58 protein-coding genes (2 of these 58 cut by a window edge) are annotated in these 57,671 nt (G+C 31.9%); 38 read left to right on the top strand and 20 right to left on the bottom strand.

Features of this window, described 5'->3' with window-relative positions:
- The 8 genes from SBL16_RS08980 to SBL16_RS08945 all read left to right on the top strand — a co-directional run.
- A protein-coding gene (locus SBL16_RS08980) for a YhgE/Pip domain-containing protein (protein WP_107612043.1) crosses the window boundary here: on the top strand, positions 1-9 show its 3' portion. The gene continues 1,269 nt to the left of window position 1, outside the view; 9 of the gene's 1,278 nt are visible here — the last part of the coding sequence; its start codon lies beyond the left edge, outside the window; its stop codon occupies positions 7-9.
- Between the two features lie 157 nt (positions 10-166).
- The gene (locus SBL16_RS08975; protein ID WP_037535798.1) at positions 167-595 is read left to right on the top strand and encodes a MarR family winged helix-turn-helix transcriptional regulator; all 429 of its coding nucleotides are present in this window, start codon (positions 167-169) and stop codon (positions 593-595) included.
- A gap of 113 nt (positions 596-708) precedes the next feature.
- Positions 709-2,067: an MATE family efflux transporter gene (locus tag SBL16_RS08970; protein ID WP_107612044.1), complete on the top strand. Its 1,359-nt coding sequence runs from the start codon at positions 709-711 to the stop codon at positions 2,065-2,067.
- A gap of 244 nt (positions 2,068-2,311) precedes the next feature.
- Complete coding sequence (locus tag SBL16_RS08965; RefSeq protein ID WP_107612045.1) at positions 2,312-3,559, top strand: copper resistance CopC family protein; 1,248 nt, start codon at positions 2,312-2,314, stop codon at positions 3,557-3,559.
- 13 nt (positions 3,560-3,572) lie between these two features.
- Positions 3,573-4,184 carry a YcnI family protein gene (locus SBL16_RS08960; protein ID WP_317953762.1) on the top strand — a complete coding sequence of 204 codons (612 nt, stop codon included), beginning with the start codon at positions 3,573-3,575 and terminating at the stop codon, positions 4,182-4,184.
- Positions 4,185-4,388: 204 nt separating this feature from the next.
- A complete protein-coding gene (locus tag SBL16_RS08955) occupies positions 4,389-4,805 on the top strand; it encodes a DUF2871 domain-containing protein (protein WP_037535805.1) in 417 nt (138 codons plus the stop codon).
- 196 nt (positions 4,806-5,001) lie between these two features.
- Entirely contained in the window at positions 5,002-6,033 is a 1,032-nt protein-coding gene (locus SBL16_RS08950; protein ID WP_037535806.1) for an NAD(P)/FAD-dependent oxidoreductase, read from the top strand.
- 25 nt (positions 6,034-6,058) lie between these two features.
- Positions 6,059-6,460, top strand: a complete 402-nt coding sequence (locus SBL16_RS08945) for a GNAT family N-acetyltransferase (protein WP_053016581.1) — start codon at positions 6,059-6,061, stop codon at positions 6,458-6,460.
- 107 nt (positions 6,461-6,567) lie between these two features.
- Here SBL16_RS08945 and SBL16_RS08940 read toward each other — a convergent pair whose 3' ends face one another.
- Entirely contained in the window at positions 6,568-7,563 is a 996-nt protein-coding gene (locus tag SBL16_RS08940; protein ID WP_107612046.1) for an acryloyl-CoA reductase, read from the bottom strand.
- Positions 7,564-7,909: 346 nt separating this feature from the next.
- Between SBL16_RS08940 and efeO the strand changes: the two genes are divergently transcribed.
- Genes efeO through SBL16_RS08925 form a run of 3 tightly spaced genes read left to right on the top strand, consistent with a single transcriptional unit; the run spans position 7,910 to position 11,722 of the window.
- The gene (efeO, locus tag SBL16_RS08935) at positions 7,910-8,773 is read left to right on the top strand and encodes an iron uptake system protein EfeO (protein ID WP_107612047.1); all 864 of its coding nucleotides are present in this window, start codon (positions 7,910-7,912) and stop codon (positions 8,771-8,773) included.
- On the top strand, positions 8,770-9,996 hold the full coding sequence (gene efeB / locus SBL16_RS08930; RefSeq protein WP_107612048.1) for an iron uptake transporter deferrochelatase/peroxidase subunit: 1,227 nt from the start codon (positions 8,770-8,772) through the stop codon (positions 9,994-9,996). The genes efeO and efeB overlap by 4 nt, the downstream gene beginning before the upstream one ends.
- Positions 9,977-11,722: an FTR1 family protein gene (locus tag SBL16_RS08925; protein WP_317953755.1), complete on the top strand. Its 1,746-nt coding sequence runs from the start codon at positions 9,977-9,979 to the stop codon at positions 11,720-11,722. Before efeB ends, SBL16_RS08925 begins: the two co-directional genes overlap by 20 nt.
- A gap of 68 nt (positions 11,723-11,790) precedes the next feature.
- On the opposite strand, the gene tatC is transcribed toward SBL16_RS08925, so the two are convergent.
- Both tatC and SBL16_RS08915 read right to left on the bottom strand, forming a co-directional pair.
- Positions 11,791-12,537, bottom strand: a complete 747-nt coding sequence (gene tatC / locus SBL16_RS08920; protein WP_053016589.1) for a twin-arginine translocase subunit TatC — start codon at positions 12,535-12,537, stop codon at positions 11,791-11,793.
- Positions 12,488-12,718 carry a twin-arginine translocase TatA/TatE family subunit gene (locus tag SBL16_RS08915; protein ID WP_370444502.1) on the bottom strand — a complete coding sequence of 77 codons (231 nt, stop codon included), beginning with the start codon at positions 12,716-12,718 and terminating at the stop codon, positions 12,488-12,490. The genes tatC and SBL16_RS08915 overlap by 50 nt, the downstream gene beginning before the upstream one ends.
- Positions 12,719-12,884: 166 nt before the next feature.
- Here SBL16_RS08915 and SBL16_RS08910 point away from each other — a divergent pair, with 166 nt between their 5' ends.
- On the top strand, positions 12,885-13,400 hold the full coding sequence (locus SBL16_RS08910) for a GNAT family N-acetyltransferase (protein ID WP_107612050.1): 516 nt from the start codon (positions 12,885-12,887) through the stop codon (positions 13,398-13,400).
- A gap of 176 nt (positions 13,401-13,576) precedes the next feature.
- Here SBL16_RS08910 and SBL16_RS08905 read toward each other — a convergent pair whose 3' ends face one another.
- On the bottom strand, positions 13,577-15,265 hold the full coding sequence (locus SBL16_RS08905) for a CDP-glycerol glycerophosphotransferase family protein (RefSeq protein ID WP_107612051.1): 1,689 nt from the start codon (positions 15,263-15,265) through the stop codon (positions 13,577-13,579).
- A gap of 377 nt (positions 15,266-15,642) precedes the next feature.
- Between SBL16_RS08905 and SBL16_RS08900 the strand changes: the two genes are divergently transcribed.
- Positions 15,643-17,241 (top strand): L-lactate permease, encoded by a 1,599-nt coding sequence (locus tag SBL16_RS08900; RefSeq protein WP_107612052.1) that lies wholly within the window; start codon positions 15,643-15,645, stop codon positions 17,239-17,241.
- A 129-nt stretch (positions 17,242-17,370) separates the two neighbouring features.
- Here the strand turns inward: SBL16_RS08900 and SBL16_RS08895 are convergent, their stop codons facing one another.
- Positions 17,371-18,522: a glycosyltransferase family 4 protein gene (locus SBL16_RS08895; RefSeq protein WP_107612053.1), complete on the bottom strand. Its 1,152-nt coding sequence runs from the start codon at positions 18,520-18,522 to the stop codon at positions 17,371-17,373.
- 311 nt (positions 18,523-18,833) lie between these two features.
- Between SBL16_RS08895 and mqo the strand changes: the two genes are divergently transcribed.
- Entirely contained in the window at positions 18,834-20,312 is a 1,479-nt protein-coding gene (mqo, locus tag SBL16_RS08890; protein ID WP_107634625.1) for a malate dehydrogenase (quinone), read from the top strand.
- A gap of 87 nt (positions 20,313-20,399) precedes the next feature.
- On the opposite strand, the gene SBL16_RS08885 is transcribed toward mqo, so the two are convergent.
- The 4 genes from SBL16_RS08885 to SBL16_RS08870 form a co-directional block, all read right to left on the bottom strand.
- Positions 20,400-20,852: a DUF3021 domain-containing protein gene (locus SBL16_RS08885; RefSeq protein WP_037535828.1), complete on the bottom strand. Its 453-nt coding sequence runs from the start codon at positions 20,850-20,852 to the stop codon at positions 20,400-20,402.
- On the bottom strand, positions 20,849-21,289 hold the full coding sequence (locus SBL16_RS08880) for a LytTR family DNA-binding domain-containing protein (RefSeq protein ID WP_011275020.1): 441 nt from the start codon (positions 21,287-21,289) through the stop codon (positions 20,849-20,851). Before SBL16_RS08880 ends, SBL16_RS08885 begins: the two co-directional genes overlap by 4 nt.
- 123 nt (positions 21,290-21,412) lie before the next feature.
- The gene (locus SBL16_RS08875) at positions 21,413-22,783 is read right to left on the bottom strand and encodes a sensor histidine kinase (RefSeq protein ID WP_107612055.1); all 1,371 of its coding nucleotides are present in this window, start codon (positions 22,781-22,783) and stop codon (positions 21,413-21,415) included.
- Positions 22,776-23,450 carry a response regulator transcription factor gene (locus tag SBL16_RS08870; RefSeq protein WP_053018367.1) on the bottom strand — a complete coding sequence of 225 codons (675 nt, stop codon included), beginning with the start codon at positions 23,448-23,450 and terminating at the stop codon, positions 22,776-22,778. The genes SBL16_RS08875 and SBL16_RS08870 overlap by 8 nt, the downstream gene beginning before the upstream one ends.
- A 135-nt stretch (positions 23,451-23,585) precedes the next feature.
- Between SBL16_RS08870 and SBL16_RS08865 the strand changes: the two genes are divergently transcribed.
- On the top strand, positions 23,586-24,641 hold the full coding sequence (locus SBL16_RS08865) for an ABC transporter permease (protein ID WP_107609868.1): 1,056 nt from the start codon (positions 23,586-23,588) through the stop codon (positions 24,639-24,641).
- On the top strand, positions 24,641-25,306 hold the full coding sequence (locus SBL16_RS08860; protein ID WP_107612056.1) for an ABC transporter ATP-binding protein: 666 nt from the start codon (positions 24,641-24,643) through the stop codon (positions 25,304-25,306). Before SBL16_RS08865 ends, SBL16_RS08860 begins: the two co-directional genes overlap by 1 nt.
- A 119-nt stretch (positions 25,307-25,425) precedes the next feature.
- On the opposite strand, the gene SBL16_RS08855 is transcribed toward SBL16_RS08860, so the two are convergent.
- Entirely contained in the window at positions 25,426-25,989 is a 564-nt protein-coding gene (locus tag SBL16_RS08855) for a YdcF family protein (RefSeq protein WP_259340541.1), read from the bottom strand.
- Between the two features lie 555 nt (positions 25,990-26,544).
- Here SBL16_RS08855 and SBL16_RS08850 point away from each other — a divergent pair.
- The 3 genes from SBL16_RS08850 (at position 26,545) to SBL16_RS08840 (ending at position 29,946) form a co-directional block, all read left to right on the top strand.
- Complete coding sequence (locus SBL16_RS08850) at positions 26,545-27,003, top strand: MarR family winged helix-turn-helix transcriptional regulator (RefSeq protein WP_053018363.1); 459 nt, start codon at positions 26,545-26,547, stop codon at positions 27,001-27,003.
- Positions 27,004-27,113: 110 nt separating this feature from the next.
- Positions 27,114-28,478, top strand: a complete 1,365-nt coding sequence (locus SBL16_RS08845) for a zinc ribbon domain-containing protein (protein ID WP_107634623.1) — start codon at positions 27,114-27,116, stop codon at positions 28,476-28,478.
- Between the two features lie 259 nt (positions 28,479-28,737).
- Positions 28,738-29,946, top strand: coding sequence for a multidrug effflux MFS transporter (locus SBL16_RS08840; protein WP_107634622.1), 1,209 nt, complete (start codon positions 28,738-28,740; stop codon positions 29,944-29,946).
- Between the two features lie 113 nt (positions 29,947-30,059).
- Here SBL16_RS08840 and SBL16_RS08835 read toward each other — a convergent pair whose 3' ends face one another.
- A complete protein-coding gene (locus SBL16_RS08835; protein WP_107612060.1) occupies positions 30,060-30,611 on the bottom strand; it encodes a TetR/AcrR family transcriptional regulator in 552 nt (183 codons plus the stop codon).
- Positions 30,612-30,739: 128 nt separating this feature from the next.
- Here SBL16_RS08835 and SBL16_RS08830 point away from each other — a divergent pair, with 128 nt between their 5' ends.
- A complete protein-coding gene (locus SBL16_RS08830) occupies positions 30,740-31,387 on the top strand; it encodes an HlyD family secretion protein (RefSeq protein ID WP_107612061.1) in 648 nt (215 codons plus the stop codon).
- Between the two features lie 12 nt (positions 31,388-31,399).
- Positions 31,400-33,454, top strand: a complete 2,055-nt coding sequence (locus tag SBL16_RS08825; protein WP_107612062.1) for a DHA2 family efflux MFS transporter permease subunit — start codon at positions 31,400-31,402, stop codon at positions 33,452-33,454.
- A gap of 123 nt (positions 33,455-33,577) precedes the next feature.
- Here SBL16_RS08825 and SBL16_RS08820 read toward each other — a convergent pair whose 3' ends face one another.
- A complete protein-coding gene (locus SBL16_RS08820) occupies positions 33,578-34,225 on the bottom strand; it encodes a hypothetical protein (protein WP_107612063.1) in 648 nt (215 codons plus the stop codon).
- A gap of 195 nt (positions 34,226-34,420) precedes the next feature.
- On the opposite strand from SBL16_RS08820, the gene SBL16_RS08815 reads away from it, so the two are divergent.
- Complete coding sequence (locus SBL16_RS08815; protein WP_107634530.1) at positions 34,421-35,320, top strand: alpha/beta hydrolase fold domain-containing protein; 900 nt, start codon at positions 34,421-34,423, stop codon at positions 35,318-35,320.
- A 185-nt stretch (positions 35,321-35,505) separates the two neighbouring features.
- Here SBL16_RS08815 and SBL16_RS08810 read toward each other — a convergent pair whose 3' ends face one another.
- On the bottom strand, positions 35,506-35,901 hold the full coding sequence (locus SBL16_RS08810; RefSeq protein WP_053016604.1) for a hypothetical protein: 396 nt from the start codon (positions 35,899-35,901) through the stop codon (positions 35,506-35,508).
- Positions 35,902-35,903: 2 nt separating this feature from the next.
- A complete protein-coding gene (locus SBL16_RS08805; protein WP_107613372.1) occupies positions 35,904-36,380 on the bottom strand; it encodes a thioesterase family protein in 477 nt (158 codons plus the stop codon).
- 120 nt (positions 36,381-36,500) lie between these two features.
- Between SBL16_RS08805 and corA the strand changes: the two genes are divergently transcribed.
- Both corA and fni read left to right on the top strand, forming a co-directional pair.
- Positions 36,501-37,448 carry a magnesium/cobalt transporter CorA gene (gene corA / locus SBL16_RS08800; RefSeq protein WP_107612066.1) on the top strand — a complete coding sequence of 316 codons (948 nt, stop codon included), beginning with the start codon at positions 36,501-36,503 and terminating at the stop codon, positions 37,446-37,448.
- Between the two features lie 43 nt (positions 37,449-37,491).
- Positions 37,492-38,541, top strand: a complete 1,050-nt coding sequence (gene fni, locus SBL16_RS08795; RefSeq protein WP_011275037.1) for a type 2 isopentenyl-diphosphate Delta-isomerase — start codon at positions 37,492-37,494, stop codon at positions 38,539-38,541.
- A 108-nt stretch (positions 38,542-38,649) separates the two neighbouring features.
- Here fni and gltS read toward each other — a convergent pair whose 3' ends face one another.
- A complete protein-coding gene (gene gltS, locus SBL16_RS08790) occupies positions 38,650-39,861 on the bottom strand; it encodes a sodium/glutamate symporter (protein ID WP_037535854.1) in 1,212 nt (403 codons plus the stop codon).
- Positions 39,862-40,148: 287 nt separating this feature from the next.
- Positions 40,149-40,757, bottom strand: coding sequence for a DNA-3-methyladenine glycosylase (locus tag SBL16_RS08785; protein WP_011275039.1), 609 nt, complete (start codon positions 40,755-40,757; stop codon positions 40,149-40,151).
- A 213-nt stretch (positions 40,758-40,970) separates the two neighbouring features.
- Here SBL16_RS08785 and SBL16_RS08780 point away from each other — a divergent pair, with 213 nt between their 5' ends.
- The 4 genes from SBL16_RS08780 (at position 40,971) to SBL16_RS08765 (ending at position 43,480) form a co-directional block, all read left to right on the top strand.
- Positions 40,971-41,168: a helix-turn-helix transcriptional regulator gene (locus SBL16_RS08780; RefSeq protein ID WP_037535858.1), complete on the top strand. Its 198-nt coding sequence runs from the start codon at positions 40,971-40,973 to the stop codon at positions 41,166-41,168.
- The gene (locus tag SBL16_RS08775) at positions 41,161-41,910 is read left to right on the top strand and encodes a hypothetical protein (protein ID WP_053018354.1); all 750 of its coding nucleotides are present in this window, start codon (positions 41,161-41,163) and stop codon (positions 41,908-41,910) included. The genes SBL16_RS08780 and SBL16_RS08775 overlap by 8 nt, the downstream gene beginning before the upstream one ends.
- Positions 41,911-42,112: 202 nt before the next feature.
- A complete protein-coding gene (locus SBL16_RS08770) occupies positions 42,113-42,439 on the top strand; it encodes a YnfA family protein (RefSeq protein ID WP_011275042.1) in 327 nt (108 codons plus the stop codon).
- A gap of 30 nt (positions 42,440-42,469) precedes the next feature.
- A complete protein-coding gene (locus SBL16_RS08765) occupies positions 42,470-43,480 on the top strand; it encodes an aldose epimerase family protein (protein ID WP_107612209.1) in 1,011 nt (336 codons plus the stop codon).
- Between the two features lie 68 nt (positions 43,481-43,548).
- On the opposite strand, the gene SBL16_RS08760 is transcribed toward SBL16_RS08765, so the two are convergent.
- Positions 43,549-44,202, bottom strand: a complete 654-nt coding sequence (locus SBL16_RS08760) for an MOSC domain-containing protein (protein WP_107612208.1) — start codon at positions 44,200-44,202, stop codon at positions 43,549-43,551.
- A gap of 161 nt (positions 44,203-44,363) precedes the next feature.
- Here SBL16_RS08760 and SBL16_RS08755 point away from each other — a divergent pair, with 161 nt between their 5' ends.
- Positions 44,364-45,056, top strand: coding sequence for a ribose 5-phosphate isomerase A (locus SBL16_RS08755; RefSeq protein WP_037535869.1), 693 nt, complete (start codon positions 44,364-44,366; stop codon positions 45,054-45,056).
- Positions 45,057-45,153: 97 nt separating this feature from the next.
- Here SBL16_RS08755 and SBL16_RS08750 read toward each other — a convergent pair whose 3' ends face one another.
- The gene (locus SBL16_RS08750) at positions 45,154-46,245 is read right to left on the bottom strand and encodes a lysostaphin resistance A-like protein (RefSeq protein WP_317953728.1); all 1,092 of its coding nucleotides are present in this window, start codon (positions 46,243-46,245) and stop codon (positions 45,154-45,156) included.
- Positions 46,246-46,500: 255 nt separating this feature from the next.
- On the opposite strand from SBL16_RS08750, the gene hutG reads away from it, so the two are divergent.
- From hutG to SBL16_RS08715, 7 genes are all read left to right on the top strand, one after another.
- A complete protein-coding gene (hutG, locus tag SBL16_RS08745; protein ID WP_107612206.1) occupies positions 46,501-47,436 on the top strand; it encodes a formimidoylglutamase in 936 nt (311 codons plus the stop codon).
- A 189-nt stretch (positions 47,437-47,625) separates the two neighbouring features.
- Complete coding sequence (locus SBL16_RS08740) at positions 47,626-48,807, top strand: SulP family inorganic anion transporter (RefSeq protein ID WP_182703537.1); 1,182 nt, start codon at positions 47,626-47,628, stop codon at positions 48,805-48,807.
- A complete protein-coding gene (locus SBL16_RS08735) occupies positions 48,804-49,940 on the top strand; it encodes an amidohydrolase (RefSeq protein WP_317953724.1) in 1,137 nt (378 codons plus the stop codon). The genes SBL16_RS08740 and SBL16_RS08735 overlap by 4 nt, the downstream gene beginning before the upstream one ends.
- Positions 49,941-50,059: 119 nt before the next feature.
- Positions 50,060-50,941 (top strand): SDR family oxidoreductase, encoded by an 882-nt coding sequence (locus tag SBL16_RS08730; protein ID WP_037535877.1) that lies wholly within the window; start codon positions 50,060-50,062, stop codon positions 50,939-50,941.
- Positions 50,942-51,018: 77 nt separating this feature from the next.
- Positions 51,019-51,630, top strand: a complete 612-nt coding sequence (locus tag SBL16_RS08725; RefSeq protein WP_107612204.1) for a flavin reductase family protein — start codon at positions 51,019-51,021, stop codon at positions 51,628-51,630.
- Positions 51,631-51,749: 119 nt separating this feature from the next.
- Positions 51,750-53,045 carry a Na+/H+ antiporter NhaC family protein gene (locus SBL16_RS08720; RefSeq protein WP_107612203.1) on the top strand — a complete coding sequence of 432 codons (1,296 nt, stop codon included), beginning with the start codon at positions 51,750-51,752 and terminating at the stop codon, positions 53,043-53,045.
- 144 nt (positions 53,046-53,189) lie between these two features.
- Positions 53,190-53,708, top strand: a complete 519-nt coding sequence (locus tag SBL16_RS08715) for an SRPBCC family protein (RefSeq protein WP_037536110.1) — start codon at positions 53,190-53,192, stop codon at positions 53,706-53,708.
- A 189-nt stretch (positions 53,709-53,897) separates the two neighbouring features.
- On the opposite strand, the gene SBL16_RS08710 is transcribed toward SBL16_RS08715, so the two are convergent.
- Complete coding sequence (locus SBL16_RS08710) at positions 53,898-54,659, bottom strand: MurR/RpiR family transcriptional regulator (RefSeq protein WP_037535884.1); 762 nt, start codon at positions 54,657-54,659, stop codon at positions 53,898-53,900.
- A 190-nt stretch (positions 54,660-54,849) separates the two neighbouring features.
- On the opposite strand from SBL16_RS08710, the gene SBL16_RS08705 reads away from it, so the two are divergent.
- The gene (locus SBL16_RS08705; RefSeq protein ID WP_317953720.1) at positions 54,850-56,451 is read left to right on the top strand and encodes an alpha-glucoside-specific PTS transporter subunit IIBC; all 1,602 of its coding nucleotides are present in this window, start codon (positions 54,850-54,852) and stop codon (positions 56,449-56,451) included.
- Positions 56,452-56,712: 261 nt separating this feature from the next.
- On the opposite strand, the gene SBL16_RS08700 is transcribed toward SBL16_RS08705, so the two are convergent.
- Positions 56,713-57,243, bottom strand: coding sequence for a hypothetical protein (locus SBL16_RS08700; RefSeq protein WP_107612201.1), 531 nt, complete (start codon positions 57,241-57,243; stop codon positions 56,713-56,715).
- Positions 57,244-57,553: 310 nt separating this feature from the next.
- Here SBL16_RS08700 and SBL16_RS08695 point away from each other — a divergent pair, with 310 nt between their 5' ends.
- On the top strand, positions 57,554-57,671 hold the 5' portion of the coding sequence (locus tag SBL16_RS08695) for an HAD family hydrolase (protein ID WP_053016621.1). It continues 527 nt past the right edge of the window; the window shows 118 of its 645 coding nt (coding positions 1-118); the start codon lies at positions 57,554-57,556; its stop codon lies off the right edge, out of view.

The following is a 57,671-nucleotide window of genomic DNA, read 5'->3' as shown; positions in this document are numbered from 1 at the left end:
CCATCATAAGAATTTAATTTTATCCCTCGATTTAGCAGATTGCTATTAAATCGGGGGTTTTATTTTAATAAAAAAATCAGAAAATTTAAACTTTAATATATCGATTGACTATTATTAAAATCGGAGTATTATATTCGTTAGACATCTAACGAAATGGAGTGAGACCATGGATGCAACGTATCAATATTTAGTCAGAATGTTAGCGCATGAGATGAAACATTATGCTGACCGTAAACTAGATGAGTACAACGTTACACAAGAACAAAGTCATACGTTAGGTTACATGTACAGGCACAAAGATCGAGGCATTACACAAAATGAATTATTAAAGACATTTAAAAGAAAGGGATCAACAGTAAGTTCAACATTGAAGGGTTTAGAAAATAAAGGACTTATTTATAGAATGGTTGACCCTGACGACTCCAGACGTAAAAATTTAAAACTAACTCAAGAAGGTATGCAACTTGTTGAATCTTTTGTAAGTATCTTCGATGATATAGAAGCTATTCTTGTTAAAGATTTTAATGAGAGTGAGAAGCAACAACTTAAGGACTTATTTGAACGCATGTTGAATAATATTAAGACAGAAAAGTAATTATTATGGCTAGCTGTAATTTAAACCAAGTTGTGAAATTCAGCTAGCAAAATTTTTAAACTAATAGTTAGATATCTAATTATTAGATGTCTAACATAAAGGAGATTATGGAAATGAAAGACGAACAATTATTTTACTTTGAGAAATCATCAATATTTAAAGCTATGATGCATTTCTCATTACCGATGATGATAGGATCACTACTCAGTGTCATTTACGGAATCTTAAATGTATATTTTATTGGTTTCCTAGATAATAGTCATATGATTTCAGCTATTTCTTTAACATTACCTATATTTGCAGTATTGATGGCGTTTGGTAATTTATTCGGTGTTGGTGGTGGAACTTATATTTCTAGATTGCTAGGTGCGAAGGACTACACTAAAAGTCATTATGTAAGTAGTTTTTCAATATATAGTAGTCTAGTATTGGGACTTATTATTGCTGTTGTAACCTTACCATTTACAGATCAAGTAGCTAGTATTCTAGGTGCAAGTGGTGAAACGTTAAACTATACGAGTGATTATTTGAAAATTGAATTCTTAAGTACACCGTTCGTTATTCTATTCTTCGTTTTAGAGCAGTTTGCTAGAGCCATTGGTAAACCGATTATTTCTATGATAGGAATGCTTTCAAGCGTTGGTATAAACATCATTTTAGATCCTATTTTAATTTTTGGTTTGCACTTAGATGTTGTAGGTGCAGCATTAGGTACTGCAATTTCAAATACTGTTGCGGCGTTATTTTTCATTGTTTACTTTTCTAGAAAAAATGAGACCTTATCATTTAATATCAAACATGCCAAAACAACTAAAGCAATGATGCAAGAAATTTTTAAAATTGGAATTCCAGCTTTCTTGATGGTAGTTCTAATGGGAGTAACTGGTTTAGTCGTTAATTTATTCTTAGCAACATATGGTAACTATGCGATAGCAAGTTACGGCATCTCATTTAGACTTGTTCAATTCCCAGAACTAATCATAATGGGACTTTCAGAAGGTGTTGTACCTCTAATTGCGTATAATTTCGTATCTAATAAAACAAGAATGAAAGATACCATTAAAGTGGTCATCGTGTCTATTGCTGTTATATTTGCAGTTTGCATGGCTGTCGTTCTTGTAGCCGGACATTCAATTGTTCATTTATTTAGTACGGATCCTCAAATTGTTACTCTAGCTACATTTATTTTAAAAGTGACTATGACATCATTACTTTTAAATGGCATTGGATTTTTATTTACTGGCATGTTGCAAGCTACTGGACAGGGTCGTGGGGCTACAATAATGGCCATCGCACAAGGAACAGTTATTATTCCAGTTCTATTTGTCTTAAATAGCTTATTTGGCTTAAGTGGTGTCATTTGGTCATTATTAATAGCTGAAACAGTATGTGCATTTTTAGCTATGTTTATTGTGTATTCACTAAGAAATCGATTAACAGTTGATAAAGCATCTTTAATTGAAGCGGAATAACATAGTATAGTGGTTTTAGCACGAAAAAATACTGGCTAAATGAATTGAAACCGGCAATAGCACTAATAATAAGTTGTTTATAATCTATAATTTTATAAAATGGGTGAGCGAGGCGATGAAATGATTTCGATTTCAGTCTCGCTTTTATTTTTGGATAAAAAGTGACAAATTAGAATAATTATTGTTAAATAGCACGCATTATTTTATCATAAGTAAATGAGCAAAATTTTATGGGAGGACGTCAATGGTGAATTTACAGCGAAGTTCTAAAGTAGCTTTGGCATTGATAATGATGTTTTTATTATTGTTAATTCCAACTCTTCATAATGTCGCATCTGCGCATGCAACTTTGGAAAAAACTACACCACCACAAAATGGGGTTATATCGAAAGCGCCTAATACGATAGAGTTAACGTTTAATGAACCCGTTAACGCTGAATACTCAGGTATTACAATATATAATGATAAAGGGGATAAAGTAGGGGATATTGATCCTACAACAACCGGACATTCAAAGACACTTACATTTCCTACTGATAAAGTTCAACAAGGGACACAGCAATTAGAATGGCATACAGTTTCTGCTGACGGTCATGAGATTAGTGATCGTTTTGAGTTTTCAGTAGGTAAGAAGACAGCTAACGGTATTGATACATCTCCAGCATTTTACGAAAAACCTAATTTCTGGTTTGGGTTATTCAGATACATAGCTGAAGGTGCAACGATAATTCTTGTAGGTCTATATTGGTTAAATGGTATTGCACGACGTAATAACCTATCTACATTCGATGTATTTCCTAGACATATTGCAGTGTCCTTAATAATGATGATGGCATACTTGATGTCACTTGTACTTTATTTAATGACATTGTCTTCGGATGTATTAGATGCAATACTATCTCTTGAGCCTAGTGCAATAACACAATTCCCTTACATATTAAGTGCCATTGCTTTAATTGTATTAAGTGGTTTATTCGTCTTAAGAAACATGGAGAAATCATGGTACTGGATTGTATCTATTGCAATGATTCTAGCAATGAGTATGTCAGGGCATGTATGGTCACAAAGCGTACCATTATGGTCTATCATACTAAGAACACTACATTTAATAGGTATTAGTTTATGGTTAGGTGCATTAAGCTATTTATTGATTTCAGTATTTACACGTAAAAAAGATGCCGTAGATTTATTGCGAGAAATATTATTCAAAGTTAATGCTGCAGCGGTAGCAATAATCATTATTTCAGGTGTATTAATGTCTATTGATCAAACGAAGATTTTGTCAATTTGGACAAATATGCAAACTTGGACGGTATTCTTATTGATTAAAGTTTTTGGTACTTTAATGATGATGTTATTGGGATTATTGCAAACAACACGTGCACTCAATAAACGTAATAGAGTAAATAAATCTTCATTAATTATAGAAGTCTTAATTGGTATATTACTTATTTTAGTCGGAGTAATTATGAGCCAAATCAGTATTCCATAAAAGGAGAAAAAAGATGATAAAAAAATTATTAGCGACAAGTTTCATACTCTTTTTTACATTAGGTTTCTTTAAAGTAGCAGATGCGCATGTTACTTTAAACCCAAAAGCAGTTGACCCAGAATCTTATGAAAAAGTAGATGTTAGAGTTCCTGTAGAACAAAAAGATCATACTGAAAAAGTAGAATTAGAAGTACCAAAAGAAGTTCAAGTTGTTAATATACAACCAGTAGAGGGCTATAAGTATAAGTTAGATAAAGATAAAAAAGGTAACATTACTAAAATTATTTGGACTGCTAAAGGTAAAGGCATTGGGCCAGATGAATTTATGGATTTTCCTATTGTTGTAGCCAGCCCTAAAGATGAAGGTAAGTATGCATTTAAAGCAATTCAAACCTATGATAACGATGATAAAGTTAAATGGACTGGAAAAGAAAATAGCGAACACCCAGCACCAACGTTAGAAGTTAAAAAGAATGCTAATGCAGTAGATGTAAAAGATGAAAAATCAAAAGATACTCCTAGTGAACAAACATCTTCAGGTGGCTCAATTGCTTTATGGATTGTGTCAATCATCGCAATTATATTATCATTAGTCGCATTATTTAAACATTCAAGAAATAAATAATGTAACGAGTGAGGCTAGGACCAAGTCTCTTTGTAAATAGGCATAACTTATTAAACTGAGTTGAATTGTATATCAAGTTTGACTCAGTTAAAATCCCTCACTCTCATAATTCGATTTATTAACAAGTGACTCAATATTACAAATATTGTCACTGTAAAGTTGATGATAATAAATTATAATATTAATGTGAGGGAGGCATTGTTTATGCGACGATTATTATATGCATTTTTGGTCTATATGATCTTGGGACTTTTCAGCGGGTTCTACTATAGAGAATTGACAAAAGCACATCATTTTACGGGTGATACACAATTATCTATTGTACATACGCATACACTGATTTTAGGTATGTTTATGTTTTTAATACTGATACCATTAGAAAAGGTATTTAAATTAAGTAGTTACTATTTATTTAACTGGTTCTTCATCGTTTATAACATTAGTGTTTTGGCAACCATTGGTATGATGGTAACGAAAGGAACATTCCAAGTATTAGGGAAAAGCTTTTCTCCAGAAGCATTTGCTGGATTTGCAGGTATTGGTCATACAGGAATGCTAGCAGGATTATTATTGTTATTTTTCTTAATTCGACAAGCAGCACTCAAAGAACCAAGAGATTAATTGATTTGAAGTTAGACTTTTCATTTTTAATAGCACAATCGTGTTATTGATGAAAAGTCTTTTTTTTAGCTAATAAAGTAGAATTGCAATTAAGATATGATTTTCTTCAATAATATATGCACATATAGTATAATTAAGGCAAAATAATGATAATAATTATCATTCGAAACGGGACATAATCTTGGGAGGATTTACAATGCAAGATGTAACTATAATTGGTGGTGGACCTGCTGGATTATTTGCGAGTTTCTATGCTGGTTTACGAGGAATGTCTGTGAGAATCATTGACGTACAAGATAAATTAGGTGGAAAAATGCAAATCTATCCAGAAAAGATTATTTGGGATATTGGTGGTGTAGCGCCTAAACCATGTAATGAAATCATTAAAGATATGATTAACCAAGGCTTACATTTCAACCCTAAAGTTAATTTAAACGAACGTGTAACAGATATACGCAAAATAGAAGAAAGACATTTCGAAGTAGAAACAGATAGCGGAAAAATTTATGAGTCAAAAGCTGTAATATTTGCTGTAGGCGGAGGGATTATTAATCCTAAGCCTCTTCAAATTAAAGATGCAGAGCGTTATCGTTTAACAAATTTACATTATGTTGTGCAATCTTTCTCAAAATTTAAGGGAAAAGATATTCTAATTTCTGGTGGGGGTAACACTGCTTTAGATTGGGCAAGAGATTTAGCTAATATTGCAAATTCGATTACACTTGTTTATAGAAAATCAGACATTAAAGGCTATGAAGCAATGATAAGTGTACTTAAAGCGTTAAATGTGAACCTGTTGCCTAAAACACAAATTAAAGAGTTAATAGGTGACAATAAATGTGAATGTATTAAAGAAGTAAAACTTGAAAATATTGAGACTGGAGAAGTTACGACACAAGCGTTTGATGATGTTATTGTTAGTCATGGTTTTGATCATGAGAATCCACTACTTAAAGACTGTACATCTAAACTTGATTTATACGATGAATATCGCGTTAAAGGCTTTGGCAACACGACAACAAATATTCCTGGCATCTTTGCTTGTGGGGATATTGTACATCATGATGCTAAAGTACACCTCATTGCTAGCGCGTTTAGTGATGCTGGAAATGCAGCAAACTTAGCTAAAACTTACATTGATCCTGATGCATACAAAGAAGGATATGTTTCAAGTCACAATGATGTATTCAAAGAATCAAATAAAAAAGTTATTAATCAATATATATAAGATTATATTAAGGGGATAGAAAATAATGATTAGATATTCTAATGAGCCACCAGAGGTTCAAGCGTATTGTGACTTAAGAGTTAAGGCAGGAATGAGCCCTAAATCAGTAGCTGCAGCTCGAAACGGTTTACCAAATGGCTGTTTCAATATTACGATTTATGAAGATCAACAATTGATTGGAATGGGCAGAGTTATAGGTGATGGTGGAACGGCATTTCAAATTGTAGATATAGCCGTTGATCCAGATTATCAAGGACAGGGCTATGGTAGGGTTATTTTGGAAAAAATAATGGCATATATTAATTCCGTAGCTGAAAAGGGAACTTATGTTAGTTTGATAGCAGACTATCCAGCTGATAAACTATACGAAAAATTTGGATTCAAGACTACTGAGCCAAAATCAGGTGGCATGTATATCGTGTTTTAATTATAAAAACCACTAGGACAAATCGAAATCATAGAAAAACATGTATTTATATTGTTTCATTCTATGATATTGAGACTGGATTGTCCTAGTGGTTTTTTTCGATTTAACTATGCATCAAAATCAATAATAATACGACCGAAATTATCGTGGTTTAAAACAGTTGAAATCGCATCTGGTAATTCTGAAAATGAAATGACTTTTTTAATATCATGAAGTTTGTCAGATTTTAAGTCAGTTGCTAAACGTCTCCAAACACGCTCACGTAATTTCATTGGTGTGAATACAGAATCTATACCAACTAGACTTACGCCTCTTAAAATAAATGGATAGACAGTTGTATCAAAAGAAACACCACCTGTTAAGCCAATTAGCGCGACACCACCATTATTATCTATACGATTAGTGACATAAGGTGTTCCATTTCCTCCAATAGGGTCAATGGCAGCTTGCCAAGTTCTTGAACCTAATGGCTTTTCATCATTATCTGTAATACGATTAATAATTTCATTCGCCCCTAAAGCTTCAAGTTTGTCACCGGCATATTTGTTTCCTGTACTAGCAACTACTTTATATCCTAAATTAGAAAGCATTAGCACTGCCAATGCACCTACACCACCAGATGCGCCACGTACAAGAACTTTGCCACCTTCCAGTGTCATGAAACCAGCTTTTTCCAATTTTTCAATAGCTAAACCGGCTGTATAGCCTGCTGTACCATAAATCATAGCTTCTTCTAAAGTCATATTATCAGGTAATTTAACTACCCAATCGGAATTTACACGTGCGTATTCACTAAATCCTCCATAATGACTTACACCCATATCATAACTTGTTACAATGACTTCTTCACCTTCATTAATTGTTGGATCTTCTGATTTAACAACGGTACCAGCTAAATCTATACCAGGAACCATAGGATAAGATTTAAGGATTTGATTATTATCCGTTGTAGCTAATGCGTCTTTATAATTAATACCTGAATAATGAACTTTGATTAAGACTTCACCTTCAGGTAAATCATCAGTAGTTAACTGAGTAAAGTCACTATTAACGCTTCCATCGTTGTTTTTATCCACTAAAAAAGCTTTAAATTGATTACTCATATTATGTGACTCCTTTATATATTGTATTAGTGGTTATTTTATACCCTTAATAAACCAGTTGTATGCTTCAAAGCCTTATAAATAAAAGGTAAATTAAAAGTCTCTGAGCTTCAAAAAATAAAAAAATTTTTATTTAAAAATGTATTTGAATTGTTATTGACACTTTATTGGGCTAAATCTATAATAAATTTGATAATGATTATCAATTGAAAAATTAAAAGTGTTTATATGAATATAAAAGACGACATAACAACGATATTAAGTTGGTGTTAAATATTATGTATACATAATTACACGATTCATCTTCAAATGATAATCTTCTAAACTATATTGAGGTGAATACATAATGAAAAAATTACCAACTATTTTATTAGCATCTTCTTTACTTTTAGCGGCTTGTGGCAACAATAGTCATAGTGACGATAATAGTAATAAAGATAAGCAATCGCAGAGTAGTAAAGGGGAAAACAAAGCAGCATTACAAAAAGCAACTAAAGAATATGAAAAGTATACTGATGGTCAACTTGATAAATTCTTGGATGGAACTGAAAAATTTGTTGCAGCTATAAAAGCTGATGATATGGATAAAGCGAAAGAATTATATCCTAAAGTACGTATGTATTATGAAAGATCAGAACCTGTTGCGGAAGCTTTTGGTGATTTAGATCCTAAGATTGATGCTCGTTTAGCAGATATGAAAGAAGAGAAAAAAGAAGATCAATGGACAGGTTATCATAAGATCGAGAAATCACTTTATCAAGATAATAAAATAGATGCAACAACTAAAAAAGATGCAGACCAATTATTAAAAGATGCTAAAGAATTAGATGCGAAAGCAGATACTTTAGATATAACTCCTAAATTAATGTTACAAGGATCAGTTGATTTATTAAATGAAGTTTCAACATCTAAAATTACAGGTGAAGAAGAGATTTATTCACATACAGACTTATACGATTTTAAAGCTAATATCGAAGGTGCACAAAAAATCTACGAATTGTTTAAACCTGAGTTAAATAAAAAAGATAAAAAATTAAGTGCTGATATTCAAAAGAACTTTGATAAAGTTAACCAACTATTAGACAAGTATAAAGACGGTGATGGCTTCAAAGATTATAGTGCAGTTACTAAAGAAGATAGAAAAGCTCTATCAGATGCAGTGAATTCACTTGGTGAACCACTAAGTAAAATGGCTGTGGTTACAGAATGAGTAAAATAGATCATAATCAAAGTGACCAAGTATCTCGTCGCTCTTTTCTAAAAATGTTAGGAATAGGTGGCGCTGGTGTGGTTATCGGTGCTAGCGGGGCAGGCAGTATTTTTTCATTTAAATCGATGTTCGATACACCTGAGAATGAAGATAAAGATGCATTTGAGTTTTATGGACGTGTACAAGCAGGTATTACAACACCGACACAAAAAAATTGTAACTTCGTTGCATTAGAGTTAAAGACTAAAGATAAACAAGCGATTAAAGACATGTTTAAGAAGTGGACGCAAATGTCAGTCAATATGACCGATGGTGCACCTGCTGAAAAAGATAGTCAAAATGAATTATTACCCCCTGTGGATACTGGAGAATCAATCGGATTAGGTGCTAGTAAATTAACATTGACATACGGTATTAGTAAATCATTTTTGAAAAAGATTGGTATGTCATCAAAAATCCCATCTGGATTTAAAGATTTACCACATTTTCCTAATGACCAACTAGATGATGAATACAGTGATGGAGATATTATGATTCAAGCTTGTTCAAATGATCCACAAGTAACATTCCATGCGATTCACAACTTAATTCGTCCATTTAGAGATGTTGTTAAAATGAAATGGTCACAAAATGGTTTTGTCTCTGGCAAACTAGAAGAAACGCCTAGAAATTTAATGGCATTTAAAGATGGTACAGTTAATCCTCGTAAAAATGACGAGCTTAAAAAGTATGTCTTCATTGACGACGGTTGGGCTAAAAATGGAACGTATTGCATTATTCGACGCATTCAAATTCATATAGAAACATGGGACCGTACATCATTAGAAGAGCAAGAAGCTACTTTCGGACGTAAACGAGCATCCGGAGCACCATTAACCGGTAAAAAAGAATTCGACAATATAGATTTAGACGCTAAAGATAGCAGTGGTCAATATGTTATCGATCCAAACGCGCATGCGCGACTAGCACGTGAAGTGAAAACATCAATCAAACGACGTGCATATAATTATAATGATGGAACAAATGCCAAAACGGGTGCGTTGGAAACAGGATTAATGTTTATTTGTTTCCAAAAATCAACACAACAATTTATTGATATTCAAAATAATTTAGGACACAGTGATAAGTTAAATGAATATATTACGCATCGAGGTTCTGCATCCTTCCTTGTGTTACCAGGTGTAAAAAAGGGAGGCTATATCGGTGAAACCTTATTTAACTAAATTAGTCGTTGCGATAGTCCTTATTCTAACGGTTATTAGAATTGTCCCAGCACATCAAGTGAGTGCTGCAGATGATAGCAAAATAAGTGATGTGTATATAGCGATAACTGATGCAAAATCAACTATAGAAGATAAAGATAAAAGTAAAAAAGAAAAGCAAAGTGCACTTGCTGATATTAAAGAAAAAGTAAAATCTTTAAATATTAAAGATAACAAAGAAGGTAAAGACGTAAAGTCAAAACTTGAAGCGGTAGATAAAGCCTCTTCAATGAATGCTAAAGCTGATAAATTATCACAATTAACTAAATCATTAATCGCTTATGAAGATGCAGTTTCTACCAAAGATATCAGTGGTGAGATTAAAACATTGAAGCAACAAGTTGCTGCAAAAGATGATCCTATTAAAAAAGCAATCAAAAGTAAAAATGAGTCAGAGCTACAATCAATTAACAATAGTTTAAATCAAATTTGGACGACTCATGAAACAGCCATAAGAAACTATGATGAAGGTAAATATGGACAAATTGAAGTTAACTTAATGCAACTACGTGTTGCTATCCAAAAAGAACCTTTAGATACTAAGAAAGTAGACAATGCCTGGACAACCTTCAAATCAAGTATTGATACGGTCGATCAAAAACAATCCAGCTCAGATAATGGTAAATATAAAGTAACGCAACTAAATGATGAGTTGGATAAAGCGATTAAAGGGATAGAAGATAATAATTTAGATCAAACTGATGCGGCATTATCTAAATTTGTTCAAATTTGGCCATATGTTGAAGGGAAAATTCAAACAAAAAACGGTTCATTATATACTACAATTGAAGATAAAATACCGTATTATCAAAGTATTCTAGACCAGAATAACAAAGATCGCGTTAAAGACGGATTAAAAGACATCAACAATGATATCAAAGACACTGTTGGTCAAGACGGTTACACATTTGTAGATGTTATGATTATCTTTTTACGTGAAGGTTTAGAGGTATTGTTGGTCATTATGACATTAACTACAATGACACGTAATGTTAAAGATAATAAAGGTACAGCTAGTGTTATAGGTGGTTCAATATTAGGCTTAATACTAAGTATTACGTTAGCAGTTGTATTCATACAAACGCTAGGTAATAATGGATTACTACGAGAAGGAATGGAAGCTACACTAGGAATAATTGCAGTGGTTCTAATGTATATCGTTGGTATTTGGATGCATAGACGATCAAGTGCTAAACGTTGGAATGATATGATTCAAAATATGTATCAAAACGCTATTAGTAACGGTAATCTAGTATTGTTAGGTACAATTGGATTAATTTCTGTTTTACGTGAAGGTGTAGAAGTGATTATTTTCTACATGGGTATGATAGGAAGTATTACAACAATGGACTTCGTAATTGGTATTGCTTTAGCGATTATAATTTTAATTATCTTCGCATTATTATTTAGATTCATAGTGAAACTTATTCCAATTTATTACATCTTTAGAGTCCTTTCAATTTTAATTTTTATTATGGCATTCAAAATGCTTGGTGTAAGTATTCAAAAACTACAATTGTTAGGCACACTTCTACAGCATGGTATTGAAGGTTTACCTACAATTGGTTTTTTAGGATTTTATCCTAATATTGAATCAATAGTAGCTCAATTAATATATATAGTGTTTATTGTGTTCTTCATTTTAAAAAATCGCCAAAACAAACAAAAGAATACTAATCTAAACTAATTATCATGAATAGTAAAATAAAACCTCGAGACTTGTGGGAATAACAAGTACTCGAGGTTTATTAGATATTATGATCGTTGTGTAATTCTTGCGATAAACATACTGAATTCAAATAAAATAATCAAAGGCAATGTTAATAATAAATTCAAAGTAATATCTGGTGGTGCAATAATACTCGCCACTACAAAACAACCAAAATAAATATACTTACGATAGTGTTTAAGTTCATTAACATCGATTAAGTCAAATTTAGCTAGCCCCATAAATAATGTTGGGAGTTGAAAAAGAACACCAAAAATTAGCAACCATCGTATTAACTCATGCAAATAGGCTTTAAAACCAATAACAGGCTCAATACTTAAAACTTCAGATAATGTTAAAGAGAAATTTATAATTAATGGAAATCCTATAAAAAACGCAAATGCAACTCCAATTATAAATAACAGTGCACACCATAAGCTATATTTAATAATAAATCCCCGTTCATTAACATGGAGGCCAGGTGCAATAAAAGCCCATAATTGGTAAAACACAATAGGTATAATTAAACACAACGCTACAAAGAAGATAATCATAATGTAAATCTGAATCATTTCAGTAAATGAAAATGCATGTAGTGTTACATGTGCACGTTTAATATAGTGTATAAATGGTTTCATCCACCAATGTGATGATACATATACGATTATCGTTGCAACAATAAAAGCGATGAACACTTTGACGAGACGCGATCGTAGTTCATCAAAGTGTCCTAGAAGTGTATTACTATTTAATGTGTTCTCGTTGTTGTTTTGACTCTTTACTGGGAGTATCATGACTTTCATCTGTATCTATATTTTCTGCTGCAGATTTAAATTCTTTCAAAGTACTACCAATTGCTCGGCCAAATTGTGGTAATTTTTTAGGTCCGAAAATTATTAATGCAATTATGCTAATAACGACTAAACTTGTCGGTCCTGTAATTCCTAATACAAACATATTGATAACCTCACTCATTATTGTTAATAATATCATCTATACTTTATACTTATTGATAAATATTATCAATAGAAATTTGCTCTGTTCACAAATAAAACGAATTTAATGCATAGTGGCATGTTAATAGGGAATAAGTTACAAAATAAAAAATGAATAATGAGCGGTATTTTAGGAGGTTAGAATGATGAGTGAAAATATAACAATGATTGAAAATAGCGATGTGAGTGACTTACGTCAAATTTCTGAGACAACGTTTTATGACACATTTGAAGGAGAATATTCAGATGAGGATTTTAATCAATTTTTCAAAGAAAGCTATAATGAAAAAGTGTTGTTAAATGAATTAAATAATCCTAATTCATTTCATTATTTTTACAAGGTGAATGATCAAATTGCAGGGTATTTAAAACTTAATGTCGGTAATGCTCAAACTGAACCTAAAGGTGAAGATTATTTGGAGATTCAAAGAATTTATTTCTACAAGACCTATCAAGGTGGGGGAAGAGGACAAAAGTTTATTCAATTGGCTCTTGATAAAGCGAAGGAACTAAATAAAAATAAAGTTTGGTTAAGTGTATGGGAACATAATCAACAGGCATTATCATTCTATAAGAAGCACGGCTTTGAAGTCACAGGACAACATGAATTTATAACAGGTGAAGTCGTCGATATAGATTTAATAATGGAAAGAGAAGTTTAGCTATAGAACGAATAAAGTTTGGTGCTAATAAAATAGGGGAGTTGGGGTTCGGGGCTCAATCCCCTGGCAAGGTTGATTAGAATTAAAATAATTTTTACAAGTGCGTTTTTTAATTCAGTCAACTATTGCCAATATATATGTAGCCTGAGACATTGAATTATGTCCCAGGCTATATATTATTTATTATTGATAATATCTCGCATAAGTTGAGTTAGTCTTTTTAGTGAGGTGTTATTACGGTTCACGAGTGGATGATTAGAAATATCAGTCAATGTATGATGGATTAAGTTATTGTGTAATAAATCTTCATCTGTATACCAAACTTTAGATAAACTTTCCATAACATCATCATAAACACCACGCTCTTGTTGATAAGCCGCATGATTTGGTGTATAGAGACATACTTTTTTGCCAATAGTTAAAGCATCAAAGATAATTGAAGAATAATCGGTAATTACGACATCAGATATTAATAATAAATCTTGCGTTTCAATATGATTTGGTGCTTCAATTGCACCTTCTGGAAGTGTCATGTCATCCTCTATATGGCCTTTGAAAATGACGTGATATTCTTCTATTAATTCTGGTGAAATCGACATCAATTCAGTTGAATCTTTTGTCGCATGCCATGTTGGTGCATACAATAATATTGGCTTTGTTCGATCAACATTTAATGCATCTTTAATTTTCTTCTGATGATTTTTATCATTCTGATAATGTAGTAAATAGCTAATTCTTGGATAACCATAAGGTATCATTTGAGTATGTTGATTAGGAAATGCCGTTTCAAATAAGCCTGTAGCTGCCTCGGAATCTGTTAAAAGGTAGTCTTGTTTTAGCCATTTATTATATTTACGGGCCTTATAATTGTAGATATTTTTATTTTGGTCTGGTTCTTTGCTATCTAAGAAGAGCTTTTTGATTGGTGTTCCATGCCACAATTGAATAACTGTACCATTTGGTTTAAACTCATCAGGAATATAACTTTCAATGACTACAATTTTGGCAGTTTCTATTAATTCTTTATTATTTTCTGCATCAGTAGGTAAAAAGTATGGTCCACGTCTATCGTTAGTAATGAAATAAGCTTCAGTGGTAGGATTTCTCTTCACAAAATAATTGAATAAATATTTAGAGTTACCTCTATAACCATAATCAAATCCTAAAAACACAACATGATTTTTAACTTTTGAAGGATCTTTATCATATACATAGCTTAGATTACGATGCTTTTTTAATGCATGATTTTGCATCTTTCTATAAATCCATTTGGGTAATTTAAATTTCGTAGTGATAAGCCAACTATCTACAAAGCGCATTTCATCTTCTTTACCAGGATATTTGAATTTACTGTAAGGTATAGAGTGACCATGAATGTATGCCAATTTGTTCAAATCAAAATGATTTATTTTTTTAATATCGAATGTATCTAATGATGCCCAAAAAGCATGGCTAGTGCGACATTCATTGATGAAATCAAAAACGACGTGATTGTCTATATCAATTTCGTCTTTTAAAACAGAAATAACGGCTAAATCCATAATAGATTGAATATCATACTTAGATAAATGTAATAAAGCACGTTCAATATTAAAAATAATATTAGGATAGTGGTTAATATTTTTCATCCATGATAAAAATGTTAATGTATCCTCACCAAAATAACGACAGTCATTTAAATATAAACCATTTAAAGTATAATCTACTGCTATTGAATTATGTGTTAAGTCTATAGCTTCCAACATATCATGATTGATTTTAATATCATTTGAATAAGGAATGAAATGTGAAAAACCAGCTGATTTGGCTTTGTTTAATTGTAATGCAAGATGGCGCATGTTAGAAATATTTATTTGTTTAATCATCATACATTGTCCTTTAACTCTTAAATTTCTTAAATATATTTTACCATGTGACTAAAAAAAATTCATATTTACAAAAATTACATCATTATATAATTGAAATGTTTGGAAATTTTCGTTGAAAAATAGTGGGATTTTATTTTGTTGAAAATTTAACAAAAATTTTATAAAAAGTACTATATAGTATTGTCATTTAAGTAGAAAGATGGTATATTTTTATTGTGAAAAAGTTCACAAGATATAAATTTGTGAAATCTAGCATTATTAACTTGTCGACAAACTAATAAACAATATAACAATTAGAAGTACGCTCAAACTTCAATTGTCAATATCGCTAGAGTGATCATTAATACAAACTAAAGGAAAGAAGAGTCAGAATTATGTTAGTTCAAACATTTAATCCATTTGATAATTTGGTATTATCTAGTTTAATAGCCGCAGTACCTATTATTCTATTCTTATTATGCTTAACCGTTTTTAAAATGAAAGGTATCTATGCAGCTATCACAACGTTAGTTGTTACATTACTTATTGCTATCCCGTTCTTTAAATTACCACTTGGCATTGCAACAGGTGGTGTTGTAGAAGGATTCTATCAAGGTATTATTCCGATTGGTTATATTGTCATGATGGCAGTATTACTTTATAAAATCACTCAAGAATCTGGTCAATTTAATACGATTCAAGACAGTATTACAAGTATTTCACAAGACCAACGTATACAATTATTACTTATTGGTTTCTCATTTAATGCATTTTTAGAAGGTGCTGCTGGTTTTGGTGTACCGATTGCAATTTGTGCGTTATTACTTGCTCAATTAGGTTTTAGACCTTTACAAGCTGCAATGTTATGCTTAGTAGCAAATGCTGCTTCAGGTGCTTTTGGTGCTATAGGAATTCCAGTAGGTGTTGTAGATACACTACACTTACCAGGTGGCGTTCACGCAATGGGCGTATCTCAAACATCTACATTAACATTAGCAATTATTAACTTCTTTATACCATTTTTACTTATCTTTATCATTGATGGTTTAAAAGGTGTAAAAGAAACATTACCTGCTATCTTAGTTGTATCTGTTACGTATACAGTATTACAAGGTTTACTAACAGTATTTAACGGACCTGAATTAGCTGACATTATCCCACCATTAGTAACTATGGGAGCTTTAGCTTTATTCTCTAGAAAATTCCAACCAAAACATATTTTCAGAGTACAGAAAGATGTGGAACCTGAACCGGCAAAACATCACAATGCAAAAGAAATTATCTATGCATGGAGTCCATTTGTTATATTAACAGTTGTAGTTATGATTTGGAGCGCACCATTCTTTAAAAACTTATTCTTACCAAATGGTAAATTATCTTCATTAGTGCTTAACTTTAATTTACCAGGTACTTTCAGTGAAGTCGCTCATAAACCAATTATGTTAAGTTTCAATTTTATTGGTCAAACTGGTACAGCGATTTTAATTACAATTATTACAGTATTAATGGCTAAGAAAGTAAGTTTCGGAGATGCAGGACGTTTATTCGGTGTAACTTTTAAAGAACTATGGTTACCAGTATTAACAATTTGTTTCATCTTAGCAATCTCTAAAATCACTACATATGGTGGTTTAAGTGCAGCAATGGGTCAAGGTATTGCTAAAGCTGGAAACGTGTTCCCAGTGTTATCACCAATCTTAGGTTGGATTGGCGTATTTATGACAGGATCAGTTGTTAATAACAACTCATTATTTGCACCAATTCAAGCTTCAGTTGCACAACAAATTGGAACAAGTGGTTCATTACTAGTAGCTTCAAACACAGTGGGTGGTGTAGCAGCGAAATTAATTTCACCTCAATCAATAGCAATTGCGACTGCTGCTGTTAAAGAAGTAGGTAAAGAATCAGAATTACTTAAAATGACATTACGTTACAGTGTTGGATTACTAATCTTCATCTGTATTTGGACATTTATCTTATCTCTAATTCTGTAATTAATATACAATATTATTCTAAGATATAATTATTTCAAAAATAGCCCGTAAATGAATTGTAAAAATTCGTTTACGGGCTTTTTGAATATTCATAGAAGTCCCCACAAATAAACATAATTATAAGTAGAATTAAACGTTATTAATTGCGGTCATAAATTTTTCATAAACCGTATTAGGCGTATATTGTTTCAAAGTAACATGTCCTTCATTGATCATCTGACTAGCTTCATCGACGTGGTTCATAGCGATGTCTATATATTTTGCTAAAGAACCAGCATCACCATAATTGGCTAAATAGCCATTGGAATTATGATTAATAATGCTAGCAGGTCCAAGTGTATCTTTAAAGCTGATAACAATATTATCTTGAGCCATAGCTTCTAATAAAACCATACCAAAGCCTTCATTTCTCGACGGTACCACAGTAATTTTACTGTTAGATAATTTGGTATTAAGTTGTTGAGTTGCAGGATAGATAGTAATTAAATCATTTAATTGATGCTGATCAATCAATTGTTGCAAATGTCCACGCTCTTGACCATCACCGTATATTTCTACTTTAAAATTCAATCGCTTAAGGTCATTTTGAATACGGCGAACACTTTCTATTAAAATATCAAACCCTTTTTCAAATTCTAATCTACCTGCACTAATAATGATATTTTCTTTCTTAGTAGCATGTTTTACTGGATTGATGATATTTGGAATTGTATAAACAGGTGTGTCGATTTGTTGCTCGTAATTCAGTTGATCTTGTTGAGTTAGCGTTGTGACTATATCTATGTTGCGATAGGCAGTGAGTATATCTTGTTGATAATTTTCCGGATGTGCATGTAGGTTCATATGCTCCATTCCCACAGTTATGACATTGTTTGAATGATACTTTGAAATTAAAATATTAAAGCTCGCTCTAGTACCTACAAGTACATCTGTATCAACTTTTTTAATTGCTTTAATCATTTTATGTTCTACATACTTGGAAAATTGATTTAACCCCGGCTCAAACTGATTTATTTCTTTTGGTTTCAATAGTGAAGTATATTTATTTAAACGATTCATCATTATTGCTTTAGTGTTCTGAGGTTTTAAACGGTAGTCTACTAATGTCTTTATTTTTATTTTGTCATTTATTTCAAAGTAAGGCTCGTCTTGAGCTCGAAACACAGAAATAATTTCTATGTGATGTCCTTTGTCGGCAAGTGTATTAGCTAATTCAGAAACTGCTTTAACTGTTCCACCTAATGCATAAATATTATGCATGAAAAATGTGAATGATTTCATAGTTACACCTCAAATAATTCATAATAGAAAATTATAGCATTTCTGAGATGTGTCTAATAGTAATAGCCAATGCTAACTAAGATAATGTACGTCTATCCTTTATTCTCGATAAAAGATGAAAACTTTATGTAAACACTTTTTTCATAGAACGATTATGTATATAATTAAACTAGTTATTAAAAAAGTCGATTTACGTTCTGCGTAAAGTTAATATTAAAAATTTTAATAAATAAAGAAAGCGTTTTAATTTATTAAGCCAAGATCAATTTCCTATCGACTAAAGATGTGAAAAAAAGGGGGACTGTATTGTTATGAGTTCAGAACATAGCAAAACAGATGTCATCTTAATAGGTGGCGGTATAATGAGCGCAACACTCGGTACGTTATTAAAAGAATTATCTCCAGACAAAGAAATTAAAATATTTGAAAAATTAGAACAATCTGGTGAAGAAAGTTCAAATGTTTGGAATAATGCTGGCACAGGGCATTCTGCACTTTGTGAATTGAATTACACTAAAGAAGGCAAAGAAGGCTCTGTTGATATTACTAAAGCAATTAAAATCAATGAACAATTCCAAGTATCTAAGCAATTTTGGGCACATTTAGTAAGAACTGGACAATTAGAAAATCCATCTAACTTCATTCAATCAGTGCCACATATGAGTTTCGTAAAAGGTATCTTCAATGTAAAATTCCTTAAAAACAGAGTAGCAGCATTAAAAGAAAATATACTATTTGAAAAAATGGATATTACTGAAGATCGTGAAAAAATTAAAGAATGGGTACCTTTAATGGTTGAAGGAAGAACATCACATGTTCCAATTGCATTATCTCGTGATGAAAGTGGGACAGATGTAAACTTTGGTGCACTAACAAAAAAACTCATCTCTAATTTAAAAGAAAGAAATGTAGAAGTCTCTTATAAACAAGAAGTTGAAAATATTGAGAAACTGGATAATGGTAACTGGAAAGTGACTGTTAAAGATCTTAATTCTGGACAAAGTCATACGTATGAATCAGAATTTGTATTTATTGGGGCCGGCGGTGCAAGTTTACCATTACTTCAAAAAACAGGTATCAAGCAATCAAAACATATCGGTGGTTTCCCAGTAAGTGGTCTGTTCTTACGTTGTACTAATAAAGACGTTATCGAAAAACATCATGCTAAAGTTTACGGTAAGGCAAGTGTAGGTGCACCACCAATGTCGGTACCTCATTTAGATACACGATTTGTAAATGGTGAACGTGCTTTATTATTCGGCCCATTTGCAGGCTTTTCACCTAAATTCTTAAAAACAGGTTCAAATTTAGACTTAATACGTTCAGTTAAACCTAATAATTTATTAACAATGTTATCAGCAGGTGTTAAAGAAATAGATTTAACTAAATATCTCGTATCACAACTTATGTTAAAACATGAAAATCGTATGAATGATTTACGTGTATTTTTACCTAATGCAAAAGACGAAGATTGGGAAGTTATTGTTGCAGGTCAACGTGTACAAGTGATCAAGGATACTGAAGATAGTAAAGGTAACTTACAGTTTGGTACTGAGGTAATTACATCTGATGATGGTTCTCTTGCAGCATTATTAGGTGCTTCACCTGGTGCATCAACTGCAGTAGATATTATGTTAGATTTATTACAACGTTGTTATGGTAATGAATTTAAAAATTGGATTCCGAAAATTAAAGAAATGGTACCTTCTTTCGGACTTAAATTAACAGAGCATGAGGACGTCTATCGAGCTGTTAATAAAGAAATTCAAAAATATTTAAATGTAAAATAAGTATCATTTCAATATAAAATCACATTAAGCTCCTTATAAAGTTTGCACTTTAAGTGTTTACTTTATAAGGAGCTTTACCATTAGTAATTATTTTTTATTTAATTGGTTATTGATTTCAGAAACATATTTTCTACTTTTTAAAAACTCTATAATCCAAATAATGATGTAGATAATGATGAAATAGAATGTGAAAATAAATATATTTGAAACACTTATCGAAAACCATCCGGATAAAATACCGATTGGTAATAATCCAATATAACTCAACATAAAATGCATTAATGTGCTACGTGTGATACTCCAATCTGTGTGCGAAAAGAAAAAGTTTGCTAAGTAAAATAATGCACCAATTAAAAGCCACAAACAAATGGCGATGAGCATTACTATTGGTTCAGACAAGTGTGAATAATATAACTTACCTAGTGTTGTAACTGGTGAAATTGGATAATATTCACCGCCAGCATTGATATAACTAAAAATGATAGAAAGTGCTAAACCTATAACTAAAGAAATACTAACAAATTGATATAATTTTCTCATAATGAAAGTCTCTCCTTTATGGATTTTAAATATCTTCTAGAGGAGTAGGTATAATCAATATGTTGCAAATAAATTCTAATCAAACCATTAGGTTCTAATTGCAATTTTTTAATCTTATTTATATTTACAATTTCAGATTTAGAAATTCGAATAAATGAAGTAGGAAGTTTTTCTTCAAGTTCATATAATCGTTCTTTCAATTTAAATTGTTCGCCATCTCTAATTGCAATGACTTGATTTTTATGTGTACGAAAACTAATGATGGTTTGAATTTCTATAATATGGATCATGTCATCTTGTTTGCCATAGAGTTGTTTTAAACTATTCAAATCTTCAATATTTGTAATAACTTGCTGTACTTCATCATCAAATTCAGGTGCGTGAATCGCGATATACTTCTCATCTTCTTCGGGTGATATGTGTAACCGTAGTTTCATTCGACTAATGCCTCCTCAACGTCATTTAACCACAAATGTATAGAAAATTTTTAGAACAATATTAAATGGTAGATATATTGAAGTAAGTGGTTAGTTTTGTAAAATAATATCTAATTAAATTGATTAGTTAGTTTCAGGCAATGTCACTGTAAACGTCGTTCCGTCACGTTCATTACTAGTTACTGATATTTGTCCACGATGTAAATGAATGATAGATTGAGTTATTGCTAATCCTAATCCATTGCTATTATCCTCAGCATTACGCTTATAAAAACGATCGAATAGATGAGGTTGCACTGATTCTGGAATGGTATGCCCTTCATTCGTAACGGTAAAATAAATAATTCCTTCGTTAATAAATAATTTCACATCAATCATGCTATTGGGATTAGAATACTTAATTGCATTTTGAATGAGATTAGAACATGCTTGATGTAATAAACGATTATTTCCTCGGAAATGAACCGTATCTATATCAGACATCAACATTAATTGTTTGTTATCTATCCCATATTGCTCGTGACGAATGATGTCAGTTATTAATTCTTTAAAGTGAACATCATCTTCAAATTTTAGATGAGTAGCGTTATCTAGTTCGGATAATAGTAATAATTCTTTTGTTAAATTACTTAAATGCGTAACTTCTTCATGAATTTCATGAATAATCTGATCACGCTCTCCTTGATTTACATTGCTTTGTAACGTACTAAGTAGACGATGAATGTGCGTTAATGGCGTCTTGATTTCATGTGAAACATTTTGAACAAAGTGTTGTCGCATATCATCTACTTGTTTTAAAGATTGTCGCATCGCTTCAAATCGATATTGTAACGTACCAATTTCGTCATGACGACTTTGATAGATTGGTGAATTAAAATCACCATGCATTAAACGTTCAGTTGCTTGCTTCAATATTTTTATAGGTTTAATAATTGAATATGTAGATGCAATAACGAGCGTGATAGATATACTTAATAAGCATATTAAAAGAACAGCTAGAAAAGTGCGAAACTCACTAAATGTTTCACCTATGTCAGGACGCATAAATACGGCAAGCTTTTGATTATTTTGGTTAAAAGGGATACCCACAGTATTATCCGTTTCATTATCAAAAAAGCCAGTTATAAACAGTTCGAAAGGTTTATTTTTAATACCATGGTAGGGTTTACCTTTTAGTACTTGGTTAATAGCTGAATCTGAAATAGTGTCTTTTCGGAATGGTTCACCAAAAAAAGTTTTATGATGTGAGTGATCTACAATCATAATTTGATAGTTCATATCTCCTAAATGTTTAAAATATGATTGAGTGTCAGATTGATTTGAAGATGTATGGAATGCTCTTGCCTCTTCTAAAGTACGCATAATTTTTGCGTCATTTTGTGCTTTTAAATTGAAATGATAGTACACGTTTGCAAAAAGAAAACTGACTAAAGCACTAAAAAGAATGACCGTAATCGTGTAAATAGCAATACGTGTATAAAGCGTCTTAAACATGTGTAATCACCCTGTATCCTTGTCCACGAACTGTTTGTATCTCAATTGTGGCATTTAATTGATTTAAACGATGACGTAGTCGCTTAATGTGAACGTCTATAGTTCTTTCATCTCCCTCATAATCGAATCCCCAAATTCGCTCAATTAGTGTGTCTCTTGTGAAAATATGTTTTGGTTGACCACACAATAAAAATAATAATTGAAACTCTTTTGTAGGCAAATTGACATTTTTAGAGTCGACAGATAATTCCATATACTCTTGAATTAAAGTAACATTTCCTAACTTTATAATGTCTTGAGAATTAATTTGGTAACGTCTTAACACAGCTTGTACTCTAAATAACAATTCTTTTACTTCAAAAGGCTTGGTAACGTAATCGTCTGTCCCACTTACAAATGCACGTTCTTTATCACTCAAAGCATCTCTTGCCGTCAACATTATGACAGGTAGATCAAAATCATTTTTAAGCAATTGACACAACTCAAATCCATCCATGCCAGTCATCATAATATCAACAACTGCAATGTCGACTTTATTATTTGCAAGGTACGCGATTGCACTTTCACCACTTGCGTGAGTGACGGTTTGAATTTGGGCTGCTTCGAGATGTTGAGATACATAATGTAATATCTTATAGTCGTCATCTACTATTAAACACTTCACCATCAGTTTTACTCCTTTGTTATTCATAAAATGATTATATGAATAACTATATCAAAAAACAATTCTTCTTAAAGTTCATATTCAGTTCATAATGTGTCATTAAACTATGTATTGAAATAGCAGTGGGAGGTACTAAATATGAATTTAGCATGGAAAGAAATAAAATTTTACAGATTTCGTTATACATTAATCATGTTAATTATATTTCTATTGGGAAGCATGGTGTTATTTATTAGTGGATTAGCTCAAGGCTTAGCACGAGAAAACATATCATATTTAAATAATATGCCAGCTGAACATTATATAGTCGAAGATAATAAGGAACCGAAGTTAGAAAGTTCTCAGTTGAACCAATCACAACAAAATAAAATAGAGAATATTATTCATGAAAATGCAACTCAAATGGGGTCGCAAACACTTAAAATAAACCAACAAGATCAAGATGTCATCACGTTAAATACACCTAAACATCTTAAGCCAAAACTTGTAAGTGGTAATTATCCAAAAAAACAGAATGAAATAGCTATTAGTGAGAAACTGACTGGAAATGACTTGAAAGTTGGAGATTCTGTAACTTTTAAAGGACATAATCATAACTATAAAATAAGCGGCATAATGAATGAGTCGATGTACTCACATAGTTCAATGATATTAATGAATAAAGAAGCGTTTAAGTCATTAAATAAACAAGTATCAACATTTTATCCGGTTGACAAAATCAATAAAGATGAAAAACAATCACTTAAACAAATTAAAGGTATTAAGGTTGTAAATGAAAAGGCATTAACTGATAACATTGCTAGTTATCAAGCAGAACAAATGCCACTTAATTTAATGATTATTAGTCTATTCGTGATTACAGCAATTGTTTTAAGTGCGTTCTTCTATGTGATGACGATTCAAAAAATACCTCAAATAGGCATTCTTAAAGCCATAGGTATTAAAACGAAGCATTTATTAACTGCACTTTTATTACAAATTATTTTAACAACAATGTTAGGTGTTATTTTAGCATTTTCTGTCATACTTATATTAAATGCCTTTATGCCTGTAACTATGCCGTTTTATCTAAGTTATAGTCAGGTGTTATTAATGATAGTCGTATTTCTAATTGTAGGGTTAATCGGTGCATTATTATCCTTTATAAAAGTTCTAAAAGTAGATCCTATAGAAGCAATTGGAGGTATGGAATAATGGCATTACAACTCAAACACATTACTAAGACATTTGGCAATGGAGCTGCACAAACAGAAGTATTAAAGAATATTAATTTTAATGTGAATCAAGGTGAATTCATCATACTAAGTGGCGCATCTGGATCAGGTAAATCTACACTTCTTAATATTTTAGGTGGATTACTAAGTCCGACGAGTGGAGATGTTTTGTATAATGGTGAGCATTTATTGTCAAATGAAGTAGATAAAACAAGTCTAAGATTAAATGATATAGGTTTTATTTTTCAATCATCTCATTTAGTTCCGTATCTAACAGTTAGAGAACAATTAATGATTGTAGCTAAAGAAGCGGGTATAAAGCGTAAAGAGGCTAAAGATAAAGCACAAAGACTATTAACTGAGATAGGTCTGAGTCATCGTTTAGATGTTTATCCTCATTTGTTATCTGAAGGAGAGAAACAACGCGTTGCTATAATGAGAGCTTTTATGAATGAACCTAAAATCATATTAGCAGATGAGCCAACTGCCAGTTTAGATGCAGATAGAGCTACATCTGTTGTGCAAATGATTAAAGCACATGTTCAAACTAAAAATATGATTGGTATTATGATTACGCATGATAAAAGATTATTTGAATATGCGGATAGAGTGATTGAAATTGAAGATGGTAAAATCGAGTTATAAAAAATAAACTTAGAAAGTTTAATTAGTTGTGTCATTTAAATCACACAATAATCAAACTTCTCTCAGCTTTAATCATTTTGCGGGAGTGGAACAAAACATACTGTTCCACTCCCGTTTTTTTAAAATAGAATGAAAAGAGAAGCAAAAAATAAAATTGCAAAGTAAATGGTCAATAGTAATTTATATTGATACATTAGTGCTAAGAAATCTCTCACTAATGCGACATCAAAGAAATGATAAGGGGTGTGACTTCCTATACCATCAACTTTCATTCGATTCGTATGCGCAAATTTCATTCCTCGTAAGATATGAAATTGGCTCGTAACACAAAGTATATTGGGGCTATTTGAGTATAGGTTGTGTATGACTTTTTTTGAATAATAGAAGTTTTCAAACGTATTTGTAGATTGAGATTCCATAATAATACTAGATTGGGGAACCCCATGTTGTATTAAATAACGCTGCATCGCTAATGCTTCAGATATGGGTTCATCTGGCCCTTGACCACCACTAACAATTATTTTACATTTGTCAGTTTGATGTTGATATACACTAAGTGCACGATTTAATCTTTCGGCTAACATTGGTGTAACTTTTTCTGTGAAAATTCCAGCTCCTAATACCATAATTAAGTCGTACTGCTTATGAGTTGAGATGCGACCTAAAGCTGATGACCAAGACATGTAAAGCAATAATGCATAACAAGTACTTATAGCAATCATAGTTAGCCACAAGAAAACACCATTAATTATAGGAATAGGCATAGTGCTAAGATATGCAAAAATCGATGTAAAGAGCACTCCTAATATGAGATATTTCGTCATTTTATTTAAAAAAGCTTGACCTTTTTGTAAGGAGAAAAGATGGTTGTGCTTTACTAGTAAACCAACCATAGTAATAATCATGATTATTATAAGTGTAGTAGGGAGTGTCATTGTTAATAGATTCAAAATAGTAATCAACATACATAATATAATAGTTGTAATAAACAATCTTAAATTCAGAAGCCATTTCACGTTGAATAATACACCTAGTACAGACAATAACACAATGAGAGCTAAGATAATTGCGATCATAAGGAATACCTCTAATTTCTTTATATATATAAATGTAATCGAACAACTTACCTATTAGCAACTATTAATAGCGTAATTAGGTTTTCAAGAGAATTGTTTATTGATATTATTTAACAGAGTATGTAAAACGCTATTGATTACTATTTAACGAGGAGTAAAGTAATGAGCATAATTTCAAGAAACCACATCGAATTTATGAAGCAATTCATTGATGATACTAATACTTTAACTGCAAAGTTATTAAAAGATCAGCAAAGCAAGTATGGTATTTCAATGGAACAATCCAATGTTCTAAGATTGCTAAGCCATCATCAAGTATTATCAATTACTGAAATAACTGAAAAACAAGGTGTTAATAAAGCAGCAGTAAGTCGACGTATCAAGAAACTAATCGATAGTGGCTTCGTAGCATTACAAAAGCCAAATAACAATATTGATCAACGACTAAAATATGTTGCTCTAACGGAAAAAGGTAGAAAATATACTGAAGAAAACAATAAAATTGTTAGCGATATGGTTAGTGATATGGTAGCTGATTTATCAAGTAAAGATATTGAGAAAGCTTTAAGTGTATTATATATAATAGATGAGAGAGTAAAAAAATTTAATTCAAAAGTTTAAATTAGTATGAAGGTCTAGAATGATTATTATATAATAGAAATCATATTCTTATTTGAAATTAAAATATCAATCGATAAATATATTCTAGTAGAGGGGAAGTTGGTGACTAAATGAGAACATGTCCGAAATGTGGACAGAAAATTGATAGCAACTTAAACAAATGTCCTAATTGTGGGAAAAAATTAGACAATAAAGACAATCAAATAAACTCCCCTCAAATCAACACATCTAATATTAGGATAAGAAAGTTTATTCCTTGGGCTATCGTTGCGTTTATCATTGTTTTACTAATTATTGTGTTTGTATTGGTTAGAAATTACAATTCACCTGATGCACAAACAAAGATTTTAGTTAATGCAATTGATAATAATGATTCACAAAAAGTAGCGACGCTATTAAGCTCTAAAAATTCTCATATAGATTCAGATGAGGCAAGTGTATATATAGACTATATTAGAAGTGAAGTTGGAATGAAGAAATTTGCGCGCGATATTAAATCTACAGTAGAAACACTCAATAAAAGTGATTCTAAAGAGGCAATTAATTTAAAAACGCGTGCAGGTAATAACTACTTACGGGTAAGTAAAAATGGTACACGATTATTAATATTCGATAATATGAGTTACACTGCTCCGACAAAGAAGGCAATTGTGAAACCTAAATTGGATACGAAATATGAATTTAAAGATGGTGGAAAAAAGAAAACAGTTATTGCTGATGCGAATAAGACGACTTCACTAGGTACTTATATCCCAGGTATATATTCTGTTGATGCTAAAAAAGAAACAGAATATGGAGAGTTTAGTGGTCAACTTAAATTTGACTTTAGATATGGAAAGAGTAACACAGTTGAAGTAAATGAAAACTTCAACGAAGCGTTATTAACAGTCAAATTAAAAGGAAAAAGTGATTTAGACAAAGACTCATTGAAAGTTGAAATTAATGATAAACAAATGAAATATAGCAGTTCTAGAGAATATGGACCTTATCCTCAAACGAAAGATGTTACAGTTTCTGCACTAGGTAAGGCAAAAGGGAAAACATTCCATGCAGAGACAAAAACAATCAAAGCAAGAGATTTAGGTAATATTAATAGTGCTACACTAGAGTTTGATGATGAAGAGATTAGTGACTATATCGAGGAAAAAGAAGCGGAAGAAAATAGTTTGAAAACAAAGCTAAGTAATTTCTTTAGTAATTATTCTTTCACTTTGAATTCAGCTATTTCACAAAGTGATTTCAATTTAGTGAGTACATTTTTAAAAGATAAATCGAGTATCTATAATTCTATAAAAAACAATTTAAACCAATCAGTAGCCTTTATTAATCCACAAGTTATAAGTGCTAGTCAAAAAGGCAACACGATTAATACTAAAGTGCAACATTTAAATAGCAGTGGGCAGTATGAAACCACTAATTATGAATTAAGAGAAGATAGTGATACGGGTAATATTCAATTAGTTGATTCAAAATAAATGAATGAGTAGCGATCGATATTGTATCTTTAACATTCATTCTAAATAAGTATTTGTAGACTGAACTGAGAAGGTGATTAAATGAAGCTTTTCTCAGTTCTAGTCATTTATAAGAGAATGAACGAAACACAAACTTAAAATTTCAATAAGTGGTTTAAAAATTCGAAAGCTAGAGTAATATTAAAGCATGTTTTATTCCAACTTATTAAATTTTAATCAATACATAAAAATATGAAACCTAAAAGGGTGGGATAATATAATGGATGTAGAGCAAAAGCAAAAGAAAAATTCACCGTTATTTATTATTATATTGGGTGCTTTAACTGCTATAGGTGCTTTATCTATAGATATGTTTTTGCCAGGGCTACCAGAATTAAAAAATGATTTTAATACGACTACTGCTAATGCACAACTAACTTTATCTTTATTTATGATAGGTTTAGGGTTAGGTAATCTATTTGTAGGTCCAATATCCGATAGTATTGGGCGAAAGAAACCACTAGTTATATCTATGATTATATTTGCTTCAGCAAGTTTAGGTATTGTCTTCGTTGAAAATATTTGGATTATGGTATTTCTTAGATTTATTCAAGGATTTACTGGAGGCGCTGGAGCAGTTATATCAAGAGCGATTGCTAGTGACATGTATCGTGGAAATGAACTGACTAAATTTTTAGCACTACTCATGCTAGTTAATGGTGTAGCTCCTGTGATTGCACCCGCTTTAGGTGGCTTAATATTGAGTTTTGCTGTTTGGCGAATGGTTTTTGTCATTTTAACGCTATTTGGTGTATTAATGGTGTTAGGTTCATTGTTTAAAGTTCCTGAATCTTTATCGGTAGAAAATCGTGATAGCAGTGGAGTGAATGTGATTTTTAGTAACTTTAAAAGTTTACTCACAACACCACGATTTGTCTTACCAATGCTCATTCAAGGCGTTACATTCATCATGTTATTTAGTTACATTTCTGCATCACCATTTTTAGTTCAAAAAATATATGGTGTTTCGCCATTACACTTTAGTTGGATGTTTGCAGGAGTGGGAATCACACTTATTATTGCGAGTCAGATTGCTGGAAGATTAGTAGACTATTTTCACCCACAAGTGCTACTACGTGCATTTACAATTATCCAAATCTTTGGCGTTGTGATTGTATCGTTAACATTAATAAATCATTGGCATTTTGCGTTATTAGTTATAGGTTTTATCGTTTTAGTGGCACCTGTTACAGGCGTCGCGACATTAGGATTTTCAATTGCAATGGAAGAACGTACAACCGGAAGCGGGAGCGCATCAAGTTTATTGGGATTATTACAATCTTTATTAGGCGGCCTTGTGACACCACTTGTTAACCTAAAAGGTGAATATAACAGTATGCCTTATATCATTATTATTAGTCTCACAGCAATTTTACTTATCATTTTACAATTATTAAATATTAAAGTATTTAAGCATGACAAAGTATAAAAGAAACTAAATTAATTATTATGCTACGATGAAATAATTAAATACAGTATCAAAGTGAAGAAGCCATTAATCGAGTTAACTCAATTAATGGCTTCTTCATTGATTAAATGCAACTATCTTTGAACTTTTAAAGTATTAGCTAGTAATGCACTTGCTACTTCATCCGGGCTTTCTTGACACCCTAATCTTAACCAATTTAAAATGACACCTATTTGACCACTCATTGTATAAGTTATAAAAAAAGGCACGTTTTGAATGGTTGTATTATTTTCTCCTAAAAATCTTGCGTAATATTGTTTCGTAATATCAATATATTCCATAACTAATTCTTTATTTGGATGAGAAATAAAAATAGCGTGGTAAAACGCTTTTTTTCTATAGATATATTTTAGAATAATATGAAAGAATTTATAAACTTTTTCAGGATTTTTTTTAATATTATCAAAATTAAAAGAGAATGTGTTGAGTAAGTGTTCATATTTATTCAAATGATAATTTTGGATTTTTGATAGCAAGTCAAATTTATCTTGAAAGTGATCATAGAAAGTTGACCGATTGACATTACTATTTGCGCAAATCATCTTTATAGATATATTTTCGAAGGGATAAATTTCTAATAAATCAATTAAACTTTTTATAATTTTATATTTAGCATTTTGCTTCATCTTGTCACCTGATTTATCTCGTACTTCATTTAGCCGACAATTTACTAATAATTGTTGGTGTTAATTTTATTTATATGTCTTTATAATATTAAAAGTGATTTTGAAAAGCAAATAGGAGGAAATGTTCAATGAAGAAAATGGTGTTAATTAATATCATCACAATCGTTGTTCTAGTTGTAGTTGGTATTGTAGGTTTCTATTTATATCATAATGCTACAAGCTTTGTAACAACTGATAATGCCAAAGTTGATGGAGAACAAATTCAAATCTCTAGCCCAACTTCAGGTCAAATTAAATCCCTTGATGTAAAACAAGGGGACAAAGTTAAAAAAGGTGACAAAGTAGCAGAAGTGAGTGGTCAAAGCCAAAGCGGTGAGTCACAAACAATGGATATCAAAATGCCACAAAACGGAACTATCGTTAAAACAAGTGGTATGGAAGGTTCAGTTGCACAAGCAGGTTCACCAATTGCTTATGCTTACAATTTAGATGATTTATATATTACAGCAAATATTGACGAAAAAGATGTTAGCAGTGTAGAAAAAGGCGACAAAGTTGACGTAACAATCGACGGTGAAGATTCTGACGTTAACGGTAAAGTTGAAGAAGTAGGCCAAGCAACTGCAGCTAGCTTCTCATTAATGCCATCATCTAACACTGACGGTAACTACACTAAAGTATCTCAAGTAGTACCAGTTAAAATTTCTTTAGATTCTGCACCATCTAAAAATGTTGTTCCTGGAATGAACGCTGAAGTAAAAATTCATAAAGACTAAGGAGGTCATAGAATGACAACGACCTTCATTGTTGGATATATTGTTTTAGCGGTCATTTTAGTTGGTTTAGTTAACGTTCTTGTGTTGAAATCACGTAAGAAGCGTAAGAACCAAGCTAGGGGACAACACGTAAATGAAGAATCTAAAAGTCAAAGTAATCCATCTAAATTTAAAATCAGTGACTTAGACCGAGATAAAGCGTTGAATCGTACGCAAGATTCTCAAAGAGACGATGATAAACAGCGTCACACGAACTCTGAAGATAGACACATTGAAAATGATAAACGAAAAAATCATTTCGAGAATGAACAAGATCAGCAAGATCATGTATCAGAGCAAATGCATCCTGAGCAAAAGCAAGCATCACATTCCTTACATTATGCTGATGATGCTACTGAGGATGACAAGCAAGATGATGATGTAAATAATCAACATCTACCTAAGGATTCAATTTATGAACCGATTAATCCTGATTCTCAAGAAGGACGTGTAAACGAACGTATTAAGAAACAAAAAGAAGATTTTGTTTTTGGAAAAGGGATTACAAGAAATAAAATTTTAGCAGCAATGTTGTTTGGTATGTTTATAGCCATCTTAAACCAAACGTTATTAAACGTTGCATTGCCTAAGATTAATACAGAATTCAATATTTCTGCGTCAACTGGACAATGGTTGATGACAGGATTCATGTTAGTAAATGGTATTTTAATTCCAATAAGTGCGTTCTTATTTAATAAATACTCTTATCGTAAGTTATTTATTATTGCACTTTTATTATTCACCATTGGTTCACTTGTCTGTGCACTTTCTAATAACTTCCCTATGATGATGGGTGGACGTGTACTACAAGCCATTGGTGCTGGTGTATTAATGCCATTAGGTTCTAACGTAATCGTTACAATCTTCCCACCTGAAAAACGTGGCGTTGCAATGGGAACGATGGGTATAGCAATGATATTGGCGCCAGCTATTGGACCAACTTTATCAGGTTACATCGTTCAAAATTATCATTGGAACGTTATGTTCTATGGTATGTTCTTCCTAGGAATTGCTGCAATGATATTTGGCTATTTCTGGTTCAGATTATATCAAAGAACAACAAATCCAAGAGCCGACTATCAAGGTATCGTTTACAGTACGATTGGATTTGGTGCACTATTATACGGATTTAGTGAAGCCGGTAATAAAGGTTGGGGTTCAGCTGAAATCGTAACGATGTTCATAATTGGTGCGATATTCATTGCTGCATTCGTCATTCGTGAATTAACAATGAGAGCGCCAATGTTAAATCTTGAAGTGTTGAAATCATCAACATTTACATTAACAACTATTATTAACATGGTTGTTATGATGAGTTTATTCGGTGGTATGATTTTATTACCTATCTACTTACAAAATTTACGTGGTTTCTCAGCACTTGATTCAGGACTGTTATTACTTCCTGGTTCATTAGTGATGGGTATATTAGGACCAATCACTGGTAAGCTACTTGATACTATTGGTTTAAAACCTTTAGCATTGTTTGGTATAGCTGTAATGGCTTACGGAACATGGGAACTTACTAAATTAAATATGGATACATCATATCTTCATATAATGAGTATATATGTGATTCGATCATTCGGTATGGCGTTTGTAATGATGCCACTTATGACAGCAGCCATTAACGCACTGCCACCAAGACTTATTTCTCATGGTAATGCATTCCTAAACACGATGAGACAATTGGCTGGTTCAATTGGTACTGCGATTCTTGTTACTGTTATGACGACGCAAACAACAAATCATGTTGGTGCGTTTACAGATGAATTAGATAAAACAAATCCTGTGATCCAAGACCACGTCCGTCAAATGGCGGCACAATATGGTGGTCAATCTGAAGCATTACAAGCTATCTTAAAATACGTAAATCAGCTTGCATATATCGAAGGCATTAACGATGCATTCTGGATTGCGACTGGATTAGCAGTCTTAGCATTTATTTTAAGTTTATTCTTAAAAGGTAAAAAAGGCGCTGATGCAGAACATGAAAGAATGATGCATGCAGAAAGTAATAAATTTAAATAAAATGATGTTGGGGGACATTATTTTTAAAGTATCCGTACACTTCTTTAAGTGTGATCGATACTTTTTTTATTAGAAAAAAGCCATTGTGACTAAATTATCGCGTCTACAATGGCAAAAAATATATTATTTGATTTTAGGATGGTTCGTTTTCCGATTTCTGAAAAAGAAACTAACAATTAATAAAGCTAGACTACATACTAATAAAATAAGTGCATTATGAATAGCATCCGCTTCACTAATAATTTGATTAGCAGAAACATTTAATGAGAAACTTTGTAGTTTATCAGCAATTCGTTGACCAATTACTTGTATTGCATATCCAAAATACAGTGACATGATTAATAATATTGAAATCACAATAAAATTTAAAATCTTTAATAAAGTTCGATTGAAGATAATAGTCAAAATAGTGATAACTAAACTTACAATTGTTAAAATGAAAAATGTATTAAAAACGAATACGAGACGATTGGCCACATCTTCAAGATTAGCTAATTGGCTTAAATTAATATTAAATGTACCTATTTGTGTAACCGTATTCTGAAAATCTTTAATCTGACCGTAACTAATGGGTTGATTAGCAAATGCTAAATTAAAGATAGGTTGTTTGTACATACTATAACCCGTAATAGCTACTAATATGAAAATTATGATTTGGATAATTAAACTCACCCAAGATCTTCTTTTTCGGTTGTTACGATTAGAACGAAGATAGTTGTGATTATCAATAGGAGGTCTATTATCATATTGTGTTGTTTTTCTTTCTGACACTTTTCTAACTCCTTTTCTATAATTCATTTGTTTTCTAAGATTGACTAATTTATACTGAATTTAATATGCAATTAACAATATTATATTAAATATTTAATCATGATTTTTTAGAACATAGTTTTCATTATATCGCTTTTTGTGCTTAATGTAATGACGTTTAAGTAATTTATTATTAATTAAGGTAGGTAGAATTTTATGAGATCACATATGGTTAATCGAATCATCAATCGATACTTACTGCACAATCGTTCAATAATGTTTGATAATGATTCAGATTTCGATAAGTTCATGGATAAAAGAAAAGATATTAATCAAGCGAAGCATAAACAACCTTCAAGTTTAAATGTTAAATCTAATTTAGATAAGTTGTCACACGATGATATGCAAGTATTTAGATTTAACTTTCGTCATGAAACAAAAAAGAAAATTCTCTATATTCATGGTGGTTATAATACGTTACAACCCTCACCATTTCATTGGAGATTTATGGATAAACTTGCACTTAGTACGCTTTATGAAGTTGTGTTGCCAATTTATCCTAAAGCACCAGAACACAATATTCAAGACACATTTAAAGCAATCGATGGGATATATCAATCTTTATTAGAAGAAGTGGATGCCAAACATATCGTTATTATGGGAGATGGTACTGGGGGGGCATTAGCACTAAGTTACGTTCAACAACTTGTGGCTAATAATCAACCATTACCTAATAAAGTTTATCTACTTTCAACAATGTTGGATGCAACATTGACTAATCCTGAAATTACTGAGGATTTAAGCAATAAAGACCGTTTCGTCAATAGGGATGGTTTGCAACGTATATTCAATGTATGGACGCAAGGAGAAGCACTAGCTAATCCATTAATATCACCAATTTATGGACAACTACACGATTTACCACCTATCGTTATATTCGGTGGTGGCAGAGAAATTTATCATCCAGATATGAAGCGTTTTGTATATAATTTGGAGGAAAAGGGACAACCAGTTCAATTCTTTGAGTATCCGAAAATGTTCCACGATTTCCCTTTATTCCCTATACGTGAGTCACACAAAGTAATTAAACAAATCACTAAGACGATTGATGCATAATTAACATCAAACAAAACATAGCTTGATAAAAAAAGTACTCTAAGTCTATTTAGCAGATATGACGTAGGTAATTGAACTGAGAAGGGCATTTAATTGGTCCTTCTCAGTTCTTTTTGTTGAAGATGAGTTCTCGTCTTCTGTCACTTCATATCATGAAATATGAATAACTTCATTGTTCTAAATTTTTAAATTAAATTTTGAACTTTAGTTATAACCGTTTGTTGACCTAAGTTATGATAATAATTGTCTATGCCTTGTGCCAAATCTATTTGAGATACGTCTTGTTGATTTAACAAATTCACTAAATTCGATGATAAGTTCGCAAATTGACTTGCATAGTCATTTAATAAGCGTTTCAAAACTTCTTCATTTTCCTCTGATGCAACGATATTTTGTAATGCTTCAATAGCCTGTTTCTGTCCTTGATAATAACTAATATTAAATGCTCTTTTAAGCAATTCCTGACTAGGACCATTCATAAATAATTGTTTCGTACTATTGAGTTCTATTAAGTTTACTTTAAGCTCATCATTTAAATCATATAATAATTCTAATAGTTGATTGCGGAATTGTGATACCATTTTTAGTTCTCCTTTTTAGGTATTCCTATTTGATGACCTAATTGTTTAGGCCAATCAATAGTACCTTGGTGACTATAATAATTAGCAATGCTTTGATGATAATCACTTGGAAAAGGATCAGACTTACGTTTGTTACTATCAATTCCCATCATGATCACTTCGTTAGTTGCAGCTAGTTCACCTTCATCTGTATAAAGCATTAAAAAGAAATGTACACGCTTATAATCATAATCATAAATATAAACTTCGATTCGGTAAGCTGAATTAAGTGATAACTCTGCTAGATACGTCGTATGTTCTTCTAAAGTGAACATTGTGTATTGAAGTACCTCACGTTCCTTTAAAGAAAGTCCATGCGTGTAGTTAAATTCATTTACAGCTTCACTAAACACTTTATTATATTCTGAGTCATGCATGTGGTTGTTATGATCAATTTGATTTGCTTCTACTACTTTATTAATAATTACAGGATTACTCATTACTAAAGACCTCATTCATATATTGATAATTCTATTTTACTAAATAAAAATAACACATACACATGATTTAATTCATGGTAGAATGAAAGACGTATGGTTATGTAGGAGGTAAACGTAACAATGACTATGACAATTCGATATCAAACTAAAAATCAATCGCTCACTCAAGTTGATAGTGTGAAGGAGATTCCTGAAACAGCAACAATTGTATGGTTTGATTTTGAAAATGCAACACAAGCAGAGAATGATTATTTAATCAGTCAATTTGAATTTAACTATTTAGAGTTAGAAGACGCCATTACAGGTGTGCCACGTGTAAAATATAAATCCTATGAATCATATCAATATTTAGTATTTCACAGTATGTACAAAGATGATTTTTCTCCAATTTCCTTAAATGTATTTTTAAGTGAGAGAGTACTTGTTACATATCACCACAAACATTTTGAATCGTTAAATGAAGTGGCAAAAATGAATGCACAACATCATGATCCAGACTTGGATTGTGCAGATATAGTGATACATATTTTAGATATGATGGTTGATAAATATTTTGAATTCGTATATACAATTGAGGATAAAACATATAACTTTGAAGATGCACATGTAGATGATACTCAAAGTAAAAAAATAATGGATAATGTTTTTCAAATTAAATCTGATTTAATCAAAATTAAAAGGGTATTATTCCCTATGCAAGAATTAGTTAATACAATTAAAACTGAAGGTAATTTGATTGTAGATAGTAAGCATTCGATGTATATTCAACATATCGATGACCATCTAATAAAGCAAAATAATATCATAAGAACATCACAGGAGATGGCTAATGAAATAAGAGAGAACTTCGAATCTTATTCATCATTTCGAATGAATAGTATCATGCAAGTATTAACATTGGTTTCAGTCATTTTCTCACCTTTAACATTTATTGCAGGTGTCTATGGCATGAATTTCGAATATATGCCAGAACTTAAATGGCAATATAGTTATCCAATTTGTATGATCGTCATGTTAATTATAGCTATTGCATTGATTATCTTTTTCAAAAGAAAAAAATGGTTCTAATATAATTGAAACTTTATTAATTTAAGCAAAGGTAGGTATAAAGATGAGTGACTTTCAAAGAGAACAGAGGAAAAATGAACATGTTGAAATAGCAATGGCTCAAAGTGATGCACCTCAATCAGACTTTGATCGAGTAAGATTCGTGCATCATTCAATCCCTAGCATAAATGTAGATGAAGTAGACTTAACAAGTCGAACAACAGATTTTGATATGACATATCCTATTTATATCAATGCGATGACAGGCGGCAGTGAATGGACAAAACAAATTAATGAGAAGCTTGCAGTTGTCGCTAGAGAAACTGGATTAGCAATGGCTGTAGGCTCTACACATGCCGCTTTGAGAAATCCTAAAATGGCGGAATCATTCAGTATTGCACGTCAAACCAATCCAGAAGGTATAATCTTTAGTAATGTTGGTGCCGATGTTCCTGTAGATAAAGCCGTAGAAGCGGTTAGTTTATTAGATGCACAGGCTTTACAAATTCATGTGAACGCACCACAAGAACTTGTGATGCCTGAAGGGAATCGTGAATTCTCGACTTGGTTAGATAATGTAGCAGCTATTGTTCAACGTGTTGATGTTCCAGTTATTATTAAAGAAGTTGGCTTCGGCATGAGCAAAGAATTATATAAAGATTTAATTGATGTTGGTGTTACATACGTTGATGTAAGTGGTAAAGGTGGAACAAACTTTGTCACAATTGAAAATGAGCGTCGTTCAAATAAAGATATGGACTATCTTGCAAATTGGGGACAGTCAACTGTAGAGTCATTGCTTGAAAGTTCAGCTTATCAAGATTCACTTAATGTCTTTGCTAGTGGTGGTGTACGTACACCTCTAGATGTTGTTAAGAGCCTAGCATTAGGTGCTAAAGCTGTAGGTATGTCTCGACCATTCTTAAATCAAGTTGAAAATGGGGGCATTACGACAACGATTGAGTATGTTGAGTCATTTATTGAACATACGAAATCAATTATGACAATGTTAAATGCGCGAGATATTAGTGAATTAAAACAAAGTAAGTTCGTTTTCGACCATAAGTTAATGTCATGGATTGAACAACGTGGTTTAGACATTCATAGAGGGTAATAATGAATAGGTTATTCAACCATAATTCGCATTAATAAATTACACAAATAAAGCAAGCTGAGAGTTTGGACTCCCAACTTGCTTTTTTATAATGCATAATATAAAACTTTAGTTTCCAAAAATATTCATAAAGCCCATAACGATAGGTACACCTGCTAAGTCAATTAAGAAGGCTCCAACTATAGGAACGACAAGATATGATTTTGGTGAACTACCATATTTTTTAGTAATTACATCTAAATTTGCCATCGCGTTTGGTGTAGCCCCTAAACCATGACCTATAAACCCACCAGCCATAACAGCAGCATCATAGTCTTTACCAAGCACTCTAAATAGTATAAAGAATGCAAATAATGAAATAAACACGACTTGAACTAAAACGATAGCGATAAGAGGTAATGCAAGTGAATACACTTGTGTAAGTTGAATACTCATCAATGCTAGTGATAAGAATAAGCCTAGAGCCACATCACCAATTTGATCATTCAGTTTTAAATCGATGAGTTGTATGTTCGCATATTCCGATACATTTCGAATTGCAACTGCTACAAACATTGAGCCTACATACATAGGTAAACTTTGACCAGTTAAATTAGAAAATTGATCGCCTATCCATGTACCTACTGACATGCACAGTGCAATAATTGTTAATTGTATAAAAAATACTTGTGTAGGTTGATATTTACGATGTAGCACTTCATTAGATTCTACTTTACTATAATCTTTAAACGAATCATCGCTGTTTTCAGGTTTTAGGTTATAGCGTTTAATGAGTGCCTTTACTAATGGTCCACCAATTAATCCACCAAATACTAAGCCTAAAGTTGCTGCTGCAAGTGCAGCTGTGATAGCTGAATCAATATTAAAACTTTCTTCGAGCGTTTTACCATAAGCCGCTGCATTCCCATGTCCACCTTCCATTGACATTGAACCAGCTGTTAAACCTAACAATGGTTTAATATGTAATACTTTAGCTAATGAGATACCAATGAAATTTTGGCATATTGCCAGAAATGCACAGCATACAAAGTAAAGTATTAAAACTTTCCCACCAATTTTAAATAATTTAAAAGATGCACCTAATCCAATAGTAGTGAAGAATACCATCATGAAGAAATCTTGAATAAAGCTAGCATCTAATTTAATTTGAATAATATTTAAGGTATCTAAGACTGCAACTAGAATTGCAAATAATAATCCTCCTATAACGGGAGGTGGTATACAAATTCTTTGTAAAAATGAAACGTGCTTGACGACGAATTCACCTAGTAAAAATAAAAGACAGGCAAGACATAGTGTTGTGACCGCATCTATTTCCATTTTTATAGCCCCCTTTATAAACGAGTTTAAAAATTTAAAATAGCACTTCTTGTAAGCGCTACAAATCCCCATATATAACATTATACATATAAAAAATATAGATTTCTAGGATAGGTATTATAGTTTTTATATAATACGAAATTTTAATAAGTTTATAAAAAGATAAAAAAAGAATTGGAATATTAATTTGTAATATCTATGAAAATAGATCTGTTGATATTAAACAATTTAGAAATAGTCATAAAGGCCCATTTTAAGGAATAAGATTTCTAGAATGTCTATTTTCTTTATTTCCAAGTTTCATCTGGATTTAGGCAGTCTGATTTACGTATATGTGAAACAAATGGATTACCTTTAACTGTGTATCGCAACGGTTTATTAGTCCAGTCGCCTTTATTCGGTATTCCAATTCTAGCACTTTCAACAATGTCCCTAGGGTATTTACGGTGTTTAGTATCAATGGATAAGCGACAATCATTTAATGTGGCACCATCAATTGCTCTAGGTATATTAAACGCTTTTGTCCATTTTCCGGGTCCATTTGTTAATTCATATCCTGACTTATTACGATTATGTTTCATCATTTCAATGCCATCTAAAGGTTCAATAGCTCGAATCAGTACTCCTTCAGGGACACCTTCGTTTTGAGTTACGAAATTCACTAATAAATGTGTGTGCATCACATGTCCGTAAATGGTGCCGCCTCTTTTATAAAGTGAAGTCACTTTTGGCGTTTGCTTACCTCCAAATCCATGAGCCGCTCGATCTGTAAAACCTAAATAAGCTTCTGTTTCAACAATATAGCCACTATACGTTTGAAATTCGTCTTCATATATGACTTTGACACCTAATAACGCTTTAGCGGTTTCAGTCGTTGGTCTTGATACAAAATCCACATGAACACCTTCCTTCTCTTGAAAATTTAATAACTGATAATTAAAGCTGATGCTTAGACTGGTATAACAGGATTAAAATATATTATGATTGCAATTATAATTGAAATTAACCAAGAATTTAAAGACTTAAATATAAGTGTCATATATATTTGACGATATTAGCATTATATCGTTATGATGAATAATATGGGATGTTGAAAGAAGTGTGGAGATATGAATAAAGTTAAAGTTTATCGTGGTGCGAAGAAGATTTCGCAATTAGAACTTGCACGATCAGTTGGAGTATCACGTCAAACCATTAACATGATAGAGAATGATAAGTATAATCCGTCATTAAAATTATGTATTAATATAGCTAAGACGCTAGGTGTTACTTTGAATGATTTATTCTGGGAGGTAGAGAATGACTAAAAATGATGAAGCTTTGCAAGTAGAAAAAATTACATTGCAAGCTAAACTTGGCATTTTAAGTTTAAATTTCTTATGTGCCATCATTGCTTTTGCAATGTTCAACGACTTGCAACGGCAATTTCTTTCACCATTTTTTATTGGTAGTTTATTACTTTTAATTGTTATTGTTTGTAAATTAACAATTCATTCAGAAACAGTTGATGATATTCATATTTATGTACATGACTTTAGCGATAAATCAAAACTAAATCGTCATTCTAAATTAAAAAGAATTGTTTATCTTATTCTGTGGATAGTTTATATGGTTCTCATCGCTAACATAATAACACCGAACATTAATCATACAAGTAACTATGAATGGGTGTTTGAACCGAGTGGGCTTATTTTAGGAGTAGGTGTAGTTGTCGCACTATGTATGTTTGATGATAAGCGAATTAAATATACAGAAATGGATACCCCTACCATAGAGAATCGTGGTGCGTCACCTAAAGGTGTAATAGATTTAATCCCAAATTATAGATATGCAGATGAACAACAGAAATTAGTCATATTAAAAGTACATGCGACTAATTTTATCTGGATGACAATCGGATTAACTATTGTGTGTATCATTGATATAATCATCGAATTAATCATGCAACAAATGCCATTGGCTGCTTTCATTACAATCATAGTCATTGTCGTTGAATTATTGATTCTCAAGCTTAAAAACAAACAAATTCGCAGCACACTTCATGAATAAAAGTGTTACGCAAACGCTGTCTATTAAAAATTTTAATAGATAGCGTTTTCATTTTTTAATTTATATAAAATCTATGGAATATTAATAAAAAAAGTGTAACAATATGTATGTGAAAAAGTCAGTGCTTAAAATTTAAATAGATAAAGGTATCATTGCATTGATACAATGAGGATAACTTTATTACAAGTTGGAGGTCATTTCAATGCTCTATTCAATCTTTATCTTTTTATTAGCAGGTCTCTGTGAAATTGGTGGTGGCTATCTAATTTGGTTGTGGTTAAGGGAAGGACAATCAAGTTGGTTGGGATTTATAGGTGGCGTTATATTAATGATGTATGGTGTCATTGCAACATTCCAGTCGTTTCCAACTTTCGGTCGTGTTTATGCTGCTTATGGTGGCGTGTTTATTGTAATGAGCTTAATTTGGGCGTATATTGTCGATAAACAAGCACCTGATAAGTACGATTTAATTGGAGCATGCATCTGTATTATTGGTGTATGCGTTATGATATTACCGAGCAGAACCTGATTAAGCGTGTTTAAGAGGGAGACGTAAGTAATGATAGTTGAAGTAGAAAAGCAAAGACATGGTATTGACTTAATTAAAATTGACAACGATGAAACCAATATTGTATTCACAAATTTCGGTGCGCGCATCGTATCATGGAAGTACCATGATAACAACATTGTATTAGGCAATAGAGTTGAAGCGGATGAGTTTTATCCATCAAATCCGTATCATTTCGGTGCTACTATCGGTCGCTACGCTGGACGTATTGGAAATGCCGAATTTCATTTGAACGATAAGGAATATCAATTAGAAGCTAATAATAACGTACATCACCTTCATGGTGGCAGTAATGGTTTAGATAAAAGACTTTTTAATTACGACATTCAAGATAATATCACGAATATTAAGGTTACTTTTACAGTTCAACTAAAGTCAATGGAAGATGGGTATCCAGGGGATATGACTATTAAAGTGATACATACTTATGACGTCGAACACCGTTGGACAGTAGAATATGAAGCACAGACAAATCAAGATACATTATTTAATCCAACTAATCATGTTTATTTTAATTTGAATAGAGACAATAATGTTATAGATAATCATAAAATTAAGAGTGAGCAATTAAATATGTATCCAATTGATCGAAACAACCTTATTAAAAATACTAGTTCAATTGATTTGTTAGCTATCTTTAAAACAAACAGTATATCTTTTAGTGATATTTTTAACTCTGATAATGAACTACTTAAAGAGCAAATTGGTTCTAGAAATGGATTAGATCACCCTTTTGATGTTGGAAATCAACAATTTTTCATTGAAAATGATGAGTTTCAATTAGATGTTACGTCATCTATGCCAAACGTTGTCATCTATACATTTAATGATACGAAAGATTGGGATAGTGATTTTAATATTTATAAACCACATTCAGGTATATCTCTAGAAACACAATTTTTACCTAATGATATTAATTTGTATGGTAATAAAGCAAACTCTATTTTAAAAGCTAACGAGCATTTTTATTCTAAAACAACTTATCATATATCAGAAAAATAAAGTAAAAAACATTAAAGCGGGTACATCGTCAGTACGATTTATCCGCTTTATCTTATGCTAAATAGAATTTATTTCATTGCATTATCATATAACTTTTGTAATTTAGCTAAACGCATTTCAGATAAATATGGATTTTGTAGCGCATACTTCAGTCGAGATACATTTTTGCGATTATTATAGTAAATATCGTTAAGCTCTTGTACAGAAAGTCGAGTTGCTTCATCTGCCAACTGAATTAATTCTAAATCATCATCTTGATCTACATATCCTTCTTGTAACACTCGAAAATAGAAGCCTGTTTTTCCACTAGTAGACATTCTTTTAACTAAGTCTTTTATACCGTACTTTGTTTGAATTTTCCAACAAGGTTCTCTTATTTCAGATACCTCTAAAATTGCTTCACCTAAACGATATTGATTTCCAAAGAACACGTCTGATTCATCTAAATTTTCCAAAGTTAAATTTTCACCAAACATTGCGTAATCAGGAAGCGTATTTAAATCATTTTTATACATTTGATAATGAGATTTGCTAAAACAGCATACTGCTTTATGTCGACCACCATGGTCTTTATATGCCTGTTCATCATCAACAAATCCAGTTCTTGATAACCACATTGTTTCAGAAATAGGAGGTTTATTCAAAGCGGACAACATTTCTCTCTTTTGACCGTAATCTAATTGTTTAATTTGTCCTACTGAAATTGCACATACTGAAATCATATTTATTGCCCCCCTTAATTAAAGTGTTAAGAAAAATTCTACTATATTAATAATTAAAATATAAGAAAAATGATAAAATAATTTCCGATATTGAACTAGGTATTTGTTTGAACGTCATGTAAAATAATGAGTGAGTATATTTGAAAAGGGGTCACAGTTAAATGAAAGATTCTAAAGAACTTAAAATCATGACAGTAGATGATGCTGTAGCTCAAATTGAAGATAATATGGTGCTAGGAATTGGAACGGGTAGTACTATTGAATTGCTTATTCCAAAGCTCGCTGAAAGAATTCACAAAGAACAATTAAATATCACTGGCGTGTGTACTTCTAATAAAAGTGCATTTATTGCAAAAAAACTAGATATTAATGTTGTTGATATTAATGATGTTGGTCATGTTGATTTAGCAATTGATGGTGCTGATGAAGTGGATGATAATCTCAATTTAATTAAAGGCGGTGGTGGAGCGCTATTTCGCGAAAAAGTAATAGATGAAATGGCTCATCGTTTTGTAGTTTTAGCAGATGAAAGCAAGCTCGTAAATTACTTAGGTGAAAGTTTCAAACTGCCAGTAGAGGTGGATAAGTTCAATTGGTTCCATATCGCTAAAAAAATTGAAGCTTATGATGATATTATTACAGAGCGTCGAATGAGTGATGATGTACCATTTATAACGGATAATGGCAATTACATTTTAGATTGTCAGTTAAATAAACAGATTGATCCATATCAATTTCATGAGTATTTAATTCATCTAACAGGCGTCTTAGAAACTGGATATTTTTTAGATATAACAGATCAAGTTATAGTAGGTACACAAGATGGCGTTAAATTCATAAACAAATCTAACTAAAATAAATAAAAATAAGCCAGAAAATGAACTAAGAAAAATTCATTTTCTGGCTATTTGTATGTGCACTTAGCCTTCATAAGAAGGCGTAATATAAGCTTTACTTCTCAGTTTTATGACTAGATGTATCTTTCATTTGATCTATTTCATCCTTAGCATCATCAACTACAGATGAACGTCTATCTTCTTTATAAGATGTGTTCTCTTTAAGTTTATCATTTGAAGAATCAGTTTGATTCTCAGACTGTGATTTATGTTCAACATGATCTTCATTAAGTTGACTCTCAGTGAAGCTGTCTTTTTTATCGTTATGTTCATGATCTTCAGACTTTGTTTCATTTGAAGTAGATGTATCGTCATCATTCATATGGTCTAAATAATTATTAGGTTCAACTTCATCAAGTGAACGATTAGTTGTTTTATAAACAATAAATCTAATAATTAAACTTAAAATGATAAAGATAATGCCGACTAACGTCGTACTTAATGCGATAACTTTCATTGAGAATAGGTCGCCAGTTTCTTCACTAAATAAGAATACTTGTGCAAATGACATTGTTGCATGGAATAAGAGAGCGATATATATCGTACGTCCTTTAGTTGCGCGTATGAGTTCACCAATAATAATTGAGAACATGAAAGTATAAAGGAAATGGTATCCTGCATATTCCATTCCATATGTCGTGTTAGCGGCCCATATAGAATAAATCAAACCGACAATGATTGAAGCGAAAAATGTATTAACTTTGTTTTCTACAATATTTTGTAAATAAGAACGGAATCCAAACTCCGCAAAAAATGCCATTAAAATATGACCAATAATAATTCTAGGAACTGATACAGATAAATCAGTTGCTTGTAATAAAATAAAACTATCGGCAAATGTGTTAAAACTAAACATGCCAATCATGAAAATAACTAGCGGTAAAATCAATGCTAGTAATATACGTTCAATGACTCTAATATCAACTGAAAATTTTAATCCAGCTAATTGAGCACGTTTATCTTTAAATGCAATAATACAAACAATTGCTGCGATAAACGGTGCAAGATCAGTAATATCAAATACAAAACGTTTAATACCTACTGATGCTTGAAAATCTCGTAGGATTAATGATAGCGCCATCGTGACAACGAAGAATACGAAGATAGTTAACGCCCACTGAAATCCTGATATACGATTCGTCTTCATTTATGTAACCTCCATTAGGGTAACCGTAAAAACTCTTTCTTTAATATTATACATATTACAAGGCCATAAATAAATTGTCCATTTTAAATATCATTAAAATGTAATAGTCTTGAATTATTTTTATATGATTGAAAACAATTTTTAATGTCTTAAATTAATTTGAAAAGGGTAACCATAAATATAAACAAATGGTAACGATAAATCTCATTATGATGTAAGATAATGCTATAGAGTAAATAAATAGGAGGCAACATAATGTATACACAAGGTAATCCAAAACTATGGACTGGTCGTTTGGATAGTGAAACAGATCCTAAACAGTTTAGACATTTTCAAACAGTTAAGTTCGCTAATTTGGAAAATATGGAAAACGTAAGTGATAAGACAGGTGTTGGTCTCTTAGGATATGCCGTTGATAAAGGTGTTGAAAACAATAAAGGTAGAATCGGATCAAGGAAGGGACCAGATATCATAAAACATGAATTCGCGAAACTTCCAGATTTAAGTGAGTGCGAAATGTTGATTGATTACGGTAATGTTGAACATACAAGTAATCATCTTAGAGAAACGCAACAAGAGATGGCACAATTGTCTGCTAAAGTTATTAAGCAACATAAACAGGCTTTTTTAATTGGAGGTGGCCATGATATTGCATATGCACAATATTTGGCTACAAGAGAAGTCTATTCAGATGCTTCAATTGGAATTATCAATATTGATGCTCATTTTGACACACGTCCTGATGAGCCACCTACATCTGGCACTATGTTCCGAGAAATTTTAGATAATGACGAAAATGTCGATTATCTAGTTTTAGGCTTGGCTCAAGGTGGTAATACGCGTGCGTTATATGATTATGCAAAAGATAATAATATTATTTATGTGTATGCGGAGGAACTTTTACATCAAGTGTCACCGACTATTAAAGATAAAATAGAAAGATTTATTCATGACCATGATACGATTATGTTTACCATATGTATGGATGTTATTGACAGTGCGTTCGCGCCTGGTGTAAGTTCACCTAGTGTATTAGGATTATATCCTCATTCCGTATTTGAAATAAGTAAGCGTGTAATATTAAGCGATAAGGTATCATCAATTAGTATTGCAGAAACTAACCCAGACTATGATGTTGATAATCGTACGTCAAAGTTAGCGGCGAATCTAATTCACCATTTCCTAGTTTAAAAAGTAGAATTAAATTGTCGTATATGACTCTGAAAATAGAAGATAACGATAATCTTTAAAATTAAATTCAAACATGAAAGAGTAGAACGTTGAATTCGCGTTGAATTCTGTTCTACTTTTTTAATTACTTTTAATTGATAGAAAAGTTTGACAATTATGTTACGATATAAATAATTAGGGAGGTAATGGATGGTGATGAAGCGGTTAAGTTATAAGCAACAATGGCTTGGAGATATCTCGCAAAATATAATGGCAGGTATCTTAATGGGTTTAGCACTACTCCCTGTGGCTATAGCCTTCTCATTTATTGTTCATATCAGTCCTACGATAGGGTTAATGAGTTGTGGATTAATGATGTTATTCATTAGCTTTCTTGGAGAACGAATAAGTATGGTGTCTGGACCAAGTAGTGGTATTTCAATAGTAGGTGCACCACTAGTAGAACAATACAATATTCATTACTTAATAATGGCCACACTTATAATGGGCATCATTCTAATTATCTTTGGCATGTGTCACATAGATAAGATCCTTAATCATATTCCAGATACTGTTGTTATTGGCTTTATGAATGCATTGGGCATTCTATTACTTACAACGCAAATAAAATATATTTTTGGTATAACTACTGCGACTTATTTAGTAGCAATCGCTACATTTCTAATAATTTATTTATCTTCAACATTTATTCGATTTATACCAGCTCCGCTTATAGCTATAATCGTCGTGACTATAGCAAGTTATTTTCTTAAACCGAATGTTCAATTAGTCCACGATTTAGCAGAAATTCGACTTACCTTTCCTAAAATTTCTGTTTATACAGAACTTTTAAACTTACATGCATTAAGTATTATTACGTTATATGCATTAACCATGTCTATTATTTCCGTAGTACAAACAAATCTTACAAATGAAATGATGGATGTAATTACACAAAGTCACTCCAATAAAGACCGAGAAGTCATTGGTCAAGGGTTAGCTAATTTGTTTGTCGGGTTATTAGGTGGATATGGTTCAAGCGCCTTAGTAGGTCAATCAAAATTTAATTTTAAAATGGGTGCTACTACGCGATTAGCCACATTCGTTACAGGATTATTTCTTCTCTCATGCGTCGTTATTTTAGGACCGATTGTAGGTTTTATTCCTATGGCAGTGTTGGCTTCGGTATTAATTACAATATCAATGAATACATTTGATAGACGTACGTTTAAACATTTAAAAGAAGCACCTATAAAGCATAGTATCGTAATGTGCATAACAATTATTTTAATATTAATGTCACACAATTTAGCTATAGGTGTCGTTATAGGCACACTTATTTATTATGTCATTCACTTTATTTTTACAAAGAAAGGAAGACCGTCGCTATGACAACTTACAATGATTATGTTAAATGGAGACGCACATTTCACCAATTTCCTGAAGTATCTCAGAAAGAATATGAAACAACTAAGCGATTAAAACGCATATTACAAGCTTATGATATAAAAATCATAGATTATCCTTTAGAAACAGGGCTTATAGCTGAAATAGGACATGGTGAACCTTGTATTGCTGTTCGCACAGACATAGATGCTTTACCAATTACAGAGCAAGTTGAACATGAATTCACCTCAACAAATGAAGGTGTGATGCATGCGTGTGGCCATGATATTCATATAGTAAGTATTCTAGCCATTGCTACAAATTTAAAAGAACAAGAAGATAAGCTTAAAGGGCGCGTGAAATTTATATTTCAACCTGCAGAAGAAACGGGATATGGTGCCAAAGCGATTGCAGAGACGGATGTATTAGACGATGTTAAAGCGATATTAGGTTTCCATAACTATCCAACTTTAAATATTGGAGAATTTGCAATTAAATCTGGACCAATCACATCGGCAGTAGACCGTTTTGAATTTAAAATTCACGGTAAAGGTGCACATGCTGCTAAACCAGAACAAGGTAATGATCCAGTCATGGTACTTGGTCAATTAATAACAAGTTTACAAACGATTGTAAGTCGAAATCTATCAGCTTTTGATAGTGCTGTAGTAACTATTGGAGAAGTATCGTCTGGGAATACATGGAATGTGATTGCTGACCAAGCATATGTCCAAGGTACAGTGCGCTCATTTAAGCCAGAGGTTCAAAATTATATAGAACAACGATTTAAAGAGATTGCTAAAGGATTAGAGGCATTGTTCAATGTCGATATAGAAGTTATATATACTAAACTGCCAGGAACAGTTTTTAATGATGCATACTTAACTGAGCAAGCTAAGGAAGCTGCTCAAAAGGTAGGTTATCAAATCATAGAATTAGAGAATCCATATACTATTGGCGAAGATTTTTCTGGTTTACTAGCTAACCATCCAGGGGTATTTGCGTTTATTGGTTCTAATAGTAAATACGATTTACATCATCCAAAGTTTGATCCAGATGAGCGTATACTTGAGAAAGTCCCTGAGTACTTTATAACGTTGATTTATCAATTGCTTGACGACACAGCATTTAATGAATAATCGATGTTTCATTTAAGAGTTTGATTTGTGTAGCTATATTACAATTTTTAAAATGTGATTTAAAAAGCATGATGAACGGGTAAACATACACTAAACATGTTTTAGGAGATGAGTAAATAATGGGTGCACAAGATCCAAGAACAAAATTTAAAACATCTGATTATGAAAAACAAGAACAAGAACTACCTGGACTTCAATCTGAACTAACACCACAACCTGACTGTGGTGAAACATCGTATGAAGGTCATAACCGATTGTTAGATTATAAAATGCTTGTAACAGGAGGAGACTCAGCAATAGGACGTGCAGCAGCGATTGCATATGCCAAAGAAGGGGCAGACGTTGCAATAAACTATCTTCCAAGTGAAGAACAAGATGCTCAAGAAGTTAAAGCTGTCATTGAAAAAGCAGGACGTAAAGCTGTATTAATACCTGGAGATATTCGTGATGAACAATTTAACTATGATTTAGTTGAACAAGCGTATAAAGAATTAGGTGGTTTAGACAATGTGACATTAGTAGCAGGCCATCAACAGTATCACGATAAATTAGAAGAGTTCGATACACAATCTTTTAAAGAAACGTTTGAAACAAACGTATATCCAGTATTCTGGACAATTCAAAAAGCATTGGATTATTTACAACCTGGTGCGTCAATCACTACAACATCATCCGTTCAAGGTTATAATCCAAATCCATTGATTCATGATTATGCAGCATCAAAAGCAGCGATTATCTCATTAACAAAAAGTTTCTCTGAGCAATTAGGGGAGCAGGGTATTCGCGTTAATTGTGTAGCACCTGGTCCATTTTGGTCTCCACTTCAAATAACAGGTGGTCAACCACAATCAGCGATTCCTCAATTTGGTCAAGACACGCCATTAGGTAGAGCCGGTCAACCTGTAGAGCTTTCAGGCACATATGTATTACTTGCTTCAGAGGATTCAAGTTATACGACTGGTCAAGTTTTTGGCGTCACAGGTGGCATCCAAATCAATTAAATATCTCAGAATATAAATCCAACGCAAGGGTTTCAAAAAAGACTCTTGCGTTTTTGTATTGAAAGGAGTGGATTACAGTGAAACATATTGATCCTAATCAACTATCAGATATCCAAAATTATAAACTATTAAGTGGTTCAATCATACCAAGGCCAATAGCATTTGTTACATCTTCTGATAGCGAAGGACATGTAAATGCTGCGCCATTTAGTTTTTTTAATATAGTTAATAATGCGCCACCTATGATTGCTATTTCGGCACAGAGAGCAGGAGGAAAGCGTAAAGATTCGGCAATTAATATAGAAAACTGCCAATCATTTGTAGTGCATGTTACAGATGAAGATAATGTTGAGGAAATTAATAAGACGGCTGCATCTATTAATCCTAAAGATAATGAACTTGATTTAACAGAACTCAATACCATCTCATCTGATGTGATTGATATTCCAGCTATAAAAGAAGCTAAAATTAGATTTGAATGTCAACTTGAACAAATGATTTTATTAGGCACTGAAGATGATGGTGCTGATTTAATTATTGGAAAAATTGTTAAGTACCACATACAAGATGATGTGTATTTTGGTGATAGTAAAATTGATGCGAAACAATTAAAACCAGTTGCCCGTTTAGCAGGTAATGATTACGCTAAATTAGGTGAGCAATTTACAATTGAGCGTCCAACTAATTGATAATTTAGACATTAACTATGGTTTTAATATGTAATTTTCATAAAACTTTATTGACGTTATGACAGTAATCTTGTAACTTTAATAATAAAATTATTTTTAAAAAGGAAAGTAGGTTTAGTATGGAGGAACAAAGAAAAGGCAATGCATGGGCGTTACTTCCATTAGTATTATTTATTGCATTGTTTTTAGGTGTAGGTACCATTACAGGTGATTTCACTAATATGCCTTTAAATGTAGCTATCACGATTACTGTTATTGTTGCTTTAATAATGAATAGGAAAGAAACATTTGCTAACAAAGTTGAAGTGTTTACAAAAGGAGCAGGTCATTCCAATATCATTTTAATGGTATTTATATTTATATTGGCTGGTGCTTTCTCAACTACCACTGAAAAAATGGGTGGTGTTGAATCAACAGTAAATCTAGGTTTATCATTGATACCTCAAAATTTAATCATCGTTGGATTATTTGTAATTTGTATGTTTGTGTCAATTTCAATGGGTACCTCTGTAGGTACAGTTGCTGCATTAGCACCTGTTGGATTTGGATTTGCACAGGCAACTGATATTCCAGCAGCGTTAGCAATGGGTACGGTTGTAGGTGGTGCTATGTTTGGCGATAATTTATCGATGATTTCAGATACTACCATAGCTGCTGTTCGAACTCAAAAAACAAGAATGAAAGATAAATTCAAAGTGAATTTTTGGATTGTACTACCCGGAGCAATATTAACAATTATTGTCTTATTCTTCCTTACTAACGGTATCTCAATAGATCACTCTAAAAGCTATGACTATAATTTAATTAAGGTAATCCCTTATGTACTAGTATTAGTATTAGCGCTTGTAGGGGTAAATGTAATCATTGTGTTAATCGGTGGTACGTTATTATCAGGTGCTATTGGCTTATTTGATGGTTCTTTTGGTTGGAAAGGATTACTAAATGCAGTATCAGAGGGTATTATAGGTATGGAAGACATTGCAATCATAGCAGTGTTAATCGGTGGTTTAGTTGGAATTATTCAACATAATGGTGGAATTGAATGGTTATTAAATTTTGTTCGTTCTAAAGTTACAACTAAACGTGGTGCTGAATTTGGTATTGCTGGTTTAGTGAGCGCAGCTGACATTGCAACAGCTAATAATACAATTTCAATTATTATGTCAGGTCCATTAGCCAAAAATATTGCAGATGAATATGATGTTGATCCACGTAAATCTGCAAGTTTATTAGATATATTTGCAGGGTGCTTTCAAGGCTTTTTACCTTATAGCCCACAAGTGATAGCTGCAGCTGGCGTTGCAAGTATTTCACCATTTAGTGTAATGCCTTACTGCATTTATTCATTTTTATTAGGGATATGCAGTATTATAGCTATTATATTAAGATACCCTCGTGTTAAAGCTAAATCTTAAAGTAAAAACAAATAACAATAATAGGCTTATAATAAGCATTTTTAATAAGAAAAATTAAAATAATTAAACATTTTAATAGTTCAAAGTTTGGAACTGTATTGAAATGCGTTAAAATAGATATAAGAGTGAAAGTAGGTGAAACAAGTGGCAAAGTATAATGTTGAGAATGAACATGTTGAAATTCATATCGAACGTTTATTAAAATACTCACCAGAATTAGTATATCAAGCTTGGACGGATGCTGACTTATTAAAACAGTGGTTTATGACATCTCAACGTACGAATAAGTCAATTGATGTAGATATGACTGAAGGTGGCTCATATCGCATAGTTGATTCACGTAATGGACGACAAAATATTATTCAAGGTACGTATCAAGAACTCGTTGACAATGAGTATATTAAAATGACAATTGGTATGCCTGAATTAAGTGATCAAGAGGATGTCATTGAAGTTGAATTTGAAGAGCGTGAAAACGGTGGCACACAAATGTTTTTCTTTTATCAGTCATTAGTTGAACGTGAACGACGCTTAACAACATTAGAATACAAACAAAAGAAAAAGGAATATCACGATTCTACTGTTCACGGTTTAGAATTGATGTTTGATAAAATGCATCAAATACTTGAACAATATGTAGAAGACAATAATCTATTAAAATAAAAACTTAGGCCTTTGCGTGAATTCACGTTAGCAGTCTAAACTTAGAAATTTGATATCAATATTACCAAATATCTAGTCATTCTTACTAGGGTGGATACCCCAACAAGGAGAGTTTACAAAGACAACCTCATTGTTGGGGTTTTGATGTGTTAATAATTAATCAGTACCGCTATTAAGTTGTGATAAAGATTAACTGAGTTCACCGTTATCTTTACGTTCATTATATTTTCTGAGTAATGTTTCAAAGAAGATATGATAACTAATAAAACTTGAGTAGTCTGTACCATCGTATAAATAGAAAGTATTACTTGATACATAAACGTTATAGCTCGCTTTTTGGGCTAATGAATTATCTTTCATTGTTGTAACTGAGATAAAATATTTTTGGCGTAATTGAAGTAGATTTGTAACGTCTGTGAGTTGGTGACTCTCACCAGATAGAGAAATAATAAAGAATAAATCTTCATCAATAGAACGATTCAGTACCATTTTTAACTCATGAACGTCATGTAACACGATAATATTTTTATGCATCGTTAATAATATTCGCTGAGCTTCGTCCGCAACATTTTTCTGTGCACGACCAGTACCATATAAGTAGACGGTAGACGCGTGGTTAAGTTTATCGGTAATCAAATTATAATCAATACGATCTAAATAGCTAAATGTTGTCTCTATTTCTTGTTTAAAAGCATCCATCGAATCTTTAGGTAGTTGACTTAAATGTTCACTTTCAAATTTTAAATAGGATTTAAAGTCACTATAACCATCAAATCCTAACTTTCGTGTGAATCTATGAATGGTAGCGTTAGATGCATGAGTATATTGTGAAAGTTCGTGTATCTTCAAAGTTTTACATTGATTTACGTGCGTGTTTACAAAGTGTGCAATTTGTAGGTCATTATCATTTAACTTGTCAAAATTGGCATTTACTTTTTCATCTAGTAGCACAAAGACACCTCTTATTCTTTCCTGAAAATATTTTCATGTATAGAAAACATAAACTGATTATACAAAATTATTTCAAAATCGGTCAACGTCATTGTATAAGTGTAAGCGTTTACTATAATAGATATTAAGAAAACGCTTTTATATGTACGATATATTTAAGTACAACATAGAAAGATTTGGGGGTTAAATTATGAACGCTATTAAACGTTTTGGGAGTGCAATGATTGTTCCCGTATTAATGTTTGCATTCTTTGGGATAGTATTAGGTTTTGCAACATTATTTAAAAATCCTACCATCATGGGTGGATTAGCAAATGATCATACATTTTGGTTTAAATTTTGGTCTGTAATTGAATCAGGTGGTTGGGTTATCTTCAATCATATGGAAATCGTATTTGTGGTTGGATTGCCTTTATCTCTAGCTAAGAAGGCCCCTGGTCATGCGGCTTTAGCTGCATTGATGGGCTATTTAATGTTTAATACCTTTATCAACGCTATTTTAACGCAATGGCCACATACATTTGGTGCTAATTTAGAAAAAGGTGTAGAAAATGTAACTGGATTAAAAGCGATTGCTGGTATTGAAACTTTAGATACTAATATTTTAGGTGGTATCATTATTTCTGCCATTGTGACATGGATACATAATCGTTTCTATAGTAAAAAATTACCAGAGATGTTAGGTGTATTCCAAGGTTTAACATTTGTTGTAACGATTTCATTCTTCGTTATGTTGCCAATAGCTGCAATTACTTGTGTCGTTTGGCCAACAATACAAAATGGTATTGAATCAATGCAACATTTCATTATCGCATCAGGCTACATCGGTGTTTGGTTGTATCATTTCTTAGAACGCGTGTTAATACCGACTGGTTTACATCACTTCATCTATGCACCAATTGAAGTAGGTCCGGTTGTTGCAAAAGACGGACTTAAAGCAGAGTGGTTTAGACATTTAAATGAATTTGCTGAAAGCAGTAAACCGTTAAAAGAACAATTCCATTATGGTTTCATGTTACAAGGTAACGGTAAAGTGTTTGGTGCTATCGGTATCGCATTAGCAATGTATTCTACAACACCTAAAGCCAATCGTAAAAAAGTTGCTGCGTTATTAGTACCAGCTACATTAACTGCGGTGGTTGTTGGTATTACTGAACCTTTAGAATTTACATTCTTATTTATCGCACCTTACTTATTTGTTATACATGCATTATTAGCAGCGACAATGGATACAATTATGTATGGTTTCGGTGTTGTTGGTAACATGGGCGGTGGATTGCTTGATTTCATCGCGACGAACTGGATTCCATTAGGACAAAATCATTGGCTAACTTATGTAGCTCAAGTTGTTATAGGATTGATCTTCTCAGGTATCTATTTCGTTGTATTCAGATATTTAATCTTGAAATTTGATATTCCATTACCAGGACGTCGAGCTGAAGAAGAAGTTAAATTATTCTCTAAAAAAGATTATAAAGAGAAAAAAGGCGATGGAAGTACTGATAATTCTGGATTCCAACCTAGCAATGAATATGAAGCGAAAGCACATTATTATTTAGAAGGATTAGGCGGAAAAGAAAATATTAAAGACGTTACTAATTGTACAACACGTTTACGTCTAACAGTTAATGATGAAACAAAAGTTGAAGATAGTGGATATTTCACTCATGAACAAATGGCGCACGGATTAGTTAAAAGCGGTAAAAATGTACAAGTCGTTGTTGAAATGACTGTACCCCAAGTACGTGAAGCATTTGAACATTTAGTTTTTGATGATAATGATAAAAAATAATTAATCAATTTAGCCAGTAAGTGAATTAGTATTTATTCATTTACTGGCTTTTAATATACAATGCTTAATATAATTAGTTAACTTGTCCAACTTAGCTTTATACTGATCACAACACCAGAAACTTTTGTTGGGTGTGATATTGCTTGAACAGAATTAAAAAATAGAGACGATACACTTGAAGAGTATCGTCTCTGTTCTATAAGCTAGTGTAAATTAGCTATATAACTTATAATATTTTTTAATACAATCTCACGAATTTTACTAAGATATATTTGCTTTATGCATCGCACGTGTTTTATAAGATGCTGAAAGAATATCAATATTTCTACATGCAATAGTTTGTAGTAATTTACTAAACGTTTCAGGTGCACAACATACGCTTGCAAAGTTGTTATTTAAAGTATATTTAATTTCATAATTATTTGAGAAATAAGTCATAATATCAATGACTTTATCTTTTATGAATGCATCTTGGAGGCCATCAATTGCTAAGTCGAAACGTTTAGAAGCTTGATATGTTTGTTCAGTATCTAATAGCGTATTTAATCGTTTAGGAGATAAAATCTGATAAATTGAAAATTGGTAAAAACTTAAAAAACTAATGAAATATGGAAGTTGTTGCTTAGGTAAGCTAACTTCTAAAACTGGTATATCGTCGTGTTTGATTATTGAATATTGAAATGAATCGCAAAATTTAACGTCTTTACAGACTTTGATTAAATGTTTTCGAGTTGATCTAGATTTTAAACCTACAATGTTGATAATGTAAGTTTCAAATTTGTCTAACAACATGCAATGACCTCCTATATTTATTTAACGTATGTAAAAAGCATTTAGCTTTAATGTTCCCTAATAAAGCACACCGTTCTTTTATACACACTGATTGTATCACTCTTTTTTGATATTATCACTAGGACTTTTGAATGAACTTCGATTTAATTATTTTGTAATACAAACGTAACGATAATTAACATGAAATCAATATGAAAATGTTGATCGTTTATTAGTTAAAATGTGTTTGGTAATTTCATTAGTGAAGTGTGAAAATCAAATATTCATATGATAAAATTAGCAATATTGTAGTTATTAAAGGAGCAAACTTATGTATAAAGCTGTAGTATTTGATTTCGACGGTACAATTATAGATACAGAAAAACACCTATACGACATTATTAACAAACATCTTGCCTTTCATGGTGTGAAGCCTGTTTCTCTGGAGT

This window comes from Staphylococcus sp. NWU MK-U1, from assembly GCF_033283505.1.
Taxonomy (GTDB): domain Bacteria; phylum Bacillota; class Bacilli; order Staphylococcales; family Staphylococcaceae; genus Staphylococcus; species Staphylococcus haemolyticus.
This window is presented reverse-complemented; position numbering and strand designations above follow the sequence as displayed.

What these genes read in the sequence shown, in the direction of transcription:
- SBL16_RS08975 (WP_037535798.1), top strand. Translation starts at nt 167, where the DNA reads ATGGATGCAACGTATCAATATTTAGTCAGAATGTTAGCGCATGAGATG.
- SBL16_RS08970 (WP_107612044.1), top strand. Translation starts at nt 709, where the DNA reads ATGAAAGACGAACAATTATTTTACTTTGAGAAATCATCAATATTTAAA.
- SBL16_RS08965 (WP_107612045.1), top strand. Translation starts at nt 2,312, where the DNA reads ATGGTGAATTTACAGCGAAGTTCTAAAGTAGCTTTGGCATTGATAATG.
- SBL16_RS08960 (WP_317953762.1), top strand. Translation starts at nt 3,573, where the DNA reads ATGATAAAAAAATTATTAGCGACAAGTTTCATACTCTTTTTTACATTA.
- SBL16_RS08955 (WP_037535805.1), top strand. Translation starts at nt 4,389, where the DNA reads ATGCGACGATTATTATATGCATTTTTGGTCTATATGATCTTGGGACTT.
- SBL16_RS08950 (WP_037535806.1), top strand. Translation starts at nt 5,002, where the DNA reads ATGCAAGATGTAACTATAATTGGTGGTGGACCTGCTGGATTATTTGCG.
- SBL16_RS08945 (WP_053016581.1), top strand. Translation starts at nt 6,059, where the DNA reads ATGATTAGATATTCTAATGAGCCACCAGAGGTTCAAGCGTATTGTGAC.
- SBL16_RS08940 (WP_107612046.1), bottom strand. Translation starts at nt 7,563, where the DNA reads ATGAGTAATCAATTTAAAGCTTTTTTAGTGGATAAAAACAACGATGGA.
- efeO (WP_107612047.1), top strand. Translation starts at nt 7,910, where the DNA reads ATGAAAAAATTACCAACTATTTTATTAGCATCTTCTTTACTTTTAGCG.
- efeB (WP_107612048.1), top strand. Translation starts at nt 8,770, where the DNA reads ATGAGTAAAATAGATCATAATCAAAGTGACCAAGTATCTCGTCGCTCT.
- tatC (WP_053016589.1), bottom strand. Translation starts at nt 12,537, where the DNA reads ATGATACTCCCAGTAAAGAGTCAAAACAACAACGAGAACACATTAAAT.
- SBL16_RS08915 (WP_370444502.1), bottom strand. Translation starts at nt 12,718, where the DNA reads ATGAGTGAGGTTATCAATATGTTTGTATTAGGAATTACAGGACCGACA.
- SBL16_RS08910 (WP_107612050.1), top strand. Translation starts at nt 12,885, where the DNA reads ATGAGTGAAAATATAACAATGATTGAAAATAGCGATGTGAGTGACTTA.
- SBL16_RS08905 (WP_107612051.1), bottom strand. Translation starts at nt 15,265, where the DNA reads ATGATTAAACAAATAAATATTTCTAACATGCGCCATCTTGCATTACAA.
- SBL16_RS08900 (WP_107612052.1), top strand. Translation starts at nt 15,643, where the DNA reads ATGTTAGTTCAAACATTTAATCCATTTGATAATTTGGTATTATCTAGT.
- SBL16_RS08895 (WP_107612053.1), bottom strand. Translation starts at nt 18,522, where the DNA reads ATGAAATCATTCACATTTTTCATGCATAATATTTATGCATTAGGTGGA.
- mqo (WP_107634625.1), top strand. Translation starts at nt 18,834, where the DNA reads ATGAGTTCAGAACATAGCAAAACAGATGTCATCTTAATAGGTGGCGGT.
- SBL16_RS08885 (WP_037535828.1), bottom strand. Translation starts at nt 20,852, where the DNA reads ATGAGAAAATTATATCAATTTGTTAGTATTTCTTTAGTTATAGGTTTA.
- SBL16_RS08880 (WP_011275020.1), bottom strand. Translation starts at nt 21,289, where the DNA reads ATGAAACTACGGTTACACATATCACCCGAAGAAGATGAGAAGTATATC.
- SBL16_RS08875 (WP_107612055.1), bottom strand. Translation starts at nt 22,783, where the DNA reads ATGTTTAAGACGCTTTATACACGTATTGCTATTTACACGATTACGGTC.
- SBL16_RS08870 (WP_053018367.1), bottom strand. Translation starts at nt 23,450, where the DNA reads ATGGTGAAGTGTTTAATAGTAGATGACGACTATAAGATATTACATTAT.
- SBL16_RS08865 (WP_107609868.1), top strand. Translation starts at nt 23,586, where the DNA reads ATGAATTTAGCATGGAAAGAAATAAAATTTTACAGATTTCGTTATACA.
- SBL16_RS08860 (WP_107612056.1), top strand. Translation starts at nt 24,641, where the DNA reads ATGGCATTACAACTCAAACACATTACTAAGACATTTGGCAATGGAGCT.
- SBL16_RS08855 (WP_259340541.1), bottom strand. Translation starts at nt 25,989, where the DNA reads ATGTCTTGGTCATCAGCTTTAGGTCGCATCTCAACTCATAAGCAGTAC.
- SBL16_RS08850 (WP_053018363.1), top strand. Translation starts at nt 26,545, where the DNA reads ATGAGCATAATTTCAAGAAACCACATCGAATTTATGAAGCAATTCATT.
- SBL16_RS08845 (WP_107634623.1), top strand. Translation starts at nt 27,114, where the DNA reads ATGAGAACATGTCCGAAATGTGGACAGAAAATTGATAGCAACTTAAAC.
- SBL16_RS08840 (WP_107634622.1), top strand. Translation starts at nt 28,738, where the DNA reads ATGGATGTAGAGCAAAAGCAAAAGAAAAATTCACCGTTATTTATTATT.
- SBL16_RS08835 (WP_107612060.1), bottom strand. Translation starts at nt 30,611, where the DNA reads ATGAAGCAAAATGCTAAATATAAAATTATAAAAAGTTTAATTGATTTA.
- SBL16_RS08830 (WP_107612061.1), top strand. Translation starts at nt 30,740, where the DNA reads ATGAAGAAAATGGTGTTAATTAATATCATCACAATCGTTGTTCTAGTT.
- SBL16_RS08825 (WP_107612062.1), top strand. Translation starts at nt 31,400, where the DNA reads ATGACAACGACCTTCATTGTTGGATATATTGTTTTAGCGGTCATTTTA.
- SBL16_RS08815 (WP_107634530.1), top strand. Translation starts at nt 34,421, where the DNA reads ATGAGATCACATATGGTTAATCGAATCATCAATCGATACTTACTGCAC.
- SBL16_RS08810 (WP_053016604.1), bottom strand. Translation starts at nt 35,901, where the DNA reads ATGGTATCACAATTCCGCAATCAACTATTAGAATTATTATATGATTTA.
- SBL16_RS08805 (WP_107613372.1), bottom strand. Translation starts at nt 36,380, where the DNA reads ATGAGTAATCCTGTAATTATTAATAAAGTAGTAGAAGCAAATCAAATT.
- corA (WP_107612066.1), top strand. Translation starts at nt 36,501, where the DNA reads ATGACTATGACAATTCGATATCAAACTAAAAATCAATCGCTCACTCAA.
- fni (WP_011275037.1), top strand. Translation starts at nt 37,492, where the DNA reads ATGAGTGACTTTCAAAGAGAACAGAGGAAAAATGAACATGTTGAAATA.
- gltS (WP_037535854.1), bottom strand. Translation starts at nt 39,861, where the DNA reads ATGGAAATAGATGCGGTCACAACACTATGTCTTGCCTGTCTTTTATTT.
- SBL16_RS08780 (WP_037535858.1), top strand. Translation starts at nt 40,971, where the DNA reads ATGAATAAAGTTAAAGTTTATCGTGGTGCGAAGAAGATTTCGCAATTA.
- SBL16_RS08775 (WP_053018354.1), top strand. Translation starts at nt 41,161, where the DNA reads ATGACTAAAAATGATGAAGCTTTGCAAGTAGAAAAAATTACATTGCAA.
- SBL16_RS08770 (WP_011275042.1), top strand. Translation starts at nt 42,113, where the DNA reads ATGCTCTATTCAATCTTTATCTTTTTATTAGCAGGTCTCTGTGAAATT.
- SBL16_RS08765 (WP_107612209.1), top strand. Translation starts at nt 42,470, where the DNA reads ATGATAGTTGAAGTAGAAAAGCAAAGACATGGTATTGACTTAATTAAA.
- SBL16_RS08760 (WP_107612208.1), bottom strand. Translation starts at nt 44,202, where the DNA reads ATGATTTCAGTATGTGCAATTTCAGTAGGACAAATTAAACAATTAGAT.
- SBL16_RS08755 (WP_037535869.1), top strand. Translation starts at nt 44,364, where the DNA reads ATGAAAGATTCTAAAGAACTTAAAATCATGACAGTAGATGATGCTGTA.
- SBL16_RS08750 (WP_317953728.1), bottom strand. Translation starts at nt 46,245, where the DNA reads ATGAAGACGAATCGTATATCAGGATTTCAGTGGGCGTTAACTATCTTC.
- hutG (WP_107612206.1), top strand. Translation starts at nt 46,501, where the DNA reads ATGTATACACAAGGTAATCCAAAACTATGGACTGGTCGTTTGGATAGT.
- SBL16_RS08740 (WP_182703537.1), top strand. Translation starts at nt 47,626, where the DNA reads ATGGTGATGAAGCGGTTAAGTTATAAGCAACAATGGCTTGGAGATATC.
- SBL16_RS08735 (WP_317953724.1), top strand. Translation starts at nt 48,804, where the DNA reads ATGACAACTTACAATGATTATGTTAAATGGAGACGCACATTTCACCAA.
- SBL16_RS08730 (WP_037535877.1), top strand. Translation starts at nt 50,060, where the DNA reads ATGGGTGCACAAGATCCAAGAACAAAATTTAAAACATCTGATTATGAA.
- SBL16_RS08720 (WP_107612203.1), top strand. Translation starts at nt 51,750, where the DNA reads ATGGAGGAACAAAGAAAAGGCAATGCATGGGCGTTACTTCCATTAGTA.
- SBL16_RS08705 (WP_317953720.1), top strand. Translation starts at nt 54,850, where the DNA reads ATGAACGCTATTAAACGTTTTGGGAGTGCAATGATTGTTCCCGTATTA.
- SBL16_RS08700 (WP_107612201.1), bottom strand. Translation starts at nt 57,243, where the DNA reads ATGTTGTTAGACAAATTTGAAACTTACATTATCAACATTGTAGGTTTA.